The sequence below is a fragment of the Microbacterium sp. MMO-35 genome (genome assembly GCF_037147555.1).
Taxonomy (GTDB): Bacteria; Actinomycetota; Actinomycetes; order Actinomycetales; family Microbacteriaceae; genus Microbacterium.
The window spans coordinates 228,091-283,285 of record NZ_JBBCVH010000002.1; the positions used below are offsets into that span (position 1 = coordinate 228,091).

General features: G+C 70.2%; 57 protein-coding genes and 1 tRNA gene (2 of these 58 running past the window's edge). 22 read left to right on the forward strand and 36 right to left on the reverse strand.

Features of this window, described 5'->3' with window-relative positions; all coding sequences use genetic code 11:
- Positions 1-9: the 5' end (the start) of a hotdog fold thioesterase gene (locus WFJ01_RS04375; RefSeq protein ID WP_336628606.1), read on the reverse strand. 390 nt of this gene lie to the left of the window's left edge; 9 of the gene's 399 nt are visible here — the first part of the coding sequence; it begins with the start codon at positions 7-9; the stop codon falls past the left edge of the window.
- A 93-nt stretch (positions 10-102) separates the two neighbouring features.
- On the opposite strand from WFJ01_RS04375, the gene polA reads away from it, so the two are divergent.
- The 4 genes from polA (at position 103) to WFJ01_RS04395 (ending at position 6,456) form a co-directional block, all read left to right on the forward strand.
- Positions 103-2,733, forward strand: coding sequence for a DNA polymerase I (gene polA, locus WFJ01_RS04380; protein WP_336628323.1), 2,631 nt, complete (start codon positions 103-105; stop codon positions 2,731-2,733).
- A gap of 88 nt (positions 2,734-2,821) precedes the next feature.
- Positions 2,822-4,507, forward strand: coding sequence for a DUF885 domain-containing protein (locus WFJ01_RS04385; RefSeq protein WP_251439776.1), 1,686 nt, complete (start codon positions 2,822-2,824; stop codon positions 4,505-4,507).
- Between the two features lie 83 nt (positions 4,508-4,590).
- Entirely contained in the window at positions 4,591-5,625 is a 1,035-nt protein-coding gene (locus tag WFJ01_RS04390) for an LLM class flavin-dependent oxidoreductase (protein ID WP_336628324.1), read from the forward strand.
- Positions 5,626-5,688: 63 nt separating this feature from the next.
- A complete protein-coding gene (locus WFJ01_RS04395; protein ID WP_336628325.1) occupies positions 5,689-6,456 on the forward strand; it encodes an SGNH/GDSL hydrolase family protein in 768 nt (255 codons plus the stop codon).
- A gap of 34 nt (positions 6,457-6,490) precedes the next feature.
- Here the strand turns inward: WFJ01_RS04395 and WFJ01_RS04400 are convergent, their stop codons facing one another.
- The 7 genes from WFJ01_RS04400 to WFJ01_RS04430 all read right to left on the reverse strand — a co-directional run bounded on the left by WFJ01_RS04400 (position 6,491) and on the right by WFJ01_RS04430 (position 12,802).
- A complete protein-coding gene (locus WFJ01_RS04400; protein ID WP_251439785.1) occupies positions 6,491-7,228 on the reverse strand; it encodes an amino acid ABC transporter ATP-binding protein in 738 nt (245 codons plus the stop codon).
- Positions 7,225-8,091, reverse strand: a complete 867-nt coding sequence (locus tag WFJ01_RS04405; protein ID WP_336628326.1) for an amino acid ABC transporter permease — start codon at positions 8,089-8,091, stop codon at positions 7,225-7,227. The genes WFJ01_RS04400 and WFJ01_RS04405 overlap by 4 nt, the downstream gene beginning before the upstream one ends.
- On the reverse strand, positions 8,088-8,948 hold the full coding sequence (locus WFJ01_RS04410) for an ABC transporter substrate-binding protein (RefSeq protein WP_251439791.1): 861 nt from the start codon (positions 8,946-8,948) through the stop codon (positions 8,088-8,090). The genes WFJ01_RS04405 and WFJ01_RS04410 overlap by 4 nt, the downstream gene beginning before the upstream one ends.
- A 62-nt stretch (positions 8,949-9,010) precedes the next feature.
- On the reverse strand, positions 9,011-9,442 hold the full coding sequence (locus tag WFJ01_RS04415) for a cupin domain-containing protein (RefSeq protein ID WP_336628327.1): 432 nt from the start codon (positions 9,440-9,442) through the stop codon (positions 9,011-9,013).
- Between the two features lie 18 nt (positions 9,443-9,460).
- Positions 9,461-10,744: an amidohydrolase family protein gene (locus WFJ01_RS04420; protein ID WP_295033028.1), complete on the reverse strand. Its 1,284-nt coding sequence runs from the start codon at positions 10,742-10,744 to the stop codon at positions 9,461-9,463.
- Positions 10,741-12,174, reverse strand: coding sequence for an adenosylhomocysteinase (locus WFJ01_RS04425; protein ID WP_336628328.1), 1,434 nt, complete (start codon positions 12,172-12,174; stop codon positions 10,741-10,743). Before WFJ01_RS04425 ends, WFJ01_RS04420 begins: the two co-directional genes overlap by 4 nt.
- Positions 12,175-12,229: 55 nt before the next feature.
- Positions 12,230-12,802, reverse strand: coding sequence for a dihydrofolate reductase family protein (locus WFJ01_RS04430; RefSeq protein WP_292887080.1), 573 nt, complete (start codon positions 12,800-12,802; stop codon positions 12,230-12,232).
- Between the two features lie 93 nt (positions 12,803-12,895).
- Between WFJ01_RS04430 and WFJ01_RS04435 the strand changes: the two genes are divergently transcribed.
- The gene (locus WFJ01_RS04435) at positions 12,896-13,639 is read left to right on the forward strand and encodes a formylglycine-generating enzyme family protein (RefSeq protein ID WP_336628329.1); all 744 of its coding nucleotides are present in this window, start codon (positions 12,896-12,898) and stop codon (positions 13,637-13,639) included.
- Between the two features lie 22 nt (positions 13,640-13,661).
- Here WFJ01_RS04435 and WFJ01_RS04440 read toward each other — a convergent pair whose 3' ends face one another.
- Complete coding sequence (locus WFJ01_RS04440) at positions 13,662-14,252, reverse strand: hypothetical protein (protein WP_336628330.1); 591 nt, start codon at positions 14,250-14,252, stop codon at positions 13,662-13,664.
- 125 nt (positions 14,253-14,377) lie between these two features.
- Between WFJ01_RS04440 and WFJ01_RS04445 the strand changes: the two genes are divergently transcribed.
- Positions 14,378-14,908 carry a GNAT family N-acetyltransferase gene (locus tag WFJ01_RS04445; RefSeq protein ID WP_292887070.1) on the forward strand — a complete coding sequence of 177 codons (531 nt, stop codon included), beginning with the start codon at positions 14,378-14,380 and terminating at the stop codon, positions 14,906-14,908.
- A gap of 459 nt (positions 14,909-15,367) precedes the next feature.
- The gene (locus WFJ01_RS04450; RefSeq protein WP_336628331.1) at positions 15,368-15,856 is read left to right on the forward strand and encodes a hypothetical protein; all 489 of its coding nucleotides are present in this window, start codon (positions 15,368-15,370) and stop codon (positions 15,854-15,856) included.
- A 249-nt stretch (positions 15,857-16,105) separates the two neighbouring features.
- On the opposite strand, the gene WFJ01_RS04455 is transcribed toward WFJ01_RS04450, so the two are convergent.
- The 4 genes from WFJ01_RS04455 to WFJ01_RS04470 all read right to left on the reverse strand — a co-directional run bounded on the left by WFJ01_RS04455 (position 16,106) and on the right by WFJ01_RS04470 (position 20,256).
- On the reverse strand, positions 16,106-16,948 hold the full coding sequence (locus tag WFJ01_RS04455; protein ID WP_292887064.1) for a TrmH family RNA methyltransferase: 843 nt from the start codon (positions 16,946-16,948) through the stop codon (positions 16,106-16,108).
- 8 nt (positions 16,949-16,956) lie between these two features.
- The gene (locus WFJ01_RS04460; RefSeq protein WP_336628332.1) at positions 16,957-19,311 is read right to left on the reverse strand and encodes an excinuclease ABC subunit UvrA; all 2,355 of its coding nucleotides are present in this window, start codon (positions 19,309-19,311) and stop codon (positions 16,957-16,959) included.
- Positions 19,312-19,397: 86 nt separating this feature from the next.
- A complete protein-coding gene (locus WFJ01_RS04465) occupies positions 19,398-19,808 on the reverse strand; it encodes a VOC family protein (protein WP_251439912.1) in 411 nt (136 codons plus the stop codon).
- Positions 19,809-19,818: 10 nt separating this feature from the next.
- Positions 19,819-20,256, reverse strand: a complete 438-nt coding sequence (locus tag WFJ01_RS04470) for a helix-turn-helix transcriptional regulator (protein ID WP_336628333.1) — start codon at positions 20,254-20,256, stop codon at positions 19,819-19,821.
- Positions 20,257-20,361: 105 nt separating this feature from the next.
- On the opposite strand from WFJ01_RS04470, the gene WFJ01_RS04475 reads away from it, so the two are divergent.
- A complete protein-coding gene (locus WFJ01_RS04475) occupies positions 20,362-20,946 on the forward strand; it encodes an HdeD family acid-resistance protein (RefSeq protein WP_336628334.1) in 585 nt (194 codons plus the stop codon).
- Between the two features lie 57 nt (positions 20,947-21,003).
- Here the strand turns inward: WFJ01_RS04475 and WFJ01_RS04480 are convergent, their stop codons facing one another.
- Complete coding sequence (locus tag WFJ01_RS04480; protein ID WP_251439932.1) at positions 21,004-21,768, reverse strand: SDR family oxidoreductase; 765 nt, start codon at positions 21,766-21,768, stop codon at positions 21,004-21,006.
- A 135-nt stretch (positions 21,769-21,903) separates the two neighbouring features.
- Between WFJ01_RS04480 and WFJ01_RS04485 the strand changes: the two genes are divergently transcribed.
- From WFJ01_RS04485 to WFJ01_RS04500, 4 genes are all read left to right on the forward strand, one after another.
- Positions 21,904-22,380 (forward strand): NfeD family protein, encoded by a 477-nt coding sequence (locus tag WFJ01_RS04485; protein ID WP_336628335.1) that lies wholly within the window; start codon positions 21,904-21,906, stop codon positions 22,378-22,380.
- Positions 22,381-22,401: 21 nt separating this feature from the next.
- Positions 22,402-23,394 (forward strand): SPFH domain-containing protein, encoded by a 993-nt coding sequence (locus WFJ01_RS04490; RefSeq protein ID WP_336628336.1) that lies wholly within the window; start codon positions 22,402-22,404, stop codon positions 23,392-23,394.
- A gap of 56 nt (positions 23,395-23,450) precedes the next feature.
- A complete protein-coding gene (locus WFJ01_RS04495; RefSeq protein WP_336628607.1) occupies positions 23,451-24,164 on the forward strand; it encodes a glycerophosphodiester phosphodiesterase family protein in 714 nt (237 codons plus the stop codon).
- 155 nt (positions 24,165-24,319) lie between these two features.
- Positions 24,320-24,703, forward strand: coding sequence for an RNA polymerase-binding protein RbpA (locus WFJ01_RS04500; protein WP_251439945.1), 384 nt, complete (start codon positions 24,320-24,322; stop codon positions 24,701-24,703).
- On the opposite strand, the gene lnt is transcribed toward WFJ01_RS04500, so the two are convergent.
- From lnt to WFJ01_RS04545, 9 genes are read right to left on the reverse strand one after another with little or no spacing between them, the layout of a single operon-like run.
- The gene (lnt, locus tag WFJ01_RS04505; RefSeq protein ID WP_336628337.1) at positions 24,700-26,265 is read right to left on the reverse strand and encodes an apolipoprotein N-acyltransferase; all 1,566 of its coding nucleotides are present in this window, start codon (positions 26,263-26,265) and stop codon (positions 24,700-24,702) included. The two genes, WFJ01_RS04500 and lnt, sit on opposite strands and share 4 nt — an antisense overlap.
- A 17-nt stretch (positions 26,266-26,282) precedes the next feature.
- Positions 26,283-28,757 (reverse strand): DEAD/DEAH box helicase, encoded by a 2,475-nt coding sequence (locus tag WFJ01_RS04510; RefSeq protein WP_336628338.1) that lies wholly within the window; start codon positions 28,755-28,757, stop codon positions 26,283-26,285.
- Positions 28,754-29,509, reverse strand: a complete 756-nt coding sequence (gene tatC / locus WFJ01_RS04515) for a twin-arginine translocase subunit TatC (protein ID WP_336628608.1) — start codon at positions 29,507-29,509, stop codon at positions 28,754-28,756. The genes WFJ01_RS04510 and tatC overlap by 4 nt, the downstream gene beginning before the upstream one ends.
- Before the next feature lie 59 nt (positions 29,510-29,568).
- Complete coding sequence (gene tatA / locus WFJ01_RS04520) at positions 29,569-29,850, reverse strand: Sec-independent protein translocase subunit TatA (protein WP_292887033.1); 282 nt, start codon at positions 29,848-29,850, stop codon at positions 29,569-29,571.
- A gap of 37 nt (positions 29,851-29,887) precedes the next feature.
- Positions 29,888-30,874, reverse strand: a complete 987-nt coding sequence (locus tag WFJ01_RS04525; RefSeq protein ID WP_336628339.1) for a helix-turn-helix transcriptional regulator — start codon at positions 30,872-30,874, stop codon at positions 29,888-29,890.
- Complete coding sequence (locus WFJ01_RS04530; RefSeq protein WP_251439989.1) at positions 30,874-31,860, reverse strand: helix-turn-helix transcriptional regulator; 987 nt, start codon at positions 31,858-31,860, stop codon at positions 30,874-30,876. The genes WFJ01_RS04525 and WFJ01_RS04530 overlap by 1 nt, the downstream gene beginning before the upstream one ends.
- Complete coding sequence (locus WFJ01_RS04535) at positions 31,861-32,772, reverse strand: FKBP-type peptidyl-prolyl cis-trans isomerase (protein ID WP_336628340.1); 912 nt, start codon at positions 32,770-32,772, stop codon at positions 31,861-31,863.
- Positions 32,773-32,782: 10 nt separating this feature from the next.
- The gene (locus WFJ01_RS04540) at positions 32,783-33,814 is read right to left on the reverse strand and encodes a tRNA (adenine-N1)-methyltransferase (RefSeq protein WP_251439995.1); all 1,032 of its coding nucleotides are present in this window, start codon (positions 33,812-33,814) and stop codon (positions 32,783-32,785) included.
- Positions 33,811-34,497 (reverse strand): HAD family hydrolase, encoded by a 687-nt coding sequence (locus WFJ01_RS04545; protein WP_336628341.1) that lies wholly within the window; start codon positions 34,495-34,497, stop codon positions 33,811-33,813. Before WFJ01_RS04545 ends, WFJ01_RS04540 begins: the two co-directional genes overlap by 4 nt.
- A 91-nt stretch (positions 34,498-34,588) precedes the next feature.
- Here WFJ01_RS04545 and WFJ01_RS04550 point away from each other — a divergent pair, with 91 nt between their 5' ends.
- A complete protein-coding gene (locus tag WFJ01_RS04550; RefSeq protein WP_251439997.1) occupies positions 34,589-35,440 on the forward strand; it encodes a PAC2 family protein in 852 nt (283 codons plus the stop codon).
- 72 nt (positions 35,441-35,512) lie between these two features.
- Here WFJ01_RS04550 and WFJ01_RS04555 read toward each other — a convergent pair whose 3' ends face one another.
- A complete protein-coding gene (locus WFJ01_RS04555) occupies positions 35,513-36,337 on the reverse strand; it encodes an undecaprenyl-diphosphate phosphatase (protein WP_336628342.1) in 825 nt (274 codons plus the stop codon).
- A gap of 40 nt (positions 36,338-36,377) precedes the next feature.
- Entirely contained in the window at positions 36,378-37,679 is a 1,302-nt protein-coding gene (locus WFJ01_RS04560; RefSeq protein ID WP_336628343.1) for a M20/M25/M40 family metallo-hydrolase, read from the reverse strand.
- 109 nt (positions 37,680-37,788) lie between these two features.
- Here WFJ01_RS04560 and WFJ01_RS04565 point away from each other — a divergent pair.
- Positions 37,789-37,873, forward strand: a tRNA-Leu gene (locus WFJ01_RS04565).
- A gap of 83 nt (positions 37,874-37,956) precedes the next feature.
- On the opposite strand, the gene WFJ01_RS04570 is transcribed toward WFJ01_RS04565, so the two are convergent.
- The 3 genes from WFJ01_RS04570 to WFJ01_RS04580 form a co-directional block, all read right to left on the reverse strand.
- Positions 37,957-38,178 carry a hypothetical protein gene (locus WFJ01_RS04570; RefSeq protein ID WP_251440019.1) on the reverse strand — a complete coding sequence of 74 codons (222 nt, stop codon included), beginning with the start codon at positions 38,176-38,178 and terminating at the stop codon, positions 37,957-37,959.
- A gap of 87 nt (positions 38,179-38,265) precedes the next feature.
- Positions 38,266-39,375, reverse strand: a complete 1,110-nt coding sequence (locus WFJ01_RS04575) for a VIT1/CCC1 transporter family protein (RefSeq protein ID WP_251440024.1) — start codon at positions 39,373-39,375, stop codon at positions 38,266-38,268.
- A gap of 155 nt (positions 39,376-39,530) precedes the next feature.
- Complete coding sequence (locus WFJ01_RS04580) at positions 39,531-41,273, reverse strand: DEAD/DEAH box helicase (protein ID WP_292887006.1); 1,743 nt, start codon at positions 41,271-41,273, stop codon at positions 39,531-39,533.
- A gap of 154 nt (positions 41,274-41,427) precedes the next feature.
- Between WFJ01_RS04580 and WFJ01_RS04585 the strand changes: the two genes are divergently transcribed.
- Complete coding sequence (locus WFJ01_RS04585; RefSeq protein ID WP_336628344.1) at positions 41,428-42,681, forward strand: LCP family protein; 1,254 nt, start codon at positions 41,428-41,430, stop codon at positions 42,679-42,681.
- A gap of 65 nt (positions 42,682-42,746) precedes the next feature.
- Positions 42,747-43,571 (forward strand): SGNH/GDSL hydrolase family protein, encoded by an 825-nt coding sequence (locus tag WFJ01_RS04590; RefSeq protein WP_292887001.1) that lies wholly within the window; start codon positions 42,747-42,749, stop codon positions 43,569-43,571.
- Positions 43,572-43,588: 17 nt separating this feature from the next.
- Here WFJ01_RS04590 and WFJ01_RS04595 read toward each other — a convergent pair whose 3' ends face one another.
- A complete protein-coding gene (locus WFJ01_RS04595) occupies positions 43,589-44,407 on the reverse strand; it encodes a TrmH family RNA methyltransferase (RefSeq protein WP_292886999.1) in 819 nt (272 codons plus the stop codon).
- Between the two features lie 113 nt (positions 44,408-44,520).
- Here WFJ01_RS04595 and WFJ01_RS04600 point away from each other — a divergent pair, with 113 nt between their 5' ends.
- The 3 genes from WFJ01_RS04600 (at position 44,521) to WFJ01_RS04610 (ending at position 47,327) form a co-directional block, all read left to right on the forward strand.
- Positions 44,521-45,345, forward strand: coding sequence for a Sir2 family NAD-dependent protein deacetylase (locus WFJ01_RS04600; protein WP_292887287.1), 825 nt, complete (start codon positions 44,521-44,523; stop codon positions 45,343-45,345).
- Complete coding sequence (locus tag WFJ01_RS04605; protein ID WP_251440051.1) at positions 45,342-45,926, forward strand: histidine phosphatase family protein; 585 nt, start codon at positions 45,342-45,344, stop codon at positions 45,924-45,926. The genes WFJ01_RS04600 and WFJ01_RS04605 overlap by 4 nt, the downstream gene beginning before the upstream one ends.
- 87 nt (positions 45,927-46,013) lie before the next feature.
- On the forward strand, positions 46,014-47,327 hold the full coding sequence (locus tag WFJ01_RS04610; protein ID WP_336628345.1) for an MFS transporter: 1,314 nt from the start codon (positions 46,014-46,016) through the stop codon (positions 47,325-47,327).
- A gap of 15 nt (positions 47,328-47,342) precedes the next feature.
- On the opposite strand, the gene WFJ01_RS04615 is transcribed toward WFJ01_RS04610, so the two are convergent.
- From WFJ01_RS04615 to WFJ01_RS04625, 3 genes are read right to left on the reverse strand one after another with little or no spacing between them, the layout of a single operon-like run.
- Positions 47,343-48,722, reverse strand: coding sequence for a dihydrolipoamide acetyltransferase family protein (locus WFJ01_RS04615; protein ID WP_336628346.1), 1,380 nt, complete (start codon positions 48,720-48,722; stop codon positions 47,343-47,345).
- The gene (locus tag WFJ01_RS04620; protein WP_251440059.1) at positions 48,719-49,729 is read right to left on the reverse strand and encodes an alpha-ketoacid dehydrogenase subunit beta; all 1,011 of its coding nucleotides are present in this window, start codon (positions 49,727-49,729) and stop codon (positions 48,719-48,721) included. Before WFJ01_RS04620 ends, WFJ01_RS04615 begins: the two co-directional genes overlap by 4 nt.
- A gap of 1 nt (position 49,730) precedes the next feature.
- Positions 49,731-50,840 (reverse strand): thiamine pyrophosphate-dependent enzyme, encoded by a 1,110-nt coding sequence (locus WFJ01_RS04625; RefSeq protein ID WP_292886989.1) that lies wholly within the window; start codon positions 50,838-50,840, stop codon positions 49,731-49,733.
- A 159-nt stretch (positions 50,841-50,999) separates the two neighbouring features.
- Here WFJ01_RS04625 and WFJ01_RS04630 point away from each other — a divergent pair, with 159 nt between their 5' ends.
- Positions 51,000-51,485 (forward strand): Lrp/AsnC family transcriptional regulator, encoded by a 486-nt coding sequence (locus WFJ01_RS04630; protein WP_251440065.1) that lies wholly within the window; start codon positions 51,000-51,002, stop codon positions 51,483-51,485.
- Here the strand turns inward: WFJ01_RS04630 and WFJ01_RS04635 are convergent.
- Positions 51,445-52,344 (reverse strand): alpha/beta fold hydrolase, encoded by a 900-nt coding sequence (locus WFJ01_RS04635; RefSeq protein WP_336628347.1) that lies wholly within the window; start codon positions 52,342-52,344, stop codon positions 51,445-51,447. The two genes, WFJ01_RS04630 and WFJ01_RS04635, sit on opposite strands and share 41 nt — an antisense overlap.
- A gap of 98 nt (positions 52,345-52,442) precedes the next feature.
- On the opposite strand from WFJ01_RS04635, the gene WFJ01_RS04640 reads away from it, so the two are divergent.
- Positions 52,443-53,189, forward strand: a complete 747-nt coding sequence (locus WFJ01_RS04640) for a 3'-5' exonuclease (RefSeq protein ID WP_292886983.1) — start codon at positions 52,443-52,445, stop codon at positions 53,187-53,189.
- Positions 53,190-53,230: 41 nt separating this feature from the next.
- The gene (locus WFJ01_RS04645) at positions 53,231-53,524 is read left to right on the forward strand and encodes a hypothetical protein (RefSeq protein ID WP_292886980.1); all 294 of its coding nucleotides are present in this window, start codon (positions 53,231-53,233) and stop codon (positions 53,522-53,524) included.
- A 60-nt stretch (positions 53,525-53,584) separates the two neighbouring features.
- Here the strand turns inward: WFJ01_RS04645 and WFJ01_RS04650 are convergent, their stop codons facing one another.
- The 3 genes from WFJ01_RS04650 to glgA form a co-directional block, all read right to left on the reverse strand.
- Positions 53,585-53,842 (reverse strand): type B 50S ribosomal protein L31, encoded by a 258-nt coding sequence (locus WFJ01_RS04650; RefSeq protein WP_292886977.1) that lies wholly within the window; start codon positions 53,840-53,842, stop codon positions 53,585-53,587.
- 97 nt (positions 53,843-53,939) lie between these two features.
- The gene (locus WFJ01_RS04655; RefSeq protein ID WP_292886974.1) at positions 53,940-54,728 is read right to left on the reverse strand and encodes an ABC transporter ATP-binding protein; all 789 of its coding nucleotides are present in this window, start codon (positions 54,726-54,728) and stop codon (positions 53,940-53,942) included.
- A gap of 9 nt (positions 54,729-54,737) precedes the next feature.
- Positions 54,738-55,195, reverse strand: partial view of a glycogen synthase gene (gene glgA / locus WFJ01_RS04660; RefSeq protein WP_336628348.1) — the final stretch only. 733 nt of this gene lie beyond the right edge of the window; only the last 458 of its 1,191 coding nucleotides appear in the window; its start codon lies off the right edge, out of view — the gene reads right to left on this strand; the stop codon is at positions 54,738-54,740.

The window sequence follows — 55,195 nt, forward strand, 5'->3', positions numbered from 1 at the left end:
CCAGTCCATGCCGGGGCTGGACGGGACGGTGCTCGTGTCGGCCGGGTCGCTCACGCGGATCCTCCTCGATTCGATGTCCGTCGGTGTCGTTAGGCTGAAGTGGTGACGGACTCCGCAAAGCCTACCCTCATGGTCGTCGACGGCCATTCGCTCGCGTATCGGGCGTTCTTCGCCCTTCCGGTGGAGAACTTCACCACCAAGGACAACCAGCACACGAACGCCATCTACGGCTTCCTGTCCATGCTGGTGAACCTCATCAAGGCCGAGCGGCCGACCCACATGGCGATCGCCTTCGACACGTCGCGGCACTCCTTCCGCACCGACGAGTATCCGGAGTACAAGGCGACGCGCTCGGAGACGCCGTCGGAGTTCCGCGGGCAGATCCCGCTGCTGCAGGACTGCCTCGCAGCGATGTCGATCCCGGTGCTCACCAAGGAGGGGATCGAGGCCGACGACATCCTCGCCACGCTCGCCGCACAGGGCTCCGCCCAGGGGTACGACGTGCTCGTGGTGTCGGGCGACCGCGACACGATCCAGCTCGTGAACGACGAGGTCACCCTTCTCTACCCGAACGTGCAGGGCGTGTCCCAGCTCAAGCGCTACGACCCGGTCGCCGTGCAGGAGCGCTACGGGGTGCGCCCGGAGCAGTACCCCGACATCGCCGCGCTCGTCGGCGAGACGAGCGACAACCTGCCGGGCGTGCCGAAGGTGGGCGAGAAGACCGCGGTGAAGTGGCTGACCCAGTTCGGGTCGCTGGACGAGCTGCTCGAACGCGCCGGCGAGATCAAGGGCGTCGTGGGCGGAAACCTGCGCGAGCACATCGAGGATGTGCGTCGCAACCGCAAGCTGAACCGTCTCCTGCAGGACGTCGAGCTGCCGGTCGGTCCTGCCGACCTGGCCGTGATGCCGATGGATGCGCAGGCCGTGCGCGACATCTTCGCGCGCCTCGAGTTCCGCACGCTGCTGCCGCGCGTCTTCGAGGCAGTCGGCGAAGAGGCTCCGGAGGAGGAGTCCACAGCCGTCGCCGTGCCCGCAGCGACCGAGCTCGCCGCCGAGGGCCTCGCCGCCTGGCTGGCCGCAGCGACCGGCGAAGTCGCCGTGGAAGTGACGGTCTCGGGCGGTCTGCCGCGTCGTGTCGGACTCGCCCACGGCGATGACCTGGCCGAGCTGTCCTGGGATCCGGCGGTGCAGGCCGCCCTGGGCGACTGGCTGGAGTCCGACGCCCCGAAGGTCTTCCACGACGCGAAGCCGCAGATCAAGGCGCTGAGCACCGCGGGGGTCCGCATCGCCGGCGTCTCCTACGACACGAACCTCGCGGGTTGGCTGCTCCGTCCGAGCTACCCGGACAAGACGCTCGCCGACCTCGTCGACCGCTATCTCGGGGAGAAGCTGCCGGAGTCGGATCCGAGCCAGCTGGTGCCCGAGACCGAGGGGGCGTCGCCCGCACAGCTCGCCTGGTTCGCCAGCCGCGTGGCCACCGCGCTGCGTGCCGATGTGCCGGAGAGCGTGGATCGCGTGCTGCGCGAGATCGAGCTGCCCACCCTCCTCACGCTCGCGGACATGGAGCTCGCGGGCGTCGCCGTCTCCCACGAGATCCTCTCCGGCTTCTCCCAGGAGCTGGGGGAGCGCGCGGCCCGCATCGCCGAGGAGTCCTTCGCGATCATCGACCGCGAGGTGAACCTCGGTTCGCCGAAGCAGCTGCAGGAGGTGCTCTTCGAGCAGCTCGAGCTGCCGAAGACGCGCAAGACGAAGACCGGGTACTCGACCGACGCGGCCGTCCTCGCAGACCTCCAGGAGAGCAACCCGCACCCGTTCCTCGATCTGCTGCTGCAGCACCGCGAGGCGACGAAGCTCCGGCAGATCATCGAGTCGCTCGACACGGCGATCCGCCCCGACCATCGCATCCACACGACGTACGTGCAGACGGGCAGCCAGACGGGGCGGCTGAGCAGCACCGACCCGAACCTGCAGAACATCCCGGTGCGCACCGAGGAATCGCGGCGCATTCGCAGCGCGTTCCAGGTCGGCGACGGCTACGAGACGCTGCTCACCGCGGACTACTCGCAGATCGAGATGCGCATCATGGCGCACCTCTCGGGCGATGAGGGTCTCATCGAAGCCTTCAACTCCGGGGAGGATCTGCACCGCTTCGTGGGCGCGCGCGTCTTCGGGGTCGAGCCCGACGAGGTCACGCCCGCGATGCGCACCAAGGTGAAGGCGATGTCCTACGGCCTGGTCTACGGGTTGAGCGCCTTCGGCCTGTCCAAGCAGCTGCGCATCGAGCAGTCCGAGGCGAAGCAGCTCATGATGGAGTACTTCGCCCGCTTCGGCGCCGTGCGCGACTATCTGCGCGCCTCGGTGATCGCGGCGAAGGAGGTCGGCTACACGGAGACCATCTTCGGCCGTCGCCGCCCGTTCCCGGACCTGGTGAGCCCGAACCGCGTCCTCCGCGAGAACGCCGAGCGCGCGGCGCTCAACGCCCCGATCCAGGGGAGCGCGGCCGACATCATGAAGATCGCGCTGTTCCGCATCCACGCCGACCTGCACGATCAGGGTCTCGCATCCCGCGTCCTGCTGCAGATCCACGACGAGCTCGTGGTCGAGGTCGCGCCGGGCGAGTGGGAAGCGACCGAGCGCATCGTGCGCGATCGCATGGCCGGCGCGGCGGATCTGTCGGTGCCGCTGGACGTGCAGGTCGGTCGCGGCGCCGATTGGAACGAAGCGGCGCACTGAGCCGCGCAGCCTGACTCCGGGGAATGACGCGGCCACCCTGACGCGTCGTTCCCTGGGGCAGGGCGCCTTCCGCGGATAGGCTCGGGGGATGACCGCAGAGCAGCCCACGACGCGCACGCCCTCCGCCATCGATCAGATCGCCGAGGGCTGGGTCGACACCCTCACCGACCTCTCTCCGATCCTCGGCACCTACATCGGGCGCAACGAGGTCAACCACCGACTCGACGACTACAGCCCGTCCGGTCATGAGCGATCGGTCGCAGAGACGCGGCGGGTGCTCGCCGAGCTCGACGCGCAGGAGCCCGTCGATGAGATCGACCGTGTCACCAAGACCGACCTCTCCGCCGAACTGCGGCTGTCGCTGGAGCAGAGCGAGGCGCAGTGGCATCTCCGCGACCTGAACGTGATCGCCTCGGCGGCGCAGGACATCCGTCAGTCCTTCGACCTCATGCCGACCGGCACCGCCGAGGACTGGCGCGTGATCTCCGAGCGGCTCGGCGCGGTCCCGGCCGCCCTCGAGGGCTATGTCGCGACGCTGCGCGAGGGCATCGACAAGGGGGTCGTGCCCGCCCGCCGTCAGGTGGTGGAGGTCGCGACCCAGATCGCCCGCTACACGGCCGACGACGGCTTCTTCGCCTCGTTCGTCGCCGACGCCGCCACGGAGGAGGGGCAGCTCCCGGCGAGCCTGGCCCGCGACCTCGCCGACCGCTCCGCCGCGGCCAGGGTGGCCTATGACGAGCTGCGCACCTTCCTCAGCGCAGAGCTCGCGCCCGCCGCCGGTCAGCAGGATGCGGTCGGACGAGACCTGTACGCTCTCGCATCGCGGCGCTTCCTGGGCGCCACCATCGATCTCGACGAGACCTACGAATGGGGCCGTGAGGAGCTCGCCAGGATGGTCGCCGAGCAGACGGCCATCGCGAACGAGATCCTGCCGGGCGCCACCGTCGAAGAGGCCGTGGCGCATCTCGAAGCGGATCCCGCCCGCAAGCTCCACGGGACAGACGCGCTGCAGCGCTGGATGCAGGAGACCAGCGACCGTGCGATCGCCGAGCTGGGCGCGACGCACTTCGACATCCCCGAGCAGATCCGCGAGCTCGAGTGCATGATCGCGCCGACCCAGGAGGGCGGGATCTACTACACCGGCCCGACCGACGACTTCTCCCGTCCCGGCCGGATGTGGTGGTCGGTGCCCGAGGGCGTGACGGAGTTCGACACCTGGCGCGAGCTCACGACCGTCTACCACGAGGGCGTGCCGGGGCATCACCTGCAGATCGCGCAGGCCACCTACAACCGCGCCGAACTGAACACCTGGCGGCGCGTGCTCGCCGGCACCTCGGGCCACGCCGAGGGATGGGCGCTCTACGCCGAGCGCCTCATGGAACAGCTCGGCTATCTCGACGATCCCGCGGATCGGCTCGGCATGCTGGACGGCCAGCGCATGCGGGCGCTGCGCGTGGTGCTCGACATCGGCGTTCACCTCGGAAAGCCCCGCCTCGACGGCGACGGCGTCTGGGATCACGACTACGCGCTCGACATGATGCGCCGCAACGTCAACATGTCGGATGAGTTCCGTCAGTTCGAGGTCAACCGCTATCTCGGCTGGCCGGGGCAGGCGCCGTCGTACAAGGTCGGACAGCGCATCTGGGAGCAGGTGCGCGACGCCGTCAAGGAGCGCGAGGGCGACGCCTTCGACATCAAGACGTTCCACAAGCGCGCCCTCGACATGGGCGGTGTCGGTCTCGACACGCTGCGCAGCGTGTTCCAGGTGGGCTGAGCGCCCTCTCGTTCTGGGAAGGGGTCGCGGGAATGTCCGCGACCCCTTTCGCCTTTATTCAGGTGAATAGAAAGGGACTCAGCATGGAGATCGAGTTCGGACTGGACACGTTCGGCGACATCACCGTCGACGCGGACGGCAACACTCTCAGCGCAGCGCAGACCATCCGCAACATCGTGGAGCAGGCGGCCCTGGCCGATCGGGTCGGCGTCGACTTCTTCGGGGTGGGGGAGCACCACCGGCGCGACTTCGCCGTGTCGAGCCCGGAGATGGTGCTGGCGGCGATTGCCTCGCGCACGGAGCGTCTCCGCCTGGGCACCGCCGTGACGGTGCTGAGCTCGGACGACCCCGTGCGCGTCTTCGAGCGCTTCGCGACCCTCGACGCGCTGTCCGGCGGTCGCGCCGAGGTCGTGCTGGGTCGCGGATCCTTCACGGAGTCCTTCCCGCTGTTCGGCTTCGACCTGCGCGACTACGACCGGCTCTTCGAGGAGAAACTGGAGCTGTTCGTGGAGCTGCTCAAGGAAGAGCCCGTGAACTGGCAGGGGACGGTCCGCCCGCCGCTCGAGAACGCCGATGTCTTCCCGAAGACGGAGAAAGGCATGCGGACCTGGGTGGGCGTCGGCGGGTCTCCGGAATCGGTCGTGCGCGTCGCACGCCACGGGCTCGGGCTCATGCTCGCCATCATCGGCGGACCGGCGGCGCGCTTCCGCCCGTTCGTCGACCTGTACCACCGGTCCGTCGACGCCTTCGGGAACCCGGCGCTCCCCGTCGCGGTGCACTCGCCGGGACATGTCGCCGACACCGACGACGAGGCGTGGTCCACCGCCTACCCGGGCTTCGAGACGATGCGCAACACGATCGGCGCCGAGCGCGGCTGGGGCACGGGCTACAGCCGCGCCCAGTTCCAGAACGAGGTGGGACCCGAGGGGGCGGTCTACGCAGGCTCCCCGGAGCGCGTCGCCGCCAAGATCGCCGACACCGTGCGCACGCTCGGCATCGGCCGCTTCGACCTCAAGTACGCCACAGGCACGACGTCGCACGAGGCTCTCATGCGCAGCATCGAGCTCTACGGCACCGAAGTCATCCCGCGGGTGCGGAAGCTGCTCGCCGCCGACTGATCTCGGCTCGACGGGGCCGCACGGACGCACGTCCGCGCGGCCCCGTCGTCGTAGGCTGAGAGGATGAGCGCTGTTCGTTTCGTCGCCATCGGAGACTCCTTCAGCGAGGGGGTCGGCGACGAGCTTCCCGACGGCACCGTGCGCGGCTGGGCCGACCTCGCGGCGCTGGGCTGGGCGGAGGCGCTCGGCGAACCGATCTCCTACGCCAACCTCGCGATCCGCGGACGCCTTGCATGGCCCGTGGTCGAGGAGCAGCTGGAGCCCGCGCTGGCGCTGAGCCCGACGCACCTGTCCTTCAACGCCGGGGGCAACGACATGCTGCGCCCGAAAGCCGACATCGAGCACATCGCCGACGCGTTCACGCGCGTGCTCCGGCGGTGCGACGAGGCCGGCGCCACGCTCATCGTCCTCTCCGGAGCGAACCCGTCCGCCCAGCTCCCGCTGACCTCGCTCATCCAGCGCCGAGGCGACGAGCTCTCCGCCGCCGTGCTGCGCCGGATCCAGGATCGCCCCGATGTGGTGCAGGCCCTGAACTGGCCGGACCGCGAGCTCAGCAGGCCCGAGTACTGGGCGGAGGACCGGCTGCACATGAACGCGAACGGGCACCACCGCGTCGCCGCGCGGGTGCTCGACGCCGTCGGCGCCGGAGCGCCCGAGGAGTGGTGGCATGCCCATGAGGTGCCGGAGGAGGAGCCGCTCAGCACGGCCGCCTACTACCGCCGACACGTCGGCCCGTGGATCAAACGCCGCGTGACGCGGCGTTCCTCGGGTGACGGCCGTCGACCCAAGTTCGCCGACTGGACCGAGATCCGCCCGTCGTCCGCGGGCTGAGCGCGATCGGAACCGCCGCAGCCCGCGGCGCGGATCAGCGCGTCACGCGGGAGAGGAACTCCGCCGTGGCGGGGTGCTGAGGAGCGTCGAAGATCTGCGCGGGCGGCCCCTGCTCGACGAGCACTCCGTCCTTGAGGAACACGACGCGATCGGCGACCTCTCGCGCGAAGGACATCTCGTGCGTCGCCATGAGGATCGTCGTGCCGCGCCCCTTGAGCTCCCGGACGAGATCGAGCACCTCGCCCACGAGCTGCGGGTCGAGGGCGCTCGTGATCTCGTCGAGGAGCAGCAGCTCCGGATCCGTGAGGATCGCGCGCACGATCGCCACACGCTGCTGCTGCCCGCCGGAAAGACGGTCGGGGTAGGCATCGGCCTTGTCGCCCAGCCCCAGCGTCGTCAGCAGCTCTCGACCGCGCCGGGCGGCCTCCGCCTTCGGCAGGCGGTGCACGCGGCGCGCTGCGAGCGTGACGTTGTCGAGCACGGTGAGATGCGGGAACAGGTTGAAGTGCTGGAAGACGACTCCGATCCGGGCGCGGATGGCGTCCGCGTCGATCCGCGGGTCGGTGATGTCGGTGCCCGACAGCAGGATCTGCCCGTCGTCGACGCGCTCGATGAGGTTCATCGTGCGCAGCAGCGTGGACTTCCCGGATCCGGATGCGCCGATCAGCACGACGACCTCGTGCGCGTCGACGGCGAGGTCGATGCCGCGGAGCACGTCATGATCGCCGAAGCGCTTGCGGACGCCGACCGCTTCGATCACGGGCGCGGTCATACGATTCCTCCGGCCTGCTCGCGCTTGTTCAGTCGTGCGGTGACGACGTCGGTGAACCGGATCATCGGCCAGCTCAGGATCACGAAGAAGAGCCCGGCGACGATGTACGGCGTGAAGTTGAAGGTCTCGGCCACCTGCAGCTGTGCCGCGCGGACCGCGTCGATCGCACCGAGCACGGAGATGAGACCCACGTCCTTCTGCATCGACACGAAGTCGTTCATGAGCGCAGGGACGACTTTGCGCACGCCCTGGGGGATGACCACGATCCGCAGGGTCTGGCCGTGCGTCAGACCGAGCGATCGGGCGGCCACCCGCTGCGACGGATGCACCGCCTCCATGCCCGCCCGCAGCACCTCGGCCACGTACGCGGAGTAGCTGATCACGAGGGCGATCGTGCCCCAGAACATCGCGGGCATCCGGGGGAAGATCATGAGCGCGGGGATGCCAAAGCCCACCAGGTACAGCACGATGAGCAGCGGCACGCCCCGGAAGAAGTCGGTGTACGCCGCGGCGAGCAGTCGCAGCGGGAAGAACACCGGGCCGCGCAGGGAGCGCAGGACGGCGAGCAGGGTACCGAGCAGCGCCACGCAGACGGCTGCGATCACCAGGACCAGGAGGTTGTCGAGCAGGCCCTGGAAGATCGGCCCGACGCTCTCGAGGGCGACCTTCGGGTCGAAGAAGGTCTCGCGGACCACCTTCCAGCCCGGGGTGTTGGCGAGGACGACGATGATCACCGCCGCGACCGCGAGGCTGCTCAGCAGCGCGATCAGGACGGAGCGCGTCGTCGCCCGGCGACGGAGATCGCGGCGGGACAGCTCGAGCGCGCTCGGCTGCCACGCCGCATCGACCAGGGGAGAGGTCACTTCAGGACGGGGACGTTCACGGCCTCGCTGAGCCACTTCTTCTGCAGCTCCGCGATCGTTCCGTCCTTCTGCAGCGCGTCGACCGCCTTGGTGACGGCCGGAGTGAGCGGGGAGTTCTTCGGGAGGACGAACGCGAACTGGTCGCCGCCCTTGTCGTCGGCGAACTGCCCGACGACGGTGCCGTTCTCGAACTGCGACGCCGTCACGTAGAACGCGCCGGGCAGGTCGGTGATCATCGCATCGATCTGGCCGCCCTTGAGGGCCTGCACCACATCGTCGACCGAGTTGAAGACGCTGAGGTCGCCCGTGCCGAGCTGCGCCTTCGCGACGGTGTAGCTCGTCGTGCCGGTCGCCACGCCGACCTTAGCCTTCTTCAGGTCCGCGACGCTCGTGGCCGACGCGGCAGGGCTGCCCTTCGCCGCGACGACTGCCTGCGTGGTCGTGTAGTACGAGGAGGAGAAGTCGACGGCCTTCTTGCGGTCGTCCGAGATCGAGAACTGCTGGATGTTGAGGTCCCAGTCCTTGGGGCCGGGGGCGATCGCGGCGTCGAAGCCGGTGCGCGTCCAGACGATCTGCTTGTCGGAGAAACCGAGCTCGGCAGCGACGGCGTGGGCGACCGCGCCCTCGAAGCCCTTCCCGTTGGACGGGTCGTTGTCGATGAACCAGGGCTCGTAGTCGGGGTCTCCGGTCGCGATCGTGAGCTTTCCCGCGGTCACGGTCTGCAGCGCCGCGCCGGTGGCGTCGGCTCCGGCCGAGGGCGCGGACGCGGAGGAGCCGCTGCAGGCGGCGAGGGACAGGGCGGCGGCAGCGATCGTCGAGACGAGTGCGACACGGCGCAGAGCGGGTGCGAGGGACACGGGAACTCCTGAGATGCGGGTGCGGGGGCGGACGGGTAGGACTGCGGGCGCAGGTGCCCCGTTCATACCGTAGAGGAATCGGCGAGCCGCCAGTCGGCGAAGTCGAAACCCGGCGACACGAAACAGGAGACCAGCACCTCCTCTGCGTCGAGCGGACGCGCCGCCTGCCACACGCCGGCCGGGACCAGCGCCTGCGCGGCGGCGCCGGGTCCGAGCACGATCGTCTCGGCCGTTCCCGGTGCGGCATCGGATCCGCCGAGGCTGAGCTCGAGGCGGCCGGGACCGTGCCAGAGCCAGAGCTCATCGCTGGAGACGACATGCCAGGCGCTGGATTCGTCCGGCGTCAGCAGGTAGTGGATGCAGGTGGCTGCGGGGCGCGTGCCCCCGGGCGTCTCGATCGGGTTCGGGCTCGTCCAGGTGCGGCGGAACCAGCCTCCCTCGGGGTGCGGCTCGAGACCGAGGCGGATCGCGGTCGAAGGAAGGGGCTCAGTCATGGGTGTCTCCTGGACGGGTCAGGGAGTCTCGAAGGCGGTCGTCGCGTGGCGGAGCTCGCCGGCGATGACGGTGGCGGCCGAACGCCCGGCTCCCGATTCCACGAGCTCCACGACGGCGTCCGCCCCGGGCGCGACGTCGAAGAAGGCGAGGTCCGCGAGCGCACCGACGGCAAGATATCCGGTGCGGTCAGGGCCGACGTCGATGCCCATGGAATGCGCGCCTCCCAGGGTCGCGGCGTTCAGCAGGCGCGCGTGCAGGTCGCGATCGGTGTACCCCTGGGAACGGGCGATGCGGGCCAGCTCGGCGACGTCGGCGAGCAGATCCAGAGAGGGACTGGAGGAGAGCGAGTCGGTTCCCACGGCGATGGCGTTGCCCTCGCGCAGGTACGCGGCGATCGGCGGTTCCTCCAGGCCGATGACTGCGTTCGAGCGCGGGCACAGCGCGACGCTCGTGTGCCGCTCCCGCAGAATCGCGCGATCGCGCGCGCTCATGTACACGCCGTGCGCGATGTGGCAATCGGGTCCCAGGACGCCGAGCTGGTCCACGAACTCGGTCGCGCTCGTGCCGAAGCCCGCGTCGCGCAGCTCCTGGAAGCTCGCGAGCCCTGCGGTATGCCAGGCGTGGGCCTGATCGTGGGCGAACTCGCTCTCGAAAGCCGCCTCGCCGAGATGGATGTGGATCCGCGTACCGCGTTCGCGGACGATGTCGGGGATCTCGAGGAGCGGCTCGATGTCGAGCGAGTACGGCGCATGGGGAGACAGCCCGGTGCCGGGGGGAGTGGGAAGAGCGTCCAGGGCGTCCTCGACCTGACGTCGCCCCGTGCGCGCCCAGTCGGCGTTGGTCCAGCTCATCACCTCCCAGTAGGTGATGCCGTGCAGGCGCGCATCGTGCAGCGCAGACGCCGCGGACCGGTCCGTCACGACGTCCGCGGCGGCGGTCGTGCCGGTGCGGATCAGCCGGGCGGCGCCATCGGCGGCATCAGCGGCCCAGTCCTTCCCCTGCTCGTAGACGGGGTCGAAGGCCGTCGCCCAGTCCTCGAAACCCTGGTATCGTCCCCGACCCACCTCGGCCATCCCCGTGTACTGCAGGTGGGTGTGGGCGTTCACGAGACCGGGGATCAGCACGCCCGGCCAGTGCACCTCTGTGGACGCGAGGCCACGGTCGTCGAGAGAGCGACGCACCCAGGCGCGTTCGCCCACGTGCAGGATCCGCCCGTTCTGCACGGCCACCGCGCCGTCGACGATGGGGGGAGCGGTGATGGGGAACACCTGTCCGGCGGAGTACAGGGTGACGTCGCTCACGCCGTCGCCTCCCGGTATCGCGGAGAACGCCAATCGTCCTGGGCGAGCCGCTGGGCATCACTGCGGACGTCGAGCTGTTCGCCTCGCGCCGCGAGGGCCGCACGGGCGACCGCCTGATCGGCCTCGGCGGGGAACGGATGCACGCCGGCCGGAAGCGGCGCCCCGAGCAGCTGCGCCACCGCCGACAGCTGCACCGCGAAGGACAGATCCATGATCTCGATCGGATTGCCCTCCGCGGCGGCGAGGTTGACGCATCCGCCCCGCGCCAGGAGAAGCGCGCCGTCCTCGGTGCGATCGAGATGGGGGAGAGGGGCGCCGGCCCGCTCCTCGGGCCGCAGCACCGCGACATCGACTTCGCCCGGCACGCCCCCGGCGACCGCCACGATCCTCGCGACGCGCAGCGTCTCGGCGTCGACCGTGTGCGGCGCTCCGGTCGCGGAGACCACGAGGGCCCCCCGAGCGAGGTCTCGGAGTCTTCCCGTCGCGTAGCCGTCGTGCGCCGCGCGGAGCGCGCGCACCGGATCCGTCTCCGTCACGCCGACGATCGTCCCGAGCGCGCGCAGGTGGGCGGCGACGCCCTCGCCGACGGGGCCGTAGCCGACGACCACCGCGTGCTGGTCGCGCAGTCCGATGCCGGCGGCATCCAGCACATCGGCGATCGCGAAGACGCAGGACTGGCCGGTGCCGTAGCGGTTGTCGAACGCCGTCTTCATGGGCGCGTCGTTGACGGCGATCACCGGGATGCGCAGCGCGCCCTGCGCGGCCATCCGCCGGAGAGGCGTCAGGCCGCTGGTCGTCTCCTCGGCGGCACCCCGCAGCGTGCCCAGCTCATCCTGCTCGTGGGCGAGCCGGATGAGATGCGACCCGTCGTCCAGCAGCAGGTCGAGACCTCGACGCAGGAAGGCGACTGCGGCATCGCGCTCGGCGCTCCCCGACAGCGCAGGATCCCCGTCGACCGGGATCCCGCGCGCGCGCAGCGCGGCGGCGACCGCAGGATCGATCTCATCCGGGTGCGCGTACACGGCGACTTCGGCGCCGGCGCTGCGGAGCAGGAGCGCGAGCTGCGCGGTCTTCGGCTCGAGCACCATGGCGATGCCGATCCGGACGCCGCGCACGGCACCGTTCTCGCGCAGCGCGTCGGCGATCCCGCGGGACACCGGCATGTGCGTGCCGGCGAAGTCGATGCGCTCGTCGGCGGTCGCCCGGAGCGGCAGCGGGGCTCCGTCCAGCAGGATCTCCGGCGTTGCTCCCGGTTCGAAGACGACCGAGCCCTCGCCGAGACGTGCACCCAGCCGCACGAGGAGAGCACGCAGTTCATCGGCCGTCTCTCCGTCTCCGACGACATCGAAGGTGCGGCCTGCCACGAGCAGGTTGGTCGAGCGGGCGAACCGGCGCACGAGTCGTTCGGCGGTCAGGAGGGCGTCGGGCACGTGCTTCAGCGTAGACGTTCCGTCCGCTTCGCCGGCGCCGTAAGGCGACGAACCGCTAGACGCCGCGGGCGGCTCGCGGCAGCCGGTAGGTGAGCTCCGCGAAGGGGCCCGCCCGGCGGGCGCCCACGAGCTCGAGCTGGGTGTGATCGAGGTCGCGGGGGAGCAGCGGTTTGCCCGCGGCGAGGGTCGCCGGAGCGAAGGTGATGACGATCTCATCGAGCAGGTTCGCATCGACGAACTGGCCCACGAGCTCTCCGCCGCCGACGATCCACACGTCCTTGCCCGCGGCCGCCGCGACGATGTCCGGCCAGTGCTCGATCACGGATCCCTGCACGAACCGGATATCCGCCCCGGGCACGGGCTCCGGCTCGCGTCGCGTGAAGACGAACGTCGGACGATCGCCGTAGAACTGCTGCCAGCGCTCGGGATGCGCCATCAGATCCTCATGGTCCCGCACCCACTCGTACGTCGCGGAGCCCTCGACCAGGACCCCGATGCCTTCGCTGAACGCGGCGATATCGGCCGTCGCCTCGTCCTGCGGGATGGTCAGGAGCCAGTCGAGGGAATCCTGCGGATCTGCGAGGAACCCGTTCAGAGTGGAGGCGGTGTAGAAGATCGCGCGCGTCATGGGGGAGAGGTTACGAGGGGCCGCCGACATCCGCTGCGGCCCGGCGGCGGTCGCGTGATCGATGCGAGCGACGGTCTCCTAGACTTCCGTGGGATGAGCGAGATCGAGATGCGGGCACTGCCCGGGGGCACCGTCGGATTGCACGACGCGCGCTCGAAGCGTCGCTGGCAGGTCTCCTTGCAGCCCTTCGAGATCGGCGTCTACGCGGTCACGGAGGAGCAGGTCGCCGAACTGCTCGGCATCGCGGCCGAACATCCTGATCGCCCCGCGGTAGAAGTGTCCTGGCAGCGCGCCGTGCGCTTCTGCAACGCCGCATCCGAGTGGGAGGGACTGGATCCGGTATATCGGTTCGACGGTACGGACGTGCACTGGGACGTCTCCGCCGACGGGTTCCGGCTTCCGACCGAGGCGGAGTGGGAGTACGCCTGCCGCGCAGGCTCCACGACCCCGCACTACGGCCCCCTTCCGGACATCGCGTGGACGTCCGCCGACGGCGTGCGGCACCCGCAGCGCGTGGGGGAGCGGATGCCGAATCTGAACGGACTGTTCGACACTCTCGGCAACGTGTGGGAGTGGTGCTGGGACCTCCTGGATCCGGCCCGCTACGGCGAGTACCGGGTGTTCCGCGGCGGTGGTTTCGCCGACGACGCCTGGAACGTGCGCGCCTCGGTACGTCGGGGAGGGGATCCGCGGACGGCCCAGGACGACCTCGGGTTCCGCGTGGCGCGCGGCGGCTTCGACGGCCACGACGCCGCTCAGGGCTGGTCGCTCGCCGCGGACGAGGAACGAGCGCTGCTCTCCGGCCCGCTGCCCACGGGGTGGACCCCACGACGCTGACGGACATGCGTCGGGTCAGCGATCAGCCGCCCGGGCAATCGCAGGGCTCGCCGCTCGAGCACTGGCACGGCGCAGCCGGATAGTCGCTCTCATCGACGTGATGCCGGACGCCCAGGTCATCGAACGGCAGGATCTTCGCCTCGGCCAGCCCTTCGGGGAATCGGCCCGCGGCGAGGCGCTCGGCGCAGTCTGCGGAGGCGGTGTCCACCCGCGAGCCCTCCGGCGCCACCAGCAGCGTCCAGCACGTGCGCAGCGTGGCCTGCTGGAAGAACAGGCCACCGCCGGCCTCTCCGCCGGCTGATGCTGTCAGCGTCAAGGCTGTGCCGGAAGCGTCCTGGCGGAGGTCGGTCAGCAACCAGGTGCCCTCCGCGCTCCCGCGGCGGACGTCCGCCAGCCCGGGGATGGTCGCCACTGCTGCTTCGGGATCCTGAGTCAGTGCCACTCGGGATTCCCAGATCCGGTCCTGGGACTCCTCGACCAAGGAGGCGAGTCCTTGCCGGGCGCCGTGCTCGGCGTCTGCCTCCGGCGACCAGGCGATGCAACCCGACAGGGGCACGACGCATGCACCCAGCATCAGGGCACCGAAGATCCGGGTCGTCCTCAACCTGTCCATGTCGCCATCGTGGCACGAGACGCATGCCTCTGCAGGGATGGGCCCGGTCCGTCGCTGGGGGAGCGCGTTCCGTTCGCCCCCAGCGTGCCGGGACACCGGGACACCGTCGATGGCAGGATGGGCCCATGCCCGACGCCCCTCGCCCCACGATGCTCACGACGGATCGTCTGGTGCTGAGGCCGCAACGGGAGTCGGACGCAGAGGTGTTCCGGCAGCTGTGGACCGAGCGCGACGAGCGCGTGCCTTCGCACCGCAGGCTCTCCGCGGACGGACGTCCGACGGTCGCGGAGATCGCGGAGGGGATCCGCCAGGACCGCGCCCCGGAACAGCCCGGTCTGCTTACCGTCGTGCTCCGCGATACCGACGAGGTGATCGGATACTGCGGGGTGGTGTTCGACGGAGACGGCGAACGGCCCGAGCTGGCCTTCGAACTGCTGCAGGCGGCGCACAATCGCGGCTACGCGACGGAGGCGGGCCGGATCGTCATCGGCTGGGCTCGAGACCACGGGTATCCGCTGCTCTGGGCGACCGTATGGGACTGGAACCTCGCCTCACGCCGCGTCCTGACGAAGCTGGGGTTCGTCGACACGGGCGTCGTGACGAAGGAGAGCCCGCACGGGCGTTCGCTGCTCATGATGCGGGACGTCCCCGCCTGATCGGGATCGCCTCGGATCCGAGAGTTCACGACCACGAGCCACCCCATCAGCATCCCCGACAACAGACCACCCCGCGACTTGGGAGACGGACCTTAGACCTCTCGGCTAGGCGCAAACTCAGAGAAGCGGGGGATCACCATGATTCGCCGCTTCTTCACCGCCTCCTGCACCTCATTGCAGAGAGCCTCTCCTTCGGCGATCCACGCTTCCCCCATCTCAGTAGACGGCCAGCGGATCTCGATAACAGGGTCAAGTTCTTCCTGCCACACCCGAACCCACTCGGCAAGTCGCCGGGCTAGATCTGTGGACAGCCCAAGGTGCTCGGGGCGTAGAGCAACCGGTCCCCAGAGTGGCCACTTGTGTCCCCAGTCGGGGAAGAAGGCGATCTGGTTCGAAGGCTCCATCGGTTTCATAGCTTCCCATGTTTCGAACGTGTTCAATACTTAGTAGTCTGAAGGCATGTCAGATCTTGACGAGGTTCCGGTTGGTGCGAGCGCTCGTTGCCCCGCGTGGTGGCCGGGTCTCAGAGTGGGGATCTGGGTCGTCGTCATCGTCTTGGCCGTGCCGGTGATCTTCATCGACGGCATAGTCGTGACCCTCGTCACCTTGCGCAACGCGACGTACACGACGAACGTCACGATCTCGCTGAGCTATCTCAACGATGCCGGGCGAACGTATTCCTGCACGTACGACTACAGCACTCCGAATGATGCGCCGATGCCTCCCGCGATCGCAAGGCAGATGAACAACCAGGACTGGTCCGCGACTGGTCAGCAGATGTACGAGTGGTCCAAAACACATCGCGCCGCGGAGGGCTCAACCTGGGGCCTGGCGATGGAGGAGTTCGTCAAGTTCCCGGGCTGGCAGGTCGACACGCCCACAGGGTCCACGCACGAGCTCTGGTGGGAGGAGCGCCCCGGGAGCAACTGCGAAGACGGCCTACGATGAGGCAGCATCCGCGCGCCCATCGCGCCCGGCAGGCTTTGATCGCCATCGCCGCCTCACGCCGGCGGGTGCCGACCAGCCGGACCCCGCCGCCGGCGGCCTCGGCGGGAGAGATCTCGAACATGCCGACAACCCTCCGACGAGTTGACATAATGTGCATTATCAGCGATATCCCACGTGGTCCGGGGCGAAGCGAAACCACGTCGTTTCCGCTCTACAATCCGCAAAAGGCGCTGGCACACCGGCGTGCCCTCATGAGAGCCCGCCGCGCCGGTCGACGGGGCGCGCCGCGCGCTGCCTCGCCGCCTCGTACAGCATGAGCGTCGCGGCGTTCGACGCGTTGAGCGAACTCGCCGCACCGACCATAGGCACCCGCACCATCACATCCGCGGCCTCGCGCCAGCCCCGCGCCAGACCGCCTGTCTCGTTCCCGATCAGCACCAGCGACGGCTGGGTGAAGTCGTAGTCCCAGACGTCGACGTCGCCGTGTTCGTCCGTCGCGACCAGGGTGAGCGGGATGCCCCGCGCGCGGATGTCGCGCACCCAGTCGAACACCGGTCCGCCCGAAGCCGTGCGGACGACGGGCGTCGCGAACAGGGATCCCGTCGAGGCACGGACCGACTTCGGGTCGTACGGGTCCGCCGCATGACCCGACACGATCAGCCCTTGGCCGCCGAGGGCGTCCATCGAGCGGAGGATCGCTCCGATGTTTCCCGGCTGCGTGGGGCGGTCGAAGACCATCCCGAGGAAGTCAGCGGGCACCGGGATCCTCGAGAGTTCGTCCTCCGGCATCGCGACTACGGCAAGGATCTCCGTGGCGCCCTCGTCCTTCTCGGCGAGTTCCGCGAGCAGGGCCGAACTCATCGCGATGGTCTCCGGCGCCTGCTTCAGCACGTCGCGCGCCCAAGAGGACAGCGACCGCTCCGCATCGTGGATCACCGTGAGGAGGGTCCATCCGTGCTCGATCGCCTGCGAGATCGGGCGAACCCCCTGCACGACGAACCGATGCTCGCGCAGGCGATGGTTGCGATTGCGCGTCAGCGCCTCGAGCAACTGGAACCGTGAGTTGCGCGTGCTGATCTTGAGATCCGCCATGGAAGCCCTCACGCCCCCACATAGGCCGCGAGGTGCTCCCCCGTGACCGTCGACTTCGCCGCGACGAGGTCCGCAGGCGTGCCCTCGTAGACGACTCTGCCGCCGTCGTGGCCCGCTCCGGGGCCGACGTCGATGATCCAGTCCGCATGCGCCATGACCGCCTGGTGATGCTCGATCACGATCACCGACTTGCCGGAATCGACGAGCCGATCCAACAGACCGAGGAGATTCTGCACGTCGGCGAGATGCAGTCCCGTCGTCGGCTCATCCAGCACATACGTCTCGGCGCCATCCGCCATCTGGGTCGCGAGCTTGATCCGCTGCCGTTCCCCTCCGGAGAGCGTCGACAAGGGCTGACCGAGCGACAGGTACCCGAGCCCCACGTCCTCGAGCCTGCTCAGGATCGCCACGGCGGCAGGGATCTTCGCCTCTCCCCCGCGAAAGAACTCATGAGCTTCGGCGACGGGCATGTCGAGCACCTCGGTGATGTCCTTGCCCGCGAGCTTGTACTCGAGGACCGAAGCTTGAAAGCGCTTTCCGCCGCAGTCCTCGCACGGGCTCTCCACCGTGTCCATGAACCCGAGCTCGGTCACGATCACGCCGGCGCCCTTGCACGTGGGGCAGGCGCCCTCGGAGTTCGCACTGAAGAGCGCGGGCTTCACCCCGTTCACTTTGGCGAATGCCTTCCGGATCGGCTCCAGCAGGCCGGTGTAGGTGGCGGGATTGCTGCGGCGCGAGCCCTTGATCGCCGTCTGGTCGATCGACACCACCCCCTCGCCCTTCGCCACGGAGCCGTGGATCAGCGAGCTCTTGCCCGAGCCGGCGACCCCCGTGACCACGGTGAGCACCCCGAGCGGGACATCGACGTCCACGTCGCGGAGGTTGTTCGTGCTCGCACCCCGGACGGCGATCGCGCCACTGCGCGCACGCACCGAGGGCTTGAGCTCCGCTCGGTCGTCGAGGTGGCGACCCGTCAGGGTGCCGCTGGCGCGCAGTCCTTCGACGGTTCCCTCGAAGCAGATCTCGCCGCCGGCGCTTCCCGCGCCCGGCCCGAGGTCGACCACGTGGTCGGCGATGGCGATCGTCTCGGGCTTGTGCTCGACCACGAGCACGGTGTTGCCCTTGTCGCGCAGACGCTCGAGGAGTCCGTTCATCCGCTGGATGTCATGCGGATGCAGCCCGATCGTGGGCTCGTCGAACACGTAGGTCACATCGGTGAGCGAGGAGCCGAGATGCCGGAGCATCTTGATCCGCTGCGCCTCTCCCCCGCTCAGCGTGCCGCTCGGCCGCTCGAGGGAGAGGTAGCCGAGTCCGAGCGTCACGAAGGCGTCGAGGTTCGCCCGGAGCGCCTCGAGGAGCGGACCGGCACCCGGCAGATCCAGACCGCGCACCCACGCGGCGAGATCCGTCACCTGCATCCGGCAGGCGTCGGCGATGCTGATCCCATCGATCTTCGACGAGCGCGCGCCCTCCGTCAGGCGCGTGCCATCGCACTCCGGGCACACCGCGAACGTGGCGACCCGCTCCACGAACGCACGGATGTGCGGCTGAAGCGCATCGATGTCCTTCGACAGCATCGACTTCGTGATCTTGGGGATGAGCCCCTCGTAGGTGATGTTGATCCCGTTGATCTTGACCTTGGTCACCTCGCCGTAGAGGAAGAGGTGCCGCTGCTTCTCCGTGAATCCCGCGACCGGCTTGTCCGCGGGATAGAAGCCGGACTCCGCGAACTGTCGCACCATCCACCCGTCGGCGGTGTAGCCGGGCACCATGATCGCGCCGTCGTTCAGCGACTTCGTCTCGTCGACGATCTGGGTCAGGTCGAGATCGGACACCGCTCCCCTGCCTTCGCAGCGCGGGCACATGCCGCCGAGATAGATCGCGTCCTTCACGATCTTCTTCTCGCCGCCAGGCCCCGTCATCACGCCGCTGGCCTTCTGCGTGGGGATGTTGAAGGAGAACGCCGTCGGGCCGCCGATGTAGGGGCTACCGAGCTTCGAGAACAGGATGCGCAGCATCGCGTTCGCATCGGTGACCGTCCCCACGGTGGATCGGGGGTTGGCGCCGAGCCGCTCCTGGTCCACGAGGATCGCGGTGGTCAGTCCCTCCAGGACGTCGACGTCGGGGCGCGGCACCGACGGCATGAAGCCCTGGACGAACGCGCTGTAGGTCTCGTCGATCATGCGGCGGGACTCCGCCGCGATCGTGTCGAACACCAGAGAGCTCTTCCCGGATCCGGAGACCCCGGTGAAGACGGTCAGGCGCCGCTTCGGGAGGTCGATGGAGACGTCTTTGAGGTTGTTCTCCCTGGCTCCCTGCACCCTGATCATGTCGTGGGTGTCGGCGACGTGGGCCTCGGTCATCGGCGGGATCCTCCTCATCGGCGGACGGAAAGGGGCGGGTCACACACTAGCGGTGCCCGCCGACGCTCCGGCGGGCACCGCGGCGGTCACGCGACCTGCTGGAGGCGGATCATGTTGCCGGCGGGGTCGCGGAACGCGCAGTCCCGGATCCCGTACGGCTGGTCGATGGGCTCCTGCACGACGTCTCCCCCGCGCGACTCGATCTCCGCGAACGCCGCGTCCACGTTCTGGGTGGCGAGCACGACACCCCCGAAGCTGCCCTTCGCCATGAGCTCAAGGATGGTGCGCCGCTCATCCTCGCTGATGCCGGGGTCCACCGCCGGAGGCGTGAGCACGATGGAGGTGTCGGGCTGATTCGCCGGTCCGACCGTGAGCCAGCGCATCTGCTGGTAGCCGACGTCCTTGCGCAGCTCCCAGCCGAGCACGTCTCTGTAGAAGCGGAGGGACTCCTCGGCATCGGTGTGCGGGAGGAAGCTGGCGTTGATCGTGATGTCCATGCCGCTCACGCTACGCGGGCGGATCGGCGGACGCTTCTCGATTCCTGATCGGTCGCGTCGCCTGCTTCTCGATCCAGGAGGGGATCCCCGGTCCCAGTCCCGGGTCGGCGCGATAGCGGCTCGGCGAGACCCCGACGAGCTCGCTGAACCGGGTGCTGAACGTACCGAGGGACTGGAACCCGACGGCGAAGCACGCCTCGGTGACCGAGACGTCTCCGCGCCGCAGCAGCGCCATCGCCCGCTCGATCCGCCGGGTCATGAGATAGGAGTACGGGGGCTCTCCGTAGACCAGCTTGAACTGACGGCTCAGGTGGCCTGCCGACATGTGCACCCCGGCAGCGAGGGCCTCAACGTCGAGAGGACGCGCGTACTCGCGGTCGATGCGGTCCCGGACCGAGCGGAGCGCGGCGAGGTCGCGCAGGCGATCCTCGTCGGCGGTCGGGCTCATCCCCCGATCCTCGCACGACGGCGCGGGTTCACCGACCGCTCCCCCGGGCCGCGGTACAGTGAGGCCATCCCCGATTCCCAGGGATTACTCAGAAAGGGTCCCCTCATGTCCGAAGCAGTTGCCGAAGCGAAGAGCCTGGTGAAGTCACTTCGCGTCTTCCTCGCCGTGTCCGGTGTGATCGCGCTGATCGCGGGCATCGTCATGCTGGTGTGGCCGGTCAAGACCGCCTTCGTCCTCACCGGAATCATCGCCGCCTACCTGATCGTCGCCGGTGTCGTGTACATCGGGCTCGGCATCTTCAGTGCCGGCAAGTCCGGATGGGCGCGTGTCGGTCACATCGTGCTCGGCCTCCTCTACATCGTCGCCGGCGTCATCGCGTTCACGAACATCCAGACGGCAGCGATCGCGTTCGCGCTCGTGACCGTGATCTTCATCGGAGTCAGCTGGATCTTCGATGGCGTCGTCTCCCTGACCCTCATGGGTCAGGACGGCTCCAAGACCTGGACGCTCATCTACTCCCTGCTCAGCATCGTCGCCGGCATCGCGGTGATCAGCCTCGGGCTCGCCGCCGTCCCGTTCTTCTGGCTGTTCCTCGCCATCTCGCTCGTCGTGCTCGGCGTCGCGCAGATCGTGCGTGCGATCACCATCGCCAAGGACGCGAAGGCCGTCGCGGAGGCCGCCGGCCTCTGACCGGATACGAGAAGGGGCCCGGCGCGCAAGCGTCCGGGCCCCTTCTGCGTCTGCGGGCTACTCCGCTCCGAAGCCGCTGACGTCGCCGATGAGGCGGGTGTGGTCCGCCGGGACCGGGTCGATGGCCGCCTGCGCCACCTCGGCGGCGAACTCCGACACGTTGTAGAGACGCCCCGCCGACTCCCGGCGCTGCGAGATCGCGCCGGGGTTCGCACGCTCGAGAAGGGTCGCCGTGATGGTGCCCTCGATCATGTCGCCCGACACGACCACGAACTCGAGGCCCTTCGCCTCGATCGCGGGGATCAGCTCCCGCAGGGCGTCCTCTCCGGCGCGCTTCGACAGAGCGACCGGCTCGTACTCCGGCATCGTCGGCGTGGTCCGGATGAAATGCGCCTGGTGGCTCGTGACGAAGACGATGCGTCCGCCCTCGCGGAGCACCGGGAGCGCCGTCTCCAGCACGTTGACCTGCGCATCGCGGTTCAGGCGCAGGGCGTAGTCCTCGCCCATGTTGGCCTCCATGCCGCCGGACGCGTTGAGGACGAGGACGTCCAGACCGCCGAACTCCGCCTGCACCGCCGCGAACATCTCCGCGACCGAGTCGGGATCGGTCAGATCGGCGCCGACGACGAGGGCGCGACGGCCGAGGGCGCGGACCTCCGCCGCGAGCTTCTCGGCGCGGGGGGCCTTGTTGCGGAAGTTGATGACGACGTCGGCCCCGGCCTCGGCGAAGTAGCGGATCGTGTCGGCGCCGATGCCGCGCGAGGATCCGGTGACGAGGGCGACCTTGCCGGTCAGCGAATCGGCGGGAAGGGTCTGAGACACGGGAACTCCTCGGAGGGCGTGCGCCGGGGCGCGCGGATGGGACGGAATCACCCTACCAATCCGCGTGATTCCGCGGCGCGGGACACGGATGCGCCCTTCGGGCTCCGTGATAGGTTGGCAAAAAGAAGGGGCGGTATGGACACGATCCTGCAGATGTTCCAGGACTGGGCGTGGATCGGCTGGCTGGTCCTCATGGTCCTGTTCTTCGTCATCGAGATCTTCACGCTCGACATGACCTTCCTCATGCTCGGACTGGGCTCGGCCGTCGGCCTGCTCTCGACCCTCACGGGCTGGCCCGTGTGGGTGCAGGTGATCATCGCGGCCCTCGCAGCGGTGCTGCTCATCTTCCTGCTCCGCCCGCCGCTGCTGCGCCGCCTGCATCGCGGTGAGGATCAGACCCGTTCCAATGTGGATGCGCTGATCGGCCTGCACGGCACGGTGCTGCTGGAGGTCACCTCCCTCATGGGGCAGGTCAAGCTCAGCAACGGCGACACGTGGACCGCGCGACTCGCGTCCGACTCGCCCGTGCTCGCTCCCCTCTCCCCCGGCGCAGCGGTGCGGGTCGAGCGGATCGAGGGCGCCACCGCATACGTCCGTTCCGCCCACGACTAGGAGAAACAGGAGCAGCCCTTCATGGACAGCGCATCCTTCATCCCCACCGCCATCGGCTGGATCCTGGCGATCGCCGTCATCATCTTCGTGCTGGTGACCATCGCGCGATCGGTCAGGATCATCCCGCAGGCCACGGCCGGCGTCGTCGAACGCCTCGGCAGGTACCACAAGACCCTCATGCCGGGTCTGAACCTACTGGTGCCGTTCATCGACCGCCTGCGCCCGCTCATCGACATGCGCGAGCAGGTCGTCTCCTTCCCGCCGCAGCCGGTGATCACCGAGGACAACCTCGTGGTCTCCATCGACACCGTCGTCTACTTCCAGGTGACCGATGCGCGGGCCGCGACCTACGAGATCGCGAACTACCTCGGCGCCGTCGAGCAGCTCACCACCACCACGCTGCGCAACGTCGTCGGCGGTCTGAACCTCGAGGAGGCGCTGACCAGCCGCGACAACATCAACGGCCAGCTGCGCATCGTGCTCGACGAGGCCACCGGGAAGTGGGGCATCCGCGTCGGCCGGGTCGAGCTCAAGGCCATCGACCCGCCCGTCTCGATCCAGGACTCGATGGAGAAGCAGATGCGCGCCGAGCGCGATCGTCGCGCCGCGATCCTCACCGCTGAGGGCACGAAGCAGTCCCAGATCCTCGAGGCCGAGGGTCAGCGGCAGGCGGACATCCTGCGCGCCGAGGGCGAGAAGCAGGCCGCGGTGCTCCGCGCCGAGGGTGAGGCCGAGGCGATCCAGAACGTCTTCAACGCCATCCACCAGGGGCAGCCCGACGACAAGCTGCTCGCCTACCAGTACCTGCAGATGCTCCCGAAGATCAGCGAGAGCGCGTCGAGCAAGCTGTGGATCATCCCCAGCGAGTTCACCGAGGCTCTGAAGAACTTCGGCGGGGCGTTCACGCCGGGATCGGGCGGATCCACGCCGTTCCCCCCGGCCTCTCCCGCCGTCCCGACGACGCGGGCCGCCGCGTCCGCCGCCGTGCCCCCGGCCTCCGACGGCGTCGCGTGACACACCCCTATTTCCAGGGCGCACCCGTGCCCCGAGTCCTCGCTCACCGCGGTCTGGTGGGCGAGGACTCGTCTGTGTTCGACAACTCCGCCCTGGCGCTCGCCGCCGCGGATGCGGCCGGAGCCGTGTACGTGGAGACCGACTGCCGGGCGACGGCCGACGGCGATGCGGTGCTGTTCCACGACGAGACACTGCAGAGACTGCTCGGGGATCCGCGCCCGGTCGCCGAGGTCACCACGAAGGAGCTCGCCGCGCTCTTCGCCGCGCACGGCGGCCTGCTCACCCTCCGCGAGGCGCTCGAGGCCTTTCCGGGCCTGCGCTTCAACGTGGACGTGAAGGCGCGGGCCGCGGCAGCGGATGTCGGACGCGCTGTGGCCGCCGACGCGCACCGCGTGCTGCTGACCAGCTTCGACGATCGCAACCGTCTCGCGGCACTGGACGCGGTCCGTGCGACGGGTGCCGAGCTGCTCCCGGCCTCCTCGGGAGGTCGCGCCGCGATCGCCCGGTTGCGCCTCGCTTCGACGGCAGGGGCGACCCGGTGGTCCCGGCGGATCCTGCGCGGCCTCGACGCGGTGCAGATCCCCGAGAGGTTCGGCGCGCTGCGGGTCTTCTCCCCGGGCCTCGTCCGCGCCGTGCACGATGCGGGGGCTGAAGTGCACATCTGGACGATCAACGACCCGGAGCGGATGCGGTCCCTGATCGCCGCCGGCGCCGACGGCATCGTGACGGATCGCGCCGATCTCGCGATCAGGACGCTACGTCCGAGCTGACACGCGGTCCCGCGTTCTTGCGTACCCGGTGCCAGGCAGCACGCCCTCCGGGCGCGGGGCTGGGTATCGACTGTGAAAGCGTTCATGGTTTGCTCCCTTCGCATCTTCTGCACAGCCCGGGCCGCTATACCTGAGGGCGACGAGAGGACCACACAATGGCAGATCGCAGCCTTCGAGGAATCCGACTCGGCGCCCAGAGCCTTCAGAGCGAAGAGGGCGTCGTCTTCATGGAACGCCAGCAGACCGCATACACCTGCGACTCCTGCGGCCACGTGACGACCCTGATGTTCGCGGCCGACGCCGAGCCCCCCACGACGTGGGAGTGCCGTGCGTGCGGCGCAGAGGCACGCCTGCAGGTCGACGGCAAGTCCGTCGAGGTCGAGGACAACGGCGACAAGGGCGGCCGCACCCACTGGGACATGCTGCTGGAGCGCCGCACCCGTGCCGAGCTCGAGGAGCTCCTGGAGGAGCGCCTCGCCTTCATCCGCGCCCGCCGCGGCGCGGGTGAGGATCCCACCCGCGAGCGGATCGGCGCCTAAGTCCTGTCCCGCCGCCGGCTCCCGATGCCGGCGACCACGACGACGAGCAGCCCGCCCCAGAGCACGACCTGTTCGATCCAGGGCCCGAGCACGACACCCGCCGTCGCCCCGGTGCGCAGTTCGACGTCTTCGAGCAGCGCACCGGGGCGATCCTCGTTCAGCGATGCCTGCGTGGATCCGTCGGCGCGGATGACCTGGCTGGTTCCCACCGTCGAGATGTTCACGACCGAGCGACCCGTCTCGACCGCCCGCATGCGGGCGATGGCGAGCTGTTGCAGGTTCTCGACCGTGCCGCGGAAGTCCGCGTTGTTCGTCTGGAACACCAGTACCTGCGCGCCCCCCTGGATGCCCTCGGCGATCAGCTCGTCGTAGATGACGTCGAAGCAGATCGCGAGGCCCACCGGCGTGCTCCCGACGCGCACGACGGGTGCATCGCTGCCCGGCGTGTACTCCCGGCCGATGAGACCGATCAGATCGGGCACGATCGCATTGAAGAACTCGCGGTCGGGCACGTACTCGCCGAACGGCACCGGGTGCCGTTTCGCATGCGTCTGGACATCGTCGCGCGCGAGCGGGGGGTGGGATCCCTGAGGCCACAGGAACGAGGTGTTGTAGAACAGCTCGCCCTTCTGCGTGGCTGCGTTCGCCAGGACGGGGGCGCCCACGCGGGCGGCGACCTCGTCGAGTCCGGCCGCGAGCTCGGGGTACTGGAACGGGTCTCCGTCCAGCCCGCCCTCGGGCCACACCAGCAGGTCCATGCCCTTGCCGTAGAGCGGTGCCGTCGCCTCGGTCTGGGCGTTCAGCACCGACAGCGGCTCACGCTGGTCGAAGTACCCGGTCGGACCGTTCCCCTGCACGGCGCCGATGCGCATCGAGCCGTTCGCCGTGGTGGGGAACGCCGGCAGCGCCACGAGGACGATCCCGAGGACGACCGGCGCGACGAAGCCGAGCGCACGCGGCCGTGAGCCCGCACGCGCGAGCTCCACGACGAGAGCGACGAGCAGCACCATGAGGAACCCCAGTCCGCTGATGCCGATCCAGCTGCTCACGCGAGCAGCGGCCGTGTCAGCGAGGGTGTACGCGATCCGCGCCCAGGGGAAACCGCCGTACGGCCAGTTCCCGACGAAGAGCTCCCGGCCGATCCAGAGCGCGGCCACGGTCACCGCGAGAAGCGCCGTGCGGGCGTACGACGGCAGCGGCAGCCTCGGGATCCAGCGATAGGCCAGCGTGATCGGCACCAGCGCCGCAGCGGTCAGAGCGGCCTCCAGCAGGGCGAGGGCGAGCCATGGGATCGGCCCCAGATACCTCGCGGTCCACGACACCAGGATGAGGAAGAACACCGCACCGTAGACGAGGCCCACCAGCAGCGCCGACCACGCGCGGCGGCCGATGAGCGAGACCAGCAGCAGACCGACGGCGGGGAACGCGGCGAACCAGAGCGAGATCGCGGGGAATGCCAGGGTCAGCAGTCCGCCCGCCGCGGCGGCCGAGATCAGTGCGGCCCAGAGCGGCAGGACAGGCGCGGTGCGGACGGCGCGCAGCGGAATGGAGCGATCGGTCATGCGGGTGCGGTCGCCGGTCACATCGAGGAGTAGGCGACGATGCCGCGGCGCACGCCGTCGAGAGCGGTCCGTGCGGTGCGGGCCGTCTCGGCGTTCGGCGCGACGATGGACAGCTGATCCAGCAGATCGATGGTCTGCTTCGCCCAGCGCACGAAGTCGCCGGCGGCCATGTCGGCGTCCTCCAGCACCGCGTCGAGCGAGCTTCCCCGGGCCCAGGAGTGCATCGCCCCGGCGAGGCCTGCGGAGGGGCGGTCGGATCCGGGCAGCCGGTGCTCATGCTCGAGATCGTCGAGCTCGGCCCACAGCTCCTGCGTGCGCTCCCACGCGATGCGGAATCGTCCGCGCGGCAGATCGCGCGGATCGACGGAGCCGTCGTCGCGCCGCGGCTCGTAGACGAGGGCGCAGGCCATCGCCGCGAGCGACGGCGCATCCAGGCCGTCCCAGAGGCCTCGCCGCAGCGACTCCGCCACGAGGAGGTCGCGTTCGCCGTAGATCCGCTGCATCGTGCGCCCGGCGTCCGTGAGGGTCAGGGCGTCGCCGCGCCCCTCCACGTATCCCACCTCGGCGAGCACGTCGAGGACACGATCGAACACGCGCGCGACCGTGCCGGTGCGATTCTCGATCTGCCTGCGGATGCGGTCGGTCTCGCGCTTGAGCTTCCAGTAGCGCTCCGCCCAGCGCGCGTGCATCTCGCGGTCCGGGCAGCGGTGGCACGCGTGCCGCTGCATCGCGCGGCGGAGGCCCTCGATCTGCCGCAGACGCTTCTCGCGCACGGCACGCGGCGCCTGCTGGTCGGCGCGGTTCTTCTTCTCCAGATCGCTGAGCTCGCGACGGATGCCGGAGTACTCCGCGAAGTCGCCGCGATCGCACGTCATGGAAGAGAGGTAACCCGCGAGCGACGTCTCGGCCTCGCGCACGTTGCGGGCGAGCCCCACGACTGCGCGGTCCGCCTGGAATTGGGCGAAGGACGATTCCAGCACCTCGCGGGACCTGTCCCGCCCGAACCGGTCGAGCAGGTTGACCGCCATGTTGTAGGTGGGGCGGAAGCTCGAGTTCAGCGGGTAGGTGCGCCGGGAGGCGAGGGCGGCGACCGCCTGCGGATCCATCCCCTCCGTCCACTGCACGACCGCGTGTCCCTCGACGTCGATCCCCCGCCGGCCCGCGCGACCGGTCAGCTGGGTGTACTCGCCGGAGGTGATCGCGACCCGCGCCTCGCCGTTGAACTTCTCCATGCGTTCCAGCACGACGGTGCGCGCCGGCATGTTGATCCCGAGCGCCAGGGTCTCCGTGGCGAACACGACCTTGAGCAGACGCTGCTGGAAGAGCTCCTCGACGATCTCCTTGAACGCCGGAAGCAGCCCGGCGTGGTGCGCCGCCACTCCCCGCTCGAGGTTGTCGAGCCATTCCCAGTACCCGAGCACCGCGAGGTCCTCGTCGCGCAGCGTGCGCACGCGGTCCTCGACGATGGCGCGGATCTCATGCCGCTCCTCCGCGGTCGTCAGCCGCAGGCCGGAACGGCGCACCTGAGTGACGGCGGAGTCGCAGCCCACGCGGCTGAAGATGAAGAAGATGGCGGGGAGGAGGTTGGCGCGATCGAGCAGATCCACGACCTGCGGCCGGTCGAGCCGCTCGATGCGGCGCACGTTCGCCGAGCGCACGGGACGCCTGCCGCCCCGCTGCGGCCGCCGACCCTGCGCGCCCTCGTGGCGCGCGCTGCGGTACTGCTGGGCGTCGCGGTTGCGCTCGTAGTTGGCGCCGCCGAAGGAGCGGATCCGCAGCAGCTCCTGATTGACCTGGGCCGTGGCGATGCCCGCGCGATCGTCGAACAGCGGCAGCAGGTCGTCGCGCACGAGCACGTGCTGCTCCAGCGGCACCGGCCGGGTCTCAGAGACGATGACCTCGGTGCCGCCGCGGACCGTGTCGAGCCAGTCTCCGAACTCCTCGGCGTTGGAGACCGTGGCGCTCAGGGCCACGAGTCGCACGCTCCGCGGAAGGTGGATGATGACCTCTTCCCAGACCGCGCCCCGGAACCGGTCGGCGAGGTAGTGCACCTCGTCCATGATCACGTAGCGGAGGTCGTCGAGAGCGCGCGAATCCGCGTAGATCATGTTGCGCAGCACCTCGGTGGTCATCACCACGATGCGCGCGGAGCCGTTGATGTTGACGTCGCCGGTGAGCAGCCCCACCTGATCCGCGCCGTACACGTCGACGAGCTCGCGGAACTTCTGGTTCGACAGCGCCTTCATGGGCGTCGTGTAGAACGCCTTGTCGGTCGGCGTCGACATCGCCAGATGGATCGCGAACTCCCCGACGATCGTCTTGCCCGCCCCCGTGGGCGCGGCGACGAGCACGCTGCTGCCGCGCTCCAGCGCATGACAGCCCTCGATCTGGAAGGGATCCAGCTGGAAGCGCTGCATGGCCGCGAAGGCAGCGGTCGCGGGATGGTCCTGAGCGGCGCGGGCGGAGGCGTATCGGTCCGCCGGCGACGTCATACCGGGGACTCCTCGAGGAACTCCTGCTGGCGCTTGTGCTTGCGCCGGTCGAAGAGCAGCGAGAGGCAGGCCGCGGCGAAGTAGAGCACGATCAGGATTCCGGCCAGCATGAGCATGCTGACCACATCCGCCGCCGGGGTCGCGAGTGCCGCGAACAGGCACGCGATGAGGATCGCGATCCGCCAGGCCTTCAGGATCGCCCGTCCCGACATGATCCCGGCGAAGTTCAGCGCCACGAGGAAGACGGGGATGATGAACGAGACGCCGATGACGATCATCAGCTTGAACACGAAGTCGTAGTAGTCCTGCGCGTTGTAGAGGTTCTGGGCGCCCTCGGGCGTGAACCCCGCCATCAGCTCGATGATGTGCGGCATCACGAGCACGCCGACGTAGCACCCGGCGAAGAAGAGCGGCACCGCGGACGCGACGAAACCGATCGTGTAGCGGATCTCCTTCTTCGTCAGACCCGGCATGATGAAGGCCCAGATCTGCCACAGCCAGACCGGCGCGGAGAGGAAGATGCCGATCGAGAACGCCATCCGCATGCGGAGGTCGAACGGCGCCGTCACCGAGGAGAACGTGAACCCGACGAGGTCCTTGCCGCGCTCCTCTGCGACCTGCCGGATGGGGCCGGTCACGAAGTGCAGGATCGGATCCGTGATGAAGAACGCGATCACCATGCCGAGCACGAGTGCGCCGGCGGCGATGACGAGCCGTCGGCGCAACTCGATCAGATGCCCCGCGAGGGGCATGGTGCTATCGCGACGCGGCTTGCGGCCCTTCGTCGCGGGTGACACGTCGGTCACGCCTGTCAGCGCTGAGTACCGGCGTCGTGCGGCGGGGTGACGGCGGTGGTGTCAGCAGAGGCGTTCTGAACGGGCGTCGGCAGCGCGGTGGTCGCCGGCGCCTGCGGTGCGGCGGCTGCGGCGTCGCTGGCCGCGTCCTCGTCCTTCATGGCCTTCATCTCGCCCTTGAAGACACGGGCGGACTGGCCCATGCTCTTCGCGAGCGCAGGAAGCTTCGCCGCGCCGAACAACAGCAGGATGACGGCGAGGATGATGACCAGATGCCATCCGTTGAGTCCGGCGAACATGATGATCTCCCTTGATGGTTCGGGTGTTCCGCACAGTCTACCGTGACTGCGGGGTGGTTTGTTCGGGGTACAGCGCAAGAGCCGCCGTGGCCCATTCCCTGGCCGCGCAGCGTGCGCCGGACGGCTCGAGGATCTCGACCGCGCCGCCGAAGCGGGCCGCCAGTCTCTTGAGGCTGAGCGGGTCGCCGACATGCAGGGTCGCCGTCATCGTATCGCCTTCGACCACCGCCTCGGCGCGACGCAGGTAATCGCGCAGCAGCGGCGCCAGGCGCGCCGGGAAGCGGATCACCGCCTGGTCGCTGTCCCCGTCACCGGCGAACAGCTCGGGAACGGGTTCGTCGCCGTGGGTGATCGGGATGTCGGTGAGACGCGGCTCGCTCACGCGATCGAGATGGAAGGTGCGCATCGCGCGCCGGAGGTGGCACCAGCCCTGCAGATACCACTGCCCGTTCGTGATGAGCACCGTGACCGGGTCGACGGTCCTGGTCGTGGGCGCGGAGTCCGGGGCTCGATAGGTGAACGCGACGGCGACGTGCTCCTTGAGCGCGGTGGCGACGACGGTGCGGACCGCGTCGACCGGTCCCGGCGCGACGATGACCTCGGCCGGAAGACCCGCCGCACCGCGCGAGAGCTTGGCGATGAGTCCCTGCACGACCGCCGAGGAGGCGACACCCGGCACGGCCGATGCCAGCTGGAGCCCCGCGACGAGCGCCGCCGCCTCGCGGGCGGTGAACTTGGGCACCCGGCGCAGCCCCACGTCGTTGGTGATCTCGATGATCCCCTGCTCGTCGAGCAGGTCCCAGTTGATGTCGAAGAGCTCCTGCGGCGCCTGCCAGTAGCCCTCGTCGCCGGGAAGGCCGATGACCGTGAGCTTCTCGACCATCGCCCGCATCTGCGCCTCGGACATGTCGAACTCCGCCGCGGCCTCGGCGAGGGAGACCTCGCCGCGCTCGAGCAGATACGGCACGAGCGTCAGATACGCGCGCACCCGGTCGGAGCTCAGCAACGGCTTGCGCTGTGCCATCACGCGCCGCCCTTCGTGTCGATGTGCGTCGCCGCGGCGGCACGCAGACGAGCGACGACCGCGTCTCGGAGCTCCTCGGGTTCGACCACGCGCACCTCCGGACCGTAGGAGGCGAGCTCGTCCGCCAGGATGTGCAGGTCGACGTAGGGCACCCGGATCCCCTGCACGGCGGGTTCGGCGCGCCGTCCGAGGCGCAGAGCCGCCTCGGTGCCCGGAGTGAGCTCGAGCAGCGCCGAATGCGCCGCGGCGACGGCGCCCAGGCTCGACAGCGCTCGCTCGCCCGCCCCCTCCCTCAGCTCCGCGGGGAACGCGTCCGCGCTGACCGTCACGTCGCCCACGATGCGGGTCAGCAGGAACATCCGATCGCCGTCGGCGTCGATGTCGCGTCCGAACACGTGCCAGCGCGCCTCGTACTCGACGAGGGCGAGCGGCTGCACGCGGCGCCGGCGAGGCGACTCCTCCCCCGGCTTCAGATAGTCGAAGGAGACGGCGACACTGCGCTCGATCGCGCCCTGCAGCGGCGCGAAAGCGGCATCGCGCGCTGTGATGCGCGGCGCGAATCCGATGATGGGCTCATCCACGTCGATGCCCAGCGCGCGGATCTTCCGCACGCCGGCCTGCGCATCGGCGGACAGCGACTCCTCGCTCCAGACGCTCCCGGCCAGACGCAGCACAGCGAGCTCCGCGGGGGTGAACTCGATGTCGACCGGAAGGTCGTATTCCGCCTTCGGAATGCGATAACGGGCCTCGCGGAGATCGTTCGGGTCCGCGTGGTCGCCGAGCGTCTCGATAGGGATGCCGAGGGCGCGCAGCTCGTCCTTGTCGCGCTCGAACATCTTGTCCAGCGCGTCGGCCCTGCCCTCCGAGCGCTGCCGGTAGCCGGAGACCGACGCCAGGATCTGCTGCTTCGTCAGGCCGATCTCCGTCGCCATGAGCGCCACGACGAGGTTCGTCAGGCGCTCCTCCGCGGGGATCCGTGCCGCCATCTACTGCCCCGAGGACAAGGATGCGGAGGTGTCGACGCCGAGGATGTCCACGACGATCGCCTGGGTGCCGTTGCCGTCCGCGCCGGTGCTCTGGTTCGCGTCAGCGGGCGGGATCACCAGGAGCACCTGGGATCCGACGGTCTGGCCCTCCAGCCCGGTCGCCGAGATGGCCACGGACTGCGCGTCCCACGTCGACTTGAGCACCTTCCGGGTGTCCCAGTCGACGCTCGTCAGCTGCACCCGCAGGACGTCGTCCTTGGTCACCTTCGCACCGGTGCCGCGGATGAGGGTCTGCGTGACCTGCTTGGCGGGCTTCTTCGCGTCGGGGACGATGATGCCGGGGCGCCCGTCGGGCGCGCGAACGACCGTCGGAAGCCCGAGCGCGTCGTTGTACACCAGCGATCCCTCGGCGTGCGGGAGGAACACCTTCTGCACATCGACCACCGCGACCGCTCCGCCCTCGGCGACCGTGCCCGCGGGGAAGCCGACCAGCAGGCGGGAGCCTGCGGTCGCGCAGCCCAGCGCATCGCCGATCGTCTTGAGCTGACCGTCCCACGTGTTGACGTCGGCGACCTGGGTCGAGCCGTCGAAGCTGGTGCTGCCGAGAGACTGCCCCGTCTTCGCGTCGTACAGGGCGACGTCGATGACGATCGGCTGGTTCTTCTCCGTGATCGCGGATCCGGTTCCGGTGATCAGATCGTCGACGCTCGACTTCTGCACCTTCGTCGGCGTCGCGAAGCTCACCTCGGGGGCCTTTCCGAATTCCCCCTTCACCGTCACGGAGTTGGTGAGCACGGAGGAGGTCGCCTTCGACGAGCAGGCCTGCCCCGCGAACGAGGGTCCGGCGGAGCAGCCGGCCAGCGCGAGGGCGGCGAGGCCGAGGGTGATCAGAGCAGCGGCAGTCTTACGCACGCGCTCCAGTCTATGCGGACGGATCCCCGTCCTCGGCCTCTTCCGCACCCGCGTCGCCCGCGGCGGCGAGACGGGCGCCTCCGGCGGCCCGCTGGGCCTCGCGGACGCGCTTGCGGAGGTTCTTGTCGGTGATCTCGCGGTCGCCCACGGCGCCCGGGGTCCACAGCTCCACGTCCTCGTCGCCGTAGCTGGGCTTCTTCGCCGCGCGGCGCTTCACATCGGGCGGGATCGCCCCCGGAGCGAGCCGTCGCGCGGTGATCAGGAAACCCGTGTGCGCCACCATCCGATGGTCCGGACGCACGGCGAGTCCCTCGACGTGCCAACCTCGCACCATGGTCTCCGACGCCTCGGGCTCGGTGAACAGGCCCGTCCCGCGGACGTACTCCGCGACCCGGGAGAGCTGCGTGGCCGTCGCGACGTAGCAGAGCACCACGCCGCCGGGTGCCAGAGCCTCGGCGACGGCGTCGATGCACTCCCACGGCGCGAGCATGTCCAGCACCACCCGATCGACCGTGCCGGACGCGAACTCGCCGGGAAGCTGCTCCTGCAGGTCGCCCACGACGATCCGCCAGGACTCGGGGAGCTCACCGAGGAACGTCTCCACGTTGGCGCTCGCGACCTCGGCGAAGTCATCCCTCCGCTCGAAGGAGACCAGGCGGCCGCTCGGGCCGATGGCACGCAGCAGCGACAGGGACAGCGCGCCGGATCCGACGCCCGCCTCGACCACCGTCGCACCGGGGAAGACGTCGGCCTGGGTCACGATCTGCGCCGCATCCTTCGGATACACGATGGCGGCACCGCGCGGCATCGACATGACGAAGTCGCGCAGCAGCGGACGCAGGGCCAGATACTCGTTGCCCGAGCTGTTCTCCACCACGGACCCGTCGGGCAGTCCGATGAGATCGCGATGGCGCAGCACCCCGTGGTGGGTGTGCAGCTCGCCGTCCTCGCGCAGGGTGATGGTGTGCATCCGCCCCTTGGGGCCGGTCAGCTGAACCCGGTCGCCCTCGCGGAACGGGCCGCTCGGCCGCTGCGCGGTCACAGCGCGGCCTCCGTTCGGATGGAGCGCGCTCGCGCGAACTCCGCGGCGACGTCGTCGACGCCGCGACCCGAGAGCGTCTCCCAGAGGGCATCGGCGCCGAGGCCGTCCAACCCCACGATGTGCGGGACGCCGATCGCCACGGCGCGCGCGGAGAGGGCCGACTGCAGTCCGGTGGGCGAGTCCTCCAGCGCGACGGCATCCGCGATGTCGATGCCGAGCGCATCCGCCGCCTGCAGATACGGATCCGGGAAGGGCTTGGGCCGCTCGACGTCGTCGCCGCCCACGATCACGTCGAAGGCGTCGAAGCCGATGAGCGAGACGATGTCCTCGGCCATCCGGCGCAGGGACATGGTGACGAGCGCCGTGGGGACGCCCGCCGCACGGAGCTCGCGCAGCAGCTCCCTCGCGCCGGGCCGGAACGGCACGCCGTCCTGCTGCAGACGCACGCGCACGCGCTCGGTGAGCTCGTCCACGATCTCCTGGGCGCCCATCTTCACCCCGGCGCCCTGGAGGATGATCGCGCTGTCGATCAGACCGTTGCCGACGAGCTGGAGCGCCTGCTCGTGGGACCAGGTGCCGCCGAACGACTCGATGAGGTCGGTCTCCGCGTCCATCCAGTACGGCTCGGTGTCGACAAGGGTTCCGTCCATGTCCCAGAGGACCGCGCGAGGATGCTGATTCACTCCCCCATCGTACCGGCGTGCCGCCTCGCGCCCGGCTGCGGGACTAGCCTGGACGGAACACGCGGCACCGGCCGCCGCAGGAAGGAGCACCGTGCAGGTACTCGGATCCCGGATCCTCGTCGCCGCCTTCGACGGCTGGAACGACGCGGGCGAGGCCGCGTCGGCAGCGGCCGAGCAGATCGACGACGGCACGTTCGATCTCGTGCACGCCGTGGACCCCGAGCTGTACTTCGACTACCAGTGGGCTCGCCCGACGCTCGAGCGCGACCAGGACGGCAATCGCAGCCTGCGCTGGCCGTCGGCCCGGATGCAGCGTCCGACCGGCACCGCCGGCGATGGCGAGCCGCGCCTCTGGCTGCTCACCGGAACCGAGCCCGCCCGCGCCTGGCAGGCGTTCAGCGCCGAGTTCATCGACGCGGCGCTGAGCGAGGACATCACGGGCTTCGTCACCCTCGGTGCCATGCTCTCCGACGTGCCGCACACGCGCCCGATCTCGATCTTCGCCTCGAGCGAGAACGCCGAGGTCCGTGACGCGCTCGGCATCGAGCGCTCGACCTACGAGGGCCCGATCGGCATCCTCTCCGCGCTCGACCATGCGGCGGAGCAGGCCGGCATCCCTGCGCTCTCGCTGTGGGCCAACGTCCCGCACTACGTGCAGACCGGCAGCGCCTCGCCCAAGGCCACGCTCGCGCTGCTGGACCGGCTGCACGAGGTGACCGGAGTGGACGTGCCCCGGGGCACGCTCGCCACCGAGGCGGCCATGTGGGAGGCCACGATCGACGCGGCCGCCGCCGAGGACGAGGAGATGGCCGCCTACATCGCGCAGCTCGAGGCCAAGCGCGACACCTGGGATTCGCCGGATGCGTCCGGCGAGGCCATCGCGCAGGCCTTCGAGCGATTCTTCCGCCGCAACGGCGAGGGCCCGGGCGAGCACAAGCGCTGAGCCCGTTCTCCGAGAGTCGTCGGCCGCCGGGCCCCGTCGAAGCGCCTGCGCCCACTCACGGCCGAGGCGCGCTCAGGGCTTGATCACGCCCATCGCGAGCAGGACGATGAGCACGATCCCGAGCAGGATCCGGTACACGACGAACGGCAGGAAGCTGCGCTGCGAGATCCAGCGCATGAAGAACGCGATGACGCCGAGTCCCACGACGAACGCGATCCCCGTCGCCGCAAGCGTCTCCCCCGCCGAGAACACGCTCGGCTCGCCGATGCTCTTCACCGCCTGGTAGATGCCGGATCCGAACACCGCGGGGATCGCGAGCAGGAACGCGTAATGGGCGGCCGCCTCGCGCTCGTATCCGAGCAGGAGTCCGGCGGTGATCGTGCCGCCGGAACGGGAGACGCCCGGGATCAGGGCCAACGACTGCGCGAGCCCGTAGATGACGCCGTGCCCCAGCGTCAGATCTTTGAGGGTGCGCCGGCGGGCGCCGATCGCGTCCGCGACGCCGAGCAGCACGCCGAACACGATGAGCATGATCGCGACGATCCACAGCGAGCGGAACACCGTCTCGATCTGGTCCTTGAACGCGAGCCCGAGGACGACGATCGGGATGCTGCCGATGATGATCAGCCAGCCCATCCGCGCGTCCGGGTCGTTGCGTGGGATGCGACCGAGCAGCGCCGCCCACCAGCGGCTCACGATGCGGACGATGTCGCGCCAGAAGAACACGACGACGGCCGCCTCCGTGCCGATCTGCGTGATGGCCGTGAAGGCCGCCCCGGGGTCCTGCGCGCTCGGCAGGAACGCGCCCACGATGCGCAGGTGGGCGCTGGACGAGATCGGCAGGAACTCGGTGAGTCCCTGCACGATCCCCAGGAAGATGGCTTCGAGAAGATGCATGGGTCGCTTTCGCGTCGTCCGCGGGGTTCGCGCGGTGCGGTCAGTAGGTGCGCAGAAGGTCGGTCAGCACGCGCTGCCCGAAGACCAGCGCGTCGATCGGGACCCGCTCGTCGACCCCGTGGAACATCCCGGTGAAGTCGAGGTCGGCGGGCAGCCTGAGCGGCGCGAAGCCGTAGCCCGTGATGCCGAGGAAGGCGAGCGCCTTGTTGTCGGTGCCCGCACCGAGCAGGTACGGGATCACGGGCACGCCAGGATCGTGCCGCTCCAGGGCCGCCACCATCGCGTCGACGAGGTCGCCGGCGAACGGCGTCTCCATCCCGATGTCCTGCACGACCATCTCGAGCTCGATGTCCTCGCCGACGAGGGCGCGGAGCTGATCCAGCACCTCGTCCTCCATCCCCGGGATCACGCGCACGTCGATGAGCGCCTCGGCGCGCTCCGGGATGACGTTGTGCTTGTAGCCGGCCTGCAGCACGGTCGGATTCGTCGTGGTGCGCAGAGTCGAGCGCAGGAACGCCTCGGCAGGACCCGCCGTCGCGGCCAGGGCATCCGGATCATCGACCGGAAGACCGGAGAGCGCGCTCATCCGATCGAGGAAGTCGCGGGTCGTGGCGGTCAGATGGATCGGCCACGAGGTGCGTCCGATGGCCGCGACCGCCTCGGCGAGCTTGGTCACCGCGTTGTCCGGGTGGACGCGGCTGCCGTGCCCGGCCCTCCCCTTCGCGACCAGGCGGATCCACAGCAGCGCCTTCTCCCCCACCTGCAGCAGGTAGGCGCGCCGGTCGCCGACGGGGATCGAGTACCCGCCGACCTCGCTGATCGCCTCGGTCGCCCCGGCGAACCACTCCGGGCGGTTCTGCACGACCAGGGCCGACCCCTCCACGCCCCCGTTCTCCTCGTCCGCGAAGAACACCAGGATCAGGTCGCGTTCCGGCTGCTCCCCCGCTCGCAGGATCTCGGCGATCGACGTGAGGATCATCGCGTTCATGTTCTTCATGTCCACGGCGCCGCGGCCCCAGAGCATGCCGTCCTGGATGAGCCCGGCGAACGGATCCACGCTCCAGTCGCCCGCCATCGCGGGCACCACGTCCAGATGACCGTGCACGACGAGCGCGGGCTTGCTCGCATCGCGGCCCGGCACCCGCGCCATCACGTTCGTGCGACGCGGGATCGGCTCGTAGTACTCCGGCTCCAGTCCGAGCGACTCCAGATAGGCGCCGACGTACTCGGCCGCCTCGCGTTCGCCCTTCGCGTCGCCGCCGCCGAAGTTGGAGGTGTCGAAGCGGATGAGGTCGGCGGCGATCCGCGCGACCTCAGGGATCTCGGCATCCGGCTGGGGCATGGGACAAGGCTATCGAACCCGCTCGACGCGCCCGACGTGCATCCTGGTTCGAGGGCGCCTGCGGAACGTGATAGTGTCATTCCTCGGTTGGGAACAGCCGAAAACACCAGCGCGGGTGGCGGAATAGGTAGACGCGCTAGCTTGAGGTGCTAGTGCCCGAATAGGGCGTGGGGGTTCAAGTCCCCCCTCGCGCACGCTGGTATGAAGGCCCCGGATCGGAAGATCCGGGGCCTTCGTCGTGTCCGCGTCGGCACCGCTCCGAGTCCCTGCCCGGGAGTCAGACCGGCGCCTCGTCGGCGTCGGGCCCGTCCGGAGCGATGACCCCGATCCCCTCGGCCCGATGGCTCGGCTCCGGCTCGCCGTCGTCGCCGCTGTGCGGAGCCTTCGGCTCCTCCCCGGGATCCTTCTCCGTGCTCGGCTCCCGCAGCTCCTCCGTCGTCGGCTCATCCGGCCGTTCCGTCGGCTCGTCCCGCTCCTCGCCGTTCTCCCTGTCGCTCATCACCGCACCTCCTGTCGTCGTCCGGCCAGCCTGGACCCCCTGCCACGGAGGCCACCAGGGGCTTGACAGCGGCCCGTCGCAGGCGGCTCAGCCGGCGCTGACGCCGAACAGCAGTCCGAGGACGTAGGTGACCGCGGCGGCCCCGAAGCCGATGGCCAGCTGCCGCAGGCCCCGGCGCAGCGGAGGACCACCGGAGAGCACTCCGACCGTGGCTCCGGTGCTCAGCAGAGCGATGCCGACGAGGGCGAGCGCCACGAGCACGGCCGGCGTGCCCTGCATGCCGAAGATCCACGGGAGCACCGGCACGATCGCGCCGGAGGCGAACAGCAGGAAGCTCGAGATCGCCGCCGGCCACGCGTTGCCGATGATCTCGTGCTCGTCCCCGCCGTCGTCGACCACCCGGAGCGGACCCGTCGCGCGCTGCGCCATGCCGGCCTTCGCCGCGCTCACGACCCGGCGGGCGCGCTCCAGCGACTCCTCCGTGTCCATGCCGCGGGCTCGGTAGACCAGGGCCAGCTCGTTCTCGTCCAGGTCCAGGTCGCTCGCGGTCGCCGCCCCGTGCCCGTTCTCCTCGGTGGCCTCCAGCAGCTCGCGCTGGGAGCGCACCGAGACGAACTCCCCCGCGCCCATCGACAGCGCGCCGGCGAGCAGTCCCGCGAATCCGCTGAACAGGACGAAGCCGCTGCTCGCCCCGGTGGCGCCGATGCCGAGCACGAGCGCGAGGTTGCTCACGAGTCCGTCGTTCGCGCCGAACACGGCGGCGCGGAACGATCCCGACAGCTGGCGGCGACCCCGCGCCGCGAGGCCGCGGACCACTTCGAAGTGCACCTTCTCGTCGGCGCGCATGGCGGGCGTCGCATAGGCCTCGGAGTCATACGGCGATCGCGCTTCCGCGCTCTGCGCGAGCGCCAGCACGAAGATGGATCCGAACCGGCCCGCCATCCAGCCCAGCACCCTCGTGCGCAGACCCGGCCGAGGCAGCCGTGCCGGCTCTCCGCCGAGCAACTGGAGCCAGTGCGCCTCGTGGCGTCCCTCCGCGGCCGCGAGCTCGAGCAGGATCTCCCGCTCCTCCCCGTCGCGCCGTGCGGCGAGCTGCTGGTAGACGTGCGCCTCGGCGCGCTCGTCGACGAGGTACCGCGCCCAGCGGCGGCGGTCGGCCGCGGTGGGTTCGGCGGGCACGGGAGCGGGGGTGTTCATCAGCGTCCTTCGTGTTCGGAGCAACCATTCCACGCTATCCACCCGTGGTGCTCCGCCCCCTGCTGAGACGCGGATTGACAGCATTTCGGGGATCCGAACCGGCCGGTCCCGGGCGCGTCACGCGGACCGGATCCGGGCGCTGCCGCGCGCGGTGCTCAGGAGCGGACGCGACGCCGGAGCAGGTCGATGCGCGACTGCAGCTGGGTGACGGTCGCCTGCGCGACCGCCGGTCCTCCGCACAGCCGGCGCAGCTCGGCATGGACGGATCCGTGCGGCTCCCCGGTCTGCCGCGCGTAGACGCCGACGAGGCTGTTCAGCAGCTGCCGCTGCTCGCGCAGGGTGCGGTGCAGGGGCTCGGGCAGCGTCGTCGTCGCTGTCGGAGCCTGCGCCTCCCGCGCCTCGCGCAGCCGTGACTGGCGCGACTGCCGCTGCATGAGCAGCTCGTGCACGTGCTCCGGCTCGAGCAGACCCGGGATCCCGATGAACTCCTCCTCCTCGGGAGTGCCGGGCTCGGCGAGCTGGCCGAACTCCTTGCCGTCGAAGACGACCCGGTCGAAGTGCGCGAGCGAGGAGATCGCCTGATAGCTGAACTCCTGGGTGAGCGCGTCCGACGCATCATCCTCGCGGTTCGCACTCTCCAGCAGCGAGTCATCGAGGCCGTCATCGTCCTTCGACTGCCGGTCGAGCGCGTGGTCGCGCTGCTTCTCGAGCTCGTTGGCGAGCTTCATCAGCACCGGGACGTTCGGCACGAAAACGCTCGCGGCCTCGCCCCGGCGACGCGCGCGCACGAACCGGCCGATGGCCTGCGCGAAGAACAGCGGGGTCGACGACGACGTGGCGTAGACCCCGACCGCGAGCCGCGGCACGTCGACGCCCTCGGACACCATGCGCACGGCGACCATCCAGCGATCATCGGACGCGCTGAACTTCTCGATGCGCTCGGATGCGGTGGCGTCGTCGGAGAGCACGACCGTGGGCCGCTGGCCCGTGAGCGAGTGCAGGATCTTCGCGTAGGCCCGCGCCACCGTCTGATCGGTCGCGAGCACGAGCCCGCCGGCATCGGGCACGTGGTGGCGGATCTCGGTGAGGCGGCGGTCGGCGGCCGACAGCACCGCCGGCATCCACTCCCCCTCGGGGTCGAGCGCGGTGCGCCACGCCTGCGAGGTGACGTCCTTCGTGTTGTCCTGCCCCAGGTGCGCCTCGAGCTCATCTCCGGCGCTCGTCCGCCAGCGCATCTTGCCCGCGTACATGTGGAAGAGCACCGGGCGGACCACGCCGTCCTGGAGGGCCCGGCCGTAGCCGTAGGCGTAGTCGGTGCTCGAGATCCGAGCCCCCGATTCGTCGGGCAGATACTCCACGAACGGGATCGGCGCGGTGTCGCTGCGGAACGGGGTTCCGCTGAGGAGCAGCCGCCGTCTCGCCGACCCGTAGGCGTCGCGGATCGCGTCGCCCCAGCTGAGCGCATCGCCGCCGTGGTGCACCTCGTCCAGGATGACGAGCGTGCGCGCCCCCTCCGTGAGGTGCTTGTGCACCGAGGACTTCGCTGCCACCTGCGCGTAGGTCACGACGACGCCGTGGTACTGCCGGGACGGCGCCCAGTGGCTGTTGCGGAACCGGGGATCCAGACGGATGTGCACGCGGGCCGCCGCATCCGCCCACTGGGTCTTCAGATGCTCGGTCGGGGCGACCACGATCACCCGGTCGACCTCGTTCGTGCGCAACAGCTCGACCGCGAGGGTCAGCGCGAAAGTCGTCTTCCCGGCGCCCGGGGTGGCGGCGACCAGGAAGTCGCGGCGGTCGGGGATCCGGAAGTACTCCTCCAGGGCCTCCCGCTGCCACGCCCGCAGCCGATCGGCGGTTCCCCAAGGGGCGCGCTGAGGGAAGGACGGGGAGAGCATGGGATTCCACGATAGACGAGGCCGTCGACATTCCCGTCCACGCCCCTCGCGTGCGGTCACAGCGTCCGCACCGGATCGGCACAGCCGATCCAGGGCGCGTCGCAGTAGCGTCCCCTGCGGCCCTCCCGCCCGGAGCGCCCTCCCGGAGGAACCCATGAGACGACCCATCGCCGCGCGCCCGGTCGCGCAGCACGGCCGCGCGACCGGTCCGCGCATCTGGACCCGGATCCTGCGCGCGATCGGGATCGGCGTCGCCGTCCTCGTGGTCAGCACGGCCGGCGTCGCGGCCTACATCGTCTCGGATCTCACGGCCGCAGTCGCGCACAACAGCGTGCAGCTGGAGGGCGGCCCGACGGCCGCGCCCGACATCGGCGCATACAAGAGCGGCTTCAACCTGCTCGTCGTCGGCATCGACGCCTGCGAGGCGAAGTACGCGGACCTCTTCCCCGGACGCTGCGACGGCCCCGACGCGTCGAGCGTCAACAACGACGTCACGGTGCTCATGCACGTGTCCGACTCCCCCCGGCGCATCACGGTGATCAGTTTCCCGCGCGACCTGGTGATGCCGATCCCCTCGTGCACGGCGAAGGACGGCACCGCCGTGTCGGCGCAGAGCGGCGCGCAGATCAACACGACCTACGACGAGGGCGGCCTGTCCTGCGTCGCCAAGACGGTGACGCAGCTCTCCGGCCTGAACGTCGACTTCGCCGCCGCCGTGAACTTCGGCACCGTGATCGACATCACCAACGCCATCGGCGGCGTGCCGGTCTGCCTCGCCACGCCGATGAACGACGCGTACACGGGACTGAACCTCAGCGCCGGCGAGCACACGATCCAGGGGCTCCAGGCGCTGCAGTTCCTGCGCACCCGGCACGGCCTGGTCTCGGGCAGCGATCTCGCGCGCATCGGCAACCAGCAGCAGTATCTCGCCAGCCTCGCCCGCACGCTGTCCAGCGGCAAGGTGCTCTCGAACGTGCCGGAGGTGCTGAACATCGCGAACATCGCGCTGAGCAACATCGAGGCCAGCACGACGCTCACCAATCCGATGACGATCGTCCAGCTCGCGCTCGCCGTCAAGGATGTGCCGCCCTCGGACATCACGTTCATCCAGTACCCGACGCTCACGGATCCCGACAACCCGAACCGTGTCATCGAGGACGACGCCTCGGCCCAGACGCTCTGGGCCGCGATCGCCGCGAACCAGCCGGTGCAGATCACCCACCAGAACACCGTGAACGACGGCGTCACCGTGGAGCCGGCCGCGCCGAGTGCGACCCCAGCCCCCAGCGGGACCGCCTCCCCCGCCCCGTCCGCCACCCCGGCGCCCAGCGCGGTTCCGCTGTCCGACAACGTGCGCGGCAGCACGGCGGCGCAGCAGACGTGCTCGAACGGCGACACCAGCCAGTGACGCCGCGACGCGGGTAGTCTCGGATCCGGTGCCGCGCCGAACGCACGGCTCCCAGGAGGAGGATCATGTCCGGCCACGAACCGCGCACCCCGTACATCCCGAACGACACGCCGCACCCGTGGCACCGCTACGTGGCCCTCGGCGACTCGTTCACCGAGGGCATCGGGGACCCAGAGCCGAGCGCTCCCGGCGGACACCGGGGATGGGCGGACCGCGTCGCCGAGGTGCTCGACGCGCAGAGCGACGACTTCGCCTACGCGAACCTCGCGGTCCGGGGCAAGCTCATCGCGCAGATCTCCGACGAGCAGGTCGCTCCCGCGATCGCGCTGAACCCGGATCTGATCACGCTGTGCGCGGGCGGCAACGACGTCATCCGCCCCGGCACCGATCCCGATGAGATCGCGGCGCAGCTCGACGACATGGTCACCCGCCTCGCCCGCACCGGCGCCGCGATCGTGCTCTTCACCGGCATCGACACGAACTTCACCCCCGTGTTCCGGCCGTTCCGCGGCAAGGTCGCGATCTACAACGAGAACGTGCGCGCCGTGGCGGATCGGCACGACTGCATCGTCGCCGACCAGTGGGGGCTGAAGACGATCCAGGATCCGCGCTTCTTCGCCGACGACCGCCTGCACATGAATCCCCTCGGTCACCACGAGGTCGCCCGGATGGTGCTGCGCGCGCTGAACGTGCCGAACGACCTGCAGGAAATGGTGGCCGATCCATTCCCGAACCGCACCTGGCGCGAAGCCCGCAACGAGGACCTGGTGTGGGCGCGCACGCACCTGGTGCCGTGGGTGCTGCGCAGACTGCGGCACCAGTCGTCCGGCGATTCGATCGAGGCCAAGCGCCCCGAACCGGCGCCGGTGCTGCTGCCGCACGAGGACTGAGCGCTCGCCGCGGGCGGTCAGTCCTCCGACGCAGGCGGGTGCCGCAGCGCCCAGAGCGCGACGGCGGCGGTCGAGGCGACGTTGAGCGAGTCCACTCCGCCCGACATCGGGATCGTCACGATCGCATCGGCCGCCGCGAGTGCCGCGTCGGTCAGCCCCGGCCCCTCCGACCCGAAGGCGAGGGCGACCCGCTCCGGGCGCGCGGCCGCATAGGCCTCCAACGACACCGCGTCGTCGCTCAGCGCGAGTGCGGCGAGCTGGATGCGTTCGGCACGGAGCAGCGGGGCGAGCTCGCCCCAGCCGCGGAATCGCGTCCACGGCACCTGGAAGACCGCCCCGGTGCTGACCTTGACACTGCGGCGGTACAGCGGGTCCGCGCAGCGTGCGGAGACGAGCACCGCATCGGCGTCGAGGGCCGCCGCGGCGCGGAACGCCGATCCGACGTTCGCATGCTCCACGAGGTCCTCCAACACGACCACCGTGCGCGCCCCGCGCAGGACCGTCGCGGCTTCCGGCAGCGCCGGGCGGTGCATCGCCGCGAGAGCACCGCGATGCACGGGGAACCCGGCGACCGCCTCGACCACATCGTCCGGGCAGACGTACACCGGGATGTCGGCGCCGCCGACGACGTCGCGGATGCCGCCCAGCCAGCGCTCCTGGGTGAGGACCGACCTCGGGCGGTGCCCGGCCCTGACCGCCCGTTCGATCACCTTGAGCGACTCGGCGATGTACAGGCCGCCCTCGGCGTCGCTGCGCAGCCGCAGCGCGGTGTCGGTCAGTCCGCGGTAGTCGTCGAGGCGGGGATCGGCGGGGTCGTCCAGGCGGAACTCGTGCACGGATCCACTCTCCCAGGTCGGGAGCCGACGTGCGTCGACGAGCCCCACGGCCCCCGGCCGACTCCCTGCGGAGCGCCCGTAGACTCGGGCGGGGAGGTTCCGTGAACAGCAGCATGCCGTCGTTGCACGCGCAGCTCGAGCCTGTCGCCGACCTGCTCGCCGACCGCCGCATCGCGTTCCTCACGGGCGCGGGCCTGTCCACCGATTCGGGGATCCCCGCCTATCGAGGCGCGGGATCCGCCCCCCGACGCGCACCGATGACCGTGCAGACGTTCCTCGGTTCGGAGCAGGCCCAGCGCCGCTACTGGCTGGGCGGGCACCTCGGCTGGCGCTCCTTCGGCACCGCCGAGGCGAACCCCGGCCATCGTGCGATCGCGGCGCTCGAGCGCGCCGGGCGCTCGGCAGGGGTGATCACGCAGAACGTGGACGGGCTGCACCTCGCCGCGGGATCCGCGCGCGTCGTCGAGCTCCACGGCACCATGCGCACCGTGCTCTGCCTGCGGTGCGGTCAGAGCTTCTCCCGGGACGCCGTCGCCGCGCAGATCGAACGGCGCAACCCCTGGCTCGATGTTCCCGATGAGGTGCTCCTCGGCCCGGACGGCGACGTGCGCCCCGAGAGCACCGACGGCTTCGCGCTGCCGGTGTGCACCGTGTGCGCCGGAGCGCTCAAGCCCGACGTGGTGTTCTTCGGCGAGTTCATCCCCGGAGAGCGGTTCGCGACCGCCGAGGCGCTGCTGCGCTCCGGAGATGCGCTGGTCGTGGCCGGCTCCTCCCTCGTGGTGAACTCCGGCATCCGCATCATCGAGCGGGCGCGACGCCGCGCGCTCCCCATCGTCATCGTCAACCTCGAGCCCACCCGCGCCGACGCCTGGGCCTCCGCCACCATCGCGGCGTCCACCACCGTCGTCCTCCCCGCCCTCCAGGAGCTGCTCACGTGACCCTCATCACCCTCATCCGCCACGGCCAGACCGACTGGAACCTCGAAGGCCGGATCCAGGGAGCAACCGACATCCCGCTGAACGACACCGGGCGCGCCCAGGCGCGGGCGGCCGCCGTGCGACTCGCAGGGACCCGCTTCGACCACGTGTACACCAGCCCGCTCGTTCGGGCGCGGGAGACGGCCGAGATCATCGCGGGCGAACTCGGCCTGCCCGCACCGCTGATCGCCGTCGGGATGCGCGAGCACGAGTTCGGGGCCGCCGAGGGTCTGCTCTGGGACCAGTACCGGGACCGGTTCCGGGCGGACAGCGGGAACGTGCCCGGCGCGGAGACCACGGCGGAGCTCACAGACCGCGCGCTGGCATCGCTCGAGCGGATCGCGCTCGCCGCCCGTCGCCGCTCCGCGCCGCGCACCGAATCCGTGCTCGTGGCGACGCACGGCGGGGTGATCCGCGCCCTCCTCGAGCACGCATCGGGCGGGACGCTCCCCGCGCCCGGGGAACGTCTCGGCAACGGCTCGCTGCACCGCTTCGCGATCGACGGCGGGGGCATCCGCCTGATCGACGCCGTCGCGGTCTGAGCGGCGCCCCGCGCACCGCCGGGCGCCGGCCAGGACCGGAACGCATCCGGGCGTAGGATCGAAGAGCCGCCGACCCCGAGGAGAGCCGTGAATTCCGCCGCTGCACCCACCTGGCGGACCTGGCTCATCTGGATCGTCGGCGTCGCGGCTTACGTGCTGTCGATCACGAACCGCACCTCGCTGTCCGCCGTCGGAGTGGATGCCGCACACCTGTTCCAGGCGGACGCCTCCACGCTCTCCCTCTTCGCCGTCCTCCAGCTCGCGGTGTACGGCCTCATGCAGATCCCGGTCGGGCTGCTGCTGGACCGCTTCGGATCCCGGCCGATCATGGTCGCGGGGATGCTGCTGATGTCCGTCGGCCAGCTCGTCATGGCGTTCGCCCCCAACGTGGGCGTCGCGATCGTCGCGCGCATGATCCTCGGCGCCGGCGACGCCGCGATCTTCCCTGGCGTGCTCCGCCTCGTCGCGATCTGGTTCCCCGCCCAGCGCGGACCGCTGATGGCGCAGTTGACGGGGATCGTCGGCCAGCTCGGTCAGCTCGTCGCCCTCATCCCGCTGCCCCTGCTTCTGCACTCGACCACCTGGTCGGTCGCCTTCGGCAGCCTGGCGGGTCTCGGCGTGCTGTTCACCGTGCTCGTGTTCGCCCTGATCCGCAACCGTCCGCCCGAGTTCACCGAGGACGTCTCGGTCAACACGGACACCGGGGCGATCCGCGTCGTGACGTCCCAGGCCGATCTTCGGGTCTCCCTGCGCGAGGCCCTCGCCCACCCCGGCACCCGCCTCGGCTTCTGGACGCACTTCACGACGCCCTTCGCCGGCACCGCCTTCATGATGCTGTGGGGTATCCCGTTCCTCACCAGCGGCGAGGGCCTCTCGATCGGGACCGCGTCCCTGGTGACGACGGTCTACGTCCTGTTCGGGATCCTGTTCGGGCCCGTCCTGGGCACGCTGTCGGCGCGCCACCCGACGAGTCGCTCCCTCATGCTCGTGCTGCCGACCATCGGGATCCAGGTGATCGTCTGGCTCGCCGTGATCCTCTGGCCGGGACCGGCCCCGCTCTGGCTGCTGATCGTGCTCGCGATCGCCCTCGCCTCGGGAGGGCCCGCGTCCATGGTCGCGTTCGACCACGCCCGCACCCACAATCCCCAGCATCGGCTGAGCACCGCCACCGGCGTCGTGAACGGCGGCGGCTTCCTCGCAGCGCTCGTGGCGATCTTCCTCATCGGCCTGGCACTCGATGTGCAGGGCGCGGGAACGCCCGCCACCTACACGCTCGACGCGTTCCGCTGGGCCTTCCTCACCCAGGTGCCGCTGTGGCTCATCGGCACGGCGTTCATCGTGCGGGAACGACGGCTGACCCGGCGCGTGCTGGGCCTGGGCCGCCGCCCGCGTCAGGACTGAACGCCGAGGGTCCGCTCAGCCGAGCAGCATCGCCCGCCCCGGCTCCTGCAGCACGTCGGCCACGGCCTTCAGGAACTGCGCGCCCTCCGCTCCGTCGACGATGCGGTGGTCGAACGACAGGCTGAGTGTCATCACGTCGCGCAGCGCGATCTCGCCGCGATGCTCCCACGGCAGGCGGCGCACCGCTCCGAGGGCGAGGATCCCGGTCTGGCCCGGGGGCAGGATCGGGGTGCCCGCGTCGATGCCGAAGACGCCGATGTTGGTCAGCGAGAACGTTCCGCCGAGGAGGTCCGCCGGCGGGGTCTTCCCGCTGCGTGCCGTGCGCGTCAGCTCGGCGATCGCCCCTGCGAGCTCTCCCAGCGCCATGCTCTCGGCATCGCGGATGATCGGCACGATCAGTCCCCGCTCGGTGGCCGCGGCGATGCCGAGGTCGACGAAGTGCTGCTGCACGATCTCTCCCGCCTCGCCGTCCCAGCGCGAGTTCAGCCCCGGGTGGCGGCCGAGCGCCAGGCAGACGGCCTTCGCGACCACGGTGAGGACGCCGATGCGCGGGGCGTCCGGGGCCGCGGACGCCCGCAATGAGGCGATGAGCTCGCTCGTGGCGGTGACGTCGACGGTGTGGAACGTCGTCACGTGCGGCGCGGTGAACGCGCTCTGCACCATCGCCTCGGCCGTGTGCTTGCGGACGCCGCGGATCGGGATGCGCGTGGTGGCGCGCTGCTCCGCCGCAGGACGGGCCGGTGCGCGCTCCGTCGTCGCGGCCGGGGCAGCCCCCGCCTCGGCAATGGTCCCGTCGACGCGGCGGCCGAGCCGCTCCCGGTAGGTGTCGACGTCGTGGCGCGTGATGACCCGATCGCCGAGCTCGGCGGCGACGAGCACCAGATCCACGCCCAGCCCCTTGGCATACGCGCGCACCGGGGGCGTCGACCGGGGTCGCTCGCCGCGCGCCGGCGGCGCCGGGAGCACGTCGATCGCATCGTGCGGGGCCGCGACGCGCACCTCGGCGTCGGTCGCGACGACCGTCCCTGCGCCGGCGATGGCACGGCGCGCCCTGCGCTGCGGACGCCCGCTCGACGGCGCGGCGCCGTAGCCGACCAGGTTCGGCCCCGAGCCTTCCTCGACCGCCGACGGTGACGTCGGCGCCGGTTCGTCGGCACCCTCGATCTCGAAGCCCACCAGGGGCGCGCCCACGGCGACGACGTCGCCGGCTCCCGCGTGGAGCGCCGTGATCACGCCCGCGTGCGGCGACGGCAGCTCGACGATCGCCTTGGCGGTCTCCACCTCGGCGAGTGTCTGGTTCAGCGTCACCGTGTCACCCTCGGCGACGAGCCACTGCACGATCTCGGCCTCGGTGAGGCCCTCGCCGAGATCCGGGAGGAGGAACTCCTGCTTCATCGCTCCGCCCCCTCCAGCAGCTGCTCGTCGTCGCAGACGCGGTCGACCGCATCCAGGATCCTGTCGAGGTCGGGGAGGTGGAACTTCTCCAGCTTCGCGGGCGGATAGGGGATGTCGTGGCCGGTGACGCGCAGCGGCGCCGCCTCCAGCCAGGTGAAGCACTTCTCGGTGATGCTCGCGATGACCTCCGCCGCCACGCCCGCCTCACGGGCGGCCTCGTGCACGACGACGACACGCCCCGTGCGGCGCACCGAGGCGCACACGGTGCCGTAGTCCACCGGGGAGAGCGAGCGCAGGTCGATGACCTCCAGCGACCGGCCCTCCGCCTCGGCCGCCTCGGCGGCGTCGAGCGCGGTGCGCACCATCGCCCCGTACGTCACGACCGTGACATCCGTGCCTTCGCGCACCACCCGGGCCAGCCCCATCGGCGCGGCGTCGGCGAGCGGGGTGTCCAGATCGACCTCGCCCTTGGCGTGGTAGAGCCGCTTCGGCTCGAAGAAGATCACGGGGTCGTCGCTCGCGATGGCCTGACGCAGGCAGGTGTACGCGTCCTGCGGATCGGAGACCGCCACCACGCGCAGCCCGGCGGTGTGCACGAAGTAGGCCTCCGGCGACTCCGAGTGATGCTCGGCGGCTCCGATGCCCCCGCCCCACGGGATCCGGATCGTGATCGGCATCGGCACCGTTCCCTGGGTGCGGTAGTGCAGCTTGGCCACCTGCGAGACGATCTGATCGAACGCGGGGTAGACGAAGCCGTCGAACTGGATCTCCACGACCGGGCGGTAGCCGCGCATCGCGAGGCCCACCGCCGTGCCGACGATGCCGGACTCCGCGAGCGGGGTGTCGATGACCCGCTCCGGCCCGAAGCGGTCGAGCAGTCCGTCGGTGATGCGGAACACGCCGCCGAGCTTGCCGATGTCCTCGCCGAGCAGCACGACCTTCGGGTCGTCGGCCAGGGACTGCGCCAGGGCGGCGCCGAGCGCCTTGCCCATGGTCATCTGCGTCATGTCACGCCTCCGCGAGGGTGTCGAGGTAGCGGGCGTAGTCCGCGCGCTCCTCGGCGAGTCCGGTGTGCGGCTCCGCGTAGACGCCGTCGAAGACCGCGAGCGGCTCGCGCGTCGTCATGCTCAGGCACGCGCTGCGCATTCGCATCGCGGTCTCGTCCGCCTCGGCGGCGAAGCCCGCCGCGATCTCGTCGGTGAGCACGCCCTCCGCACGCAGCAGGGTCTCGAGCCGAGCCAGCGGATCCTTGCCGCGCCAGTACTCCAGCTCCGCGGGGTCGCGGTAGCGGGTGGGGTCGTCTGCGGTCGTGTGCGGTCCCATCCGGTAGGTGACCAGCTCCAGGAACGCCGGGGATCCGCCGCGGGCCTGATCGAGCGCCCAGCGCGTGGCGGCGAACACGGCGAGCACGTCGTTCCCGTCCACCCTCATGCTGGGGATGCCGAAGCCCGGGGCGCGTCCGGCGATCGGGTGCTGCGACTGCACCGCGACCGGCTCGGAGATCGCCCAGTGGTTGTTCTGGCAGATGAAGACGACCGGTGCGCGGTAGGAGGAGGCGAACACCATCGCCTCGTTCACATCGCCCTGACTCGTCGCACCGTCGCCGAAGTAGGTCACGGCGGCCTGGTCCGAGCCGTCGTGCAGGATGCCGAGGGCGTAGCCGACCGCGTGCAGCGTCTGCGCGCCGATGATGATCTGCAGCGGGGCCATGTGCATCACGGCGGGGTCGTAGGCCGCGCCCTCCTCGCCACGCCACATGCGCACGTAGTCGCCCGGCTGCGCGCCGCGCGCGAGCATCACGCCGGTCTCGCGATAGCTGGGGAACACGACGTCGTCGTCGCGGAGCGCGCGGGCTGAGCCGATCTGCGCGGCCTCCTGCCCCTGACACGGGGCCCAGAGCCCCAGCTGGCCCTGGCGCTGCAGCGCGACTCCCTCGGCGTCCAGGCGGCGCAGCACCACCATGTCGCGGAGCAGCGAGAGCAGCTGGTCGGAGGTGACGTCGGCGGCGAACGGGGCGAGACGCGCATCCGCACGGCGGCGGCCCTGGGCGTCGATGAGTGCGGCGGGCTCGTCGAGCCCGATTCCGGTGACGGTGATGGGATCAAGGTGGGTAGACATCTTCGTCCTCCTCAGTGGATCCGCCCTCGTGAGCCGAATCCGATGCGTCTTCGCTGTGGCTCGAGCGTACGTCTGGTTCACACGTCGCTCAAGCAATGACGCTCTGCTTGAGCATGTTGCCAAGTCAGGCGCCATCGTCGACTGCTAGCCTTTGGCAACATGGCAACCCTCGATCGCACCGATCTCGACATTCTCGAGATGCTCTCCGCCGACCCCCGCACGACGGTGGTCGCGATGGCCGAGAAGCTCCGGCTCTCCCGCAACACGATCCAGGCGCGCATGGCCCGCTTGGAGCAGACCGGGGTGTTCCTGCCGTACGAACGCGCCTTCTCCCCCGCGGTGCTGGGCTACCCGCTGCAGGCGTTCGTGAGCATCGGCGTGCGGCAGACCGAGCTGCCTCGGATCATCGCCGAGCTCGCGCGCGTGCCCGAGGTCGTGCAGGCGCACGGGCTCAGCGGGTCCATCGATCTGCTCGCCCTCGTCGCCTGCCGGGATGCCCGCCATCTCTTCGACACCGACGCGCGCATCCTGTCCATCGACGGCGTCGAGAGGACCGAGACGTCCCTCGCGATGGGCGAGGTCATCCCGTTCCGCGTCGGCGGTCTCATGGGGCTGGCACGGCGAGAGGCCGGAGGAACCGCCTGATCGCCCCGGCGGCCTCGGCGGGCGTCTCATAGTGGATGAGATGCCCGACGTGCGCGATTTCGGTCAGCTCGGCATCGGGGAACAGGGTCGCCAGGTGACGTTCCGCCTCGATCGGCGTGATGTCGTCGCGCTGAGCCGCCACGAGGAGCGTGGGAACCTCGATGCGCGGAGCGAACTCGCGCACGTCGTGGGAGACGCTGGTGCGGAACGCCTGACTGAGCACCTCGCGGTCGGAGAACCGTGAGAAGTAGGTGTCGTGCTGATCGTGCACGAAGCGGCGCAGCTCCGGATCCGCGGTCTTCGCCATCGCGACGCTCATGACGCGCACGATGACGCGGTTGCGCAGCAGCTCGGTCCCGATCCCCTCGGGCAGCCGCGCACCCAGCGCGTAGTAGAGGATCGCCAGCCGGGTGAGCACGGCCTTCGGGCCCTCGAGCGCCGGCGCGCCGATCGGGTTGACCAGGATCAGGCGCGGTGTCCGCAGCCCGCCCGCGACAGCCGCAGACGCGACGATGGATCCGAACGAGTGCCCGAGGACGACCGCCCCCGGAGCCACCGTGCCGGCGAACTCCGTGAGCCAGGCGGCATAGGCGTCGATGTCGTGCACGCGTCCCGGCAACGGCGCGGTCTCGCCGAACCCCGGCAGATCCGGCATGATCACCCGCACCCCGGGCAGGTGCGCCACGACGGGCTCGAGTCCGTGGTGCTCGCCGCGGAAGCCGTGCACGGCGAGAACGGTGACCTCGGCGTCCTCCGGGCCGTAGACCCAGTATGCGGTGCGCCCGCCGAGCACCTCGGCCTCGTGGCGCTGCACCGGGATGCGGTCCAGGCGGGCGGCATACGGCGAGGGAACGGGCATGCCTCGAGTCTACGGTCGGCGTCGCGCCCCGCCCGTGCGTCGCCTGGACGCCGCGCGCCGCCGCCGGGATGTCGGGAGCCCGTCCTACGGTGGGCGTCATGACCCCGTCGACGCCTCTGCCTCCGTGGCTGACGCGCGTCGGCGTGTTCGACCTCGAGACCACCGGTATCGACGTCACCCGCGATCGGATCGTCACCGCGCATGTGGGCGTGCTCGACCAGCACGGATCCGAGATCGCCGCGCGCACCTGGCTCGCCGATCCCGGCGTGCCCATCCCGGCGGGCGCGACCGCGATCCACGGGATCACGTCCGAGCGCGCCCAGCGCGACGGCGCTCCCGCGCCGCAGGTCATCGCCGGTGTCGTCGCGGCGCTGCGGTCGCTGCTCGAGCGCGGCATCCCCGTCGTGGCGTACAACGCCGCGTTCGACTTCTCCCTGCTCGCGCATGAGGCGCGCCGCCACCGGATCGCACCGCTGGAGGATCCGGCGCCGGTGATCGACCCGCTCGTCATCGACAAGGCCTACGACCGCTACCGGCCCGGCAAGCGCACGCTGGAGATCGTCGCCGCCCACTACCGCGTCGATCTCGTCGGGGCGCATGACGCCTCTGCCGACGCCGTCGCAGCCGGACGGGTCGCACAGGCGCTCGCGCAGCGCTTCCCGCTCCCCGCCAGCGCAGGCGAGCTGCACACGCGGCAGATCAGCTGGGCCCGTGCCCAGGCCGCGAGTCTCACCGACTACTTCGTGCGGATCGGCCGCATCGATCCGACGGAGCGCGTCGACGGCCGGTGGCCGGTGCGCGAAGGGGATCAGCGCCGCAGAGACCCCTCCGAGATGTCCCTCTGAGGACGGATCCCCCACTCAGCGGTTGGGCGTACGCTGCAGGCATGGACGGCGTCCTGAAGACGGTGCTGGGCTGGAGCGCAGCGGTGCTGCCGATCGCCTTCGGCCTCTACGTTCTCGGGTTCGCGGCCTGGACGCTCCTCCGTCCCGGACCGTTCGAGAACCGCTACCCCACGCGCGGCGGGGGCCTCGGCGGCGCGTTCGACAGTGTCTTCTCCCCCGGTTCGGCGGAGGCCGGATCGGAGCGCGACCGGCAGACGCGGCGGACGGCACCTGCCCCCGCTCCGGGCGATCCCCCCTGGGGCATCGACGGTGACCGGATCCGCATCGACCTCTGAGACGGGCACGCCCCGGAACACGACGAAGGCCCCGCCGGAGCGGGGCCTTCGCAGGGGCGATTACTTGCCGGAACCGCCGAAGTTCTTGAAGCGCTGGTTGAACTTCTCGACGCGACCGGCCGAGTCCATGATGCGCTGCTTGCCCGTGTAGAACGGGTGCGAGGCCGAGGAGATCTCGACGTCGATGACGGGGTACTCCACGCCGTCGAGCTCGATCGTCTTGTCGCTGGTGACCGTCGAACGGGTCAGGAACGTGTCTCCGGAACCGAGGTCGCGGAAAACGACGGCCTGGTACTCGGGGTGGATGTCAGTCTTCATGGGATTCCTTACGTGGTGCCCTGGATTGTGCCAGGGGCGAGGGAAGTCTGCGGTGCAGAGTGCACCAAGGGTCGATTCTACCAGTCCTTCGACGGACTCAGGAACCAGCGGCACGCGCCGCGTAGCGTCCCGCGGTCCGGTCCAGGGCGATCGGCATCGCGAAGGCCTCGCTCAGCGCCTCCGCGGTGAGCGTCTGCTCGATGGGACCCGCGGCGACGATCGCACCGTCGCGCAGCAGCAGGACATGCGTGAACCCGACGGGGATCTCCTCGACGTGGTGCGTCACCATCACCATCGCCGGGGTCGTCGGGGACTGGGCGAACCCACTGAGCAGGGCCAGCAGCTCCTCGCGGGCGCCGAGGTCGAGGCTCGCGCTCGGCTCGTCCAGCAGCAGGAGCTCCGGATCCGTCATCACGGCGCGGGCGATCTGAACCCGCTTCTGCTCGCCGTCGCTGAGGGTCCCGAAGTGGCGCTCGGCGAGGTGCTCCAGATGCCACTGCTCGAGCACCCGGAGAGCGCGGCGCTCGTCGAGCGACTCGTAGGACTCGTTCCAGCGGCCCATCACGGAGTAGGCCGCCGTCATCACCGTGTTGAGCACGGTCTCGTCCGCCGGGATCCGGCGGGCCATCGCCGAGGAGGCGAAGCCGATCCGCGGGCGGATCTCGAACACGTCGGTGCGCCCGAGCGTCTCGCCCAGGATGTCGACGCGCCCCTGCGTCGGATGCATCAGCGTGTCCGCCAGCTGCAGGAGCGTGGTCTTGCCCGCGCCGTTGGGCCCGAGCACCACCCAGCGCTGGTCGTCCTCGACGGTCCAGGAGAGGTGATCGACGATGTTGCGACCGTCGCGGCGCACCACGACGTCCGAGAATTCGAGGACGGCAGACATGCCCTCAGCCTATCGTCGGGCCGTGAGCTCCTCGTAGAGCGCCCGGGTCGTGTCGGCGATCGCGGCCCAGCTGAAGTCGGCCGCCGCCCGCTGCCGGCCGGCCTCCCCGTATGCCTTCGCTCGCGCGGGGTCGGAGACGACCTCGGTGAGCGTGGCGGCGAGGTCCGACACGAAGCGCTCGGGGTCGACCGGGGTCCCCGTGCCGTCCTGCACCTGCTCGATCGGCACCAGCCGCCCGGTCACGCCGTCGACCACCACTTCCGGGATGCCCCCGGTCGCGGTGCCGACCACCGCGGCGCCGCACGCCATGGCCTCCAGGTTCACGATCCCGAGGGGCTCGTAGACCGAGGGGCAGACGAAGGTGGTCGCGGCCGTCAGGATCGCGGACAGCTCGTGGCGCGGCAGGAACTCCTCGATCCAGACCACCCCGGTGCGCGTGGCGGTGAGGTCGGACACGAGGCCGCGCA

What these genes read in the sequence shown, in the direction of transcription:
- WFJ01_RS04385 (WP_251439776.1), top strand. Translation starts at nt 2,822, where the DNA reads ATGACCGCAGAGCAGCCCACGACGCGCACGCCCTCCGCCATCGATCAG.
- WFJ01_RS04390 (WP_336628324.1), top strand. Translation starts at nt 4,591, where the DNA reads ATGGAGATCGAGTTCGGACTGGACACGTTCGGCGACATCACCGTCGAC.
- WFJ01_RS04395 (WP_336628325.1), top strand. Translation starts at nt 5,689, where the DNA reads ATGAGCGCTGTTCGTTTCGTCGCCATCGGAGACTCCTTCAGCGAGGGG.
- WFJ01_RS04400 (WP_251439785.1), bottom strand. Translation starts at nt 7,228, where the DNA reads ATGACCGCGCCCGTGATCGAAGCGGTCGGCGTCCGCAAGCGCTTCGGC.
- WFJ01_RS04415 (WP_336628327.1), bottom strand. Translation starts at nt 9,442, where the DNA reads ATGACTGAGCCCCTTCCTTCGACCGCGATCCGCCTCGGTCTCGAGCCG.
- WFJ01_RS04430 (WP_292887080.1), bottom strand. Translation starts at nt 12,802, where the DNA reads ATGACGCGCGCGATCTTCTACACCGCCTCCACTCTGAACGGGTTCCTC.
- WFJ01_RS04435 (WP_336628329.1), top strand. Translation starts at nt 12,896, where the DNA reads ATGAGCGAGATCGAGATGCGGGCACTGCCCGGGGGCACCGTCGGATTG.
- WFJ01_RS04440 (WP_336628330.1), bottom strand. Translation starts at nt 14,252, where the DNA reads ATGGACAGGTTGAGGACGACCCGGATCTTCGGTGCCCTGATGCTGGGT.
- WFJ01_RS04445 (WP_292887070.1), top strand. Translation starts at nt 14,378, where the DNA reads ATGCCCGACGCCCCTCGCCCCACGATGCTCACGACGGATCGTCTGGTG.
- WFJ01_RS04450 (WP_336628331.1), top strand. Translation starts at nt 15,368, where the DNA reads ATGTCAGATCTTGACGAGGTTCCGGTTGGTGCGAGCGCTCGTTGCCCC.
- WFJ01_RS04455 (WP_292887064.1), bottom strand. Translation starts at nt 16,948, where the DNA reads ATGGCGGATCTCAAGATCAGCACGCGCAACTCACGGTTCCAGTTGCTC.
- WFJ01_RS04460 (WP_336628332.1), bottom strand. Translation starts at nt 19,311, where the DNA reads ATGACCGAGGCCCACGTCGCCGACACCCACGACATGATCAGGGTGCAG.
- WFJ01_RS04465 (WP_251439912.1), bottom strand. Translation starts at nt 19,808, where the DNA reads ATGGACATCACGATCAACGCCAGCTTCCTCCCGCACACCGATGCCGAG.
- WFJ01_RS04470 (WP_336628333.1), bottom strand. Translation starts at nt 20,256, where the DNA reads ATGAGCCCGACCGCCGACGAGGATCGCCTGCGCGACCTCGCCGCGCTC.
- WFJ01_RS04475 (WP_336628334.1), top strand. Translation starts at nt 20,362, where the DNA reads ATGTCCGAAGCAGTTGCCGAAGCGAAGAGCCTGGTGAAGTCACTTCGC.
- WFJ01_RS04485 (WP_336628335.1), top strand. Translation starts at nt 21,904, where the DNA reads ATGGACACGATCCTGCAGATGTTCCAGGACTGGGCGTGGATCGGCTGG.
- WFJ01_RS04490 (WP_336628336.1), top strand. Translation starts at nt 22,402, where the DNA reads ATGGACAGCGCATCCTTCATCCCCACCGCCATCGGCTGGATCCTGGCG.
- WFJ01_RS04500 (WP_251439945.1), top strand. Translation starts at nt 24,320, where the DNA reads ATGGCAGATCGCAGCCTTCGAGGAATCCGACTCGGCGCCCAGAGCCTT.
- lnt (WP_336628337.1), bottom strand. Translation starts at nt 26,265, where the DNA reads ATGACCGATCGCTCCATTCCGCTGCGCGCCGTCCGCACCGCGCCTGTC.
- WFJ01_RS04510 (WP_336628338.1), bottom strand. Translation starts at nt 28,757, where the DNA reads ATGACGTCGCCGGCGGACCGATACGCCTCCGCCCGCGCCGCTCAGGAC.
- tatC (WP_336628608.1), bottom strand. Translation starts at nt 29,509, where the DNA reads ATGCCCCTCGCGGGGCATCTGATCGAGTTGCGCCGACGGCTCGTCATC.
- tatA (WP_292887033.1), bottom strand. Translation starts at nt 29,850, where the DNA reads ATGTTCGCCGGACTCAACGGATGGCATCTGGTCATCATCCTCGCCGTC.
- WFJ01_RS04525 (WP_336628339.1), bottom strand. Translation starts at nt 30,874, where the DNA reads ATGGCACAGCGCAAGCCGTTGCTGAGCTCCGACCGGGTGCGCGCGTAT.
- WFJ01_RS04530 (WP_251439989.1), bottom strand. Translation starts at nt 31,860, where the DNA reads ATGGCGGCACGGATCCCCGCGGAGGAGCGCCTGACGAACCTCGTCGTG.
- WFJ01_RS04555 (WP_336628342.1), bottom strand. Translation starts at nt 36,337, where the DNA reads ATGCATCTTCTCGAAGCCATCTTCCTGGGGATCGTGCAGGGACTCACC.
- WFJ01_RS04560 (WP_336628343.1), bottom strand. Translation starts at nt 37,679, where the DNA reads ATGCCCCAGCCGGATGCCGAGATCCCTGAGGTCGCGCGGATCGCCGCC.
- WFJ01_RS04570 (WP_251440019.1), bottom strand. Translation starts at nt 38,178, where the DNA reads ATGAGCGACAGGGAGAACGGCGAGGAGCGGGACGAGCCGACGGAACGG.
- WFJ01_RS04575 (WP_251440024.1), bottom strand. Translation starts at nt 39,375, where the DNA reads ATGAACACCCCCGCTCCCGTGCCCGCCGAACCCACCGCGGCCGACCGC.
- WFJ01_RS04580 (WP_292887006.1), bottom strand. Translation starts at nt 41,273, where the DNA reads ATGCTCTCCCCGTCCTTCCCTCAGCGCGCCCCTTGGGGAACCGCCGAT.
- WFJ01_RS04585 (WP_336628344.1), top strand. Translation starts at nt 41,428, where the DNA reads ATGAGACGACCCATCGCCGCGCGCCCGGTCGCGCAGCACGGCCGCGCG.
- WFJ01_RS04590 (WP_292887001.1), top strand. Translation starts at nt 42,747, where the DNA reads ATGTCCGGCCACGAACCGCGCACCCCGTACATCCCGAACGACACGCCG.
- WFJ01_RS04600 (WP_292887287.1), top strand. Translation starts at nt 44,521, where the DNA reads ATGCCGTCGTTGCACGCGCAGCTCGAGCCTGTCGCCGACCTGCTCGCC.
- WFJ01_RS04615 (WP_336628346.1), bottom strand. Translation starts at nt 48,722, where the DNA reads ATGAAGCAGGAGTTCCTCCTCCCGGATCTCGGCGAGGGCCTCACCGAG.
- WFJ01_RS04620 (WP_251440059.1), bottom strand. Translation starts at nt 49,729, where the DNA reads ATGACGCAGATGACCATGGGCAAGGCGCTCGGCGCCGCCCTGGCGCAG.
- WFJ01_RS04625 (WP_292886989.1), bottom strand. Translation starts at nt 50,840, where the DNA reads ATGTCTACCCACCTTGATCCCATCACCGTCACCGGAATCGGGCTCGAC.
- WFJ01_RS04630 (WP_251440065.1), top strand. Translation starts at nt 51,000, where the DNA reads ATGGCAACCCTCGATCGCACCGATCTCGACATTCTCGAGATGCTCTCC.
- WFJ01_RS04635 (WP_336628347.1), bottom strand. Translation starts at nt 52,344, where the DNA reads ATGCCCGTTCCCTCGCCGTATGCCGCCCGCCTGGACCGCATCCCGGTG.
- WFJ01_RS04640 (WP_292886983.1), top strand. Translation starts at nt 52,443, where the DNA reads ATGACCCCGTCGACGCCTCTGCCTCCGTGGCTGACGCGCGTCGGCGTG.
- WFJ01_RS04645 (WP_292886980.1), top strand. Translation starts at nt 53,231, where the DNA reads ATGGACGGCGTCCTGAAGACGGTGCTGGGCTGGAGCGCAGCGGTGCTG.
- WFJ01_RS04650 (WP_292886977.1), bottom strand. Translation starts at nt 53,842, where the DNA reads ATGAAGACTGACATCCACCCCGAGTACCAGGCCGTCGTTTTCCGCGAC.
- WFJ01_RS04655 (WP_292886974.1), bottom strand. Translation starts at nt 54,728, where the DNA reads ATGTCTGCCGTCCTCGAATTCTCGGACGTCGTGGTGCGCCGCGACGGT.